Source organism: Pseudoduganella sp. jia 12 (genome assembly GCF_055502675.1).
In genome coordinates this window covers 226,329-283,999 of record NZ_JBUXKP010000005.1, presented here as the reverse complement: position 1 = coordinate 283,999, position 57,671 = coordinate 226,329, and the positions used below count along the sequence as shown (strand labels likewise).

General features: G+C 64.5%; 46 protein-coding genes (2 of these 46 cut by a window edge). 20 read left to right on the top strand and 26 right to left on the bottom strand.

Going from position 1 to position 57,671, the window contains the following annotated elements; translation table 11 throughout:
- Window positions 1-459, top strand: the 3' portion of a protein-coding gene (locus ACY65G_RS13425; protein WP_464997857.1) for a VOC family protein. It extends 9 nt beyond the left edge of the window; 459 of the gene's 468 nt are visible here — the last part of the coding sequence; its start codon lies beyond the left edge, outside the window; its stop codon occupies window positions 457-459.
- Window positions 460-625: 166 nt separating this feature from the next.
- Here the strand turns inward: ACY65G_RS13425 and ACY65G_RS13420 are convergent, their stop codons facing one another.
- From ACY65G_RS13420 to xapA, 7 genes are all read right to left on the bottom strand, one after another.
- Window positions 626-1,852 (bottom strand): nucleoside deaminase, encoded by a 1,227-nt coding sequence (locus ACY65G_RS13420; protein WP_464997856.1) that lies wholly within the window; start codon window positions 1,850-1,852, stop codon window positions 626-628.
- A 7-nt stretch (window positions 1,853-1,859) separates the two neighbouring features.
- Window positions 1,860-2,267 (bottom strand): cytidine deaminase, encoded by a 408-nt coding sequence (locus ACY65G_RS13415; protein ID WP_464997855.1) that lies wholly within the window; start codon window positions 2,265-2,267, stop codon window positions 1,860-1,862.
- A gap of 116 nt (window positions 2,268-2,383) precedes the next feature.
- Complete coding sequence (gene deoA / locus ACY65G_RS13410; RefSeq protein ID WP_464997854.1) at window positions 2,384-3,706, bottom strand: thymidine phosphorylase; 1,323 nt, start codon at window positions 3,704-3,706, stop codon at window positions 2,384-2,386.
- A gap of 181 nt (window positions 3,707-3,887) precedes the next feature.
- Window positions 3,888-6,269: an aldehyde dehydrogenase family protein gene (locus ACY65G_RS13405; RefSeq protein ID WP_464997853.1), complete on the bottom strand. Its 2,382-nt coding sequence runs from the start codon at window positions 6,267-6,269 to the stop codon at window positions 3,888-3,890.
- 16 nt (window positions 6,270-6,285) lie between these two features.
- Entirely contained in the window at window positions 6,286-7,212 is a 927-nt protein-coding gene (gene deoC / locus ACY65G_RS13400) for a deoxyribose-phosphate aldolase (protein WP_464998027.1), read from the bottom strand.
- A gap of 44 nt (window positions 7,213-7,256) precedes the next feature.
- Window positions 7,257-8,450: a phosphopentomutase gene (locus ACY65G_RS13395; RefSeq protein ID WP_464997852.1), complete on the bottom strand. Its 1,194-nt coding sequence runs from the start codon at window positions 8,448-8,450 to the stop codon at window positions 7,257-7,259.
- Window positions 8,451-8,501: 51 nt separating this feature from the next.
- Entirely contained in the window at window positions 8,502-9,332 is an 831-nt protein-coding gene (gene xapA, locus ACY65G_RS13390) for a xanthosine phosphorylase (RefSeq protein WP_464997851.1), read from the bottom strand.
- A 220-nt stretch (window positions 9,333-9,552) separates the two neighbouring features.
- Between xapA and ACY65G_RS13385 the strand changes: the two genes are divergently transcribed.
- The 3 genes from ACY65G_RS13385 to ACY65G_RS13375 are packed head-to-tail and all read left to right on the top strand — an operon-like array spanning window position 9,553 to window position 12,544.
- Window positions 9,553-10,677: a carbohydrate kinase gene (locus ACY65G_RS13385; RefSeq protein WP_464997850.1), complete on the top strand. Its 1,125-nt coding sequence runs from the start codon at window positions 9,553-9,555 to the stop codon at window positions 10,675-10,677.
- A 25-nt stretch (window positions 10,678-10,702) separates the two neighbouring features.
- Complete coding sequence (locus ACY65G_RS13380) at window positions 10,703-11,623, top strand: pseudouridine-5'-phosphate glycosidase (protein ID WP_464997849.1); 921 nt, start codon at window positions 10,703-10,705, stop codon at window positions 11,621-11,623.
- A gap of 18 nt (window positions 11,624-11,641) precedes the next feature.
- Window positions 11,642-12,544 carry a LysR family transcriptional regulator gene (locus tag ACY65G_RS13375; RefSeq protein WP_464997848.1) on the top strand — a complete coding sequence of 301 codons (903 nt, stop codon included), beginning with the start codon at window positions 11,642-11,644 and terminating at the stop codon, window positions 12,542-12,544.
- Window positions 12,545-12,653: 109 nt separating this feature from the next.
- Here the strand turns inward: ACY65G_RS13375 and ACY65G_RS13370 are convergent, their stop codons facing one another.
- The gene (locus tag ACY65G_RS13370) at window positions 12,654-14,894 is read right to left on the bottom strand and encodes a TonB-dependent receptor (protein ID WP_464997847.1); all 2,241 of its coding nucleotides are present in this window, start codon (window positions 14,892-14,894) and stop codon (window positions 12,654-12,656) included.
- Between the two features lie 472 nt (window positions 14,895-15,366).
- On the opposite strand from ACY65G_RS13370, the gene ACY65G_RS13365 reads away from it, so the two are divergent.
- From ACY65G_RS13365 to ACY65G_RS13350, 4 genes are all read left to right on the top strand, one after another.
- Complete coding sequence (locus tag ACY65G_RS13365) at window positions 15,367-16,362, top strand: BMP family lipoprotein (RefSeq protein WP_464997846.1); 996 nt, start codon at window positions 15,367-15,369, stop codon at window positions 16,360-16,362.
- A 94-nt stretch (window positions 16,363-16,456) separates the two neighbouring features.
- Window positions 16,457-17,983: an ABC transporter ATP-binding protein gene (locus tag ACY65G_RS13360; protein WP_464997845.1), complete on the top strand. Its 1,527-nt coding sequence runs from the start codon at window positions 16,457-16,459 to the stop codon at window positions 17,981-17,983.
- The gene (locus ACY65G_RS13355) at window positions 17,980-19,059 is read left to right on the top strand and encodes an ABC transporter permease (RefSeq protein WP_464997844.1); all 1,080 of its coding nucleotides are present in this window, start codon (window positions 17,980-17,982) and stop codon (window positions 19,057-19,059) included. Before ACY65G_RS13360 ends, ACY65G_RS13355 begins: the two co-directional genes overlap by 4 nt.
- On the top strand, window positions 19,056-20,027 hold the full coding sequence (locus ACY65G_RS13350; protein ID WP_464997843.1) for an ABC transporter permease: 972 nt from the start codon (window positions 19,056-19,058) through the stop codon (window positions 20,025-20,027). Before ACY65G_RS13355 ends, ACY65G_RS13350 begins: the two co-directional genes overlap by 4 nt.
- A 175-nt stretch (window positions 20,028-20,202) precedes the next feature.
- Here the strand turns inward: ACY65G_RS13350 and ACY65G_RS13345 are convergent, their stop codons facing one another.
- Window positions 20,203-20,802, bottom strand: a complete 600-nt coding sequence (locus ACY65G_RS13345; RefSeq protein WP_464997842.1) for an NUDIX domain-containing protein — start codon at window positions 20,800-20,802, stop codon at window positions 20,203-20,205.
- An 83-nt stretch (window positions 20,803-20,885) separates the two neighbouring features.
- On the opposite strand from ACY65G_RS13345, the gene ACY65G_RS13340 reads away from it, so the two are divergent.
- Window positions 20,886-21,641 (top strand): DeoR/GlpR family DNA-binding transcription regulator, encoded by a 756-nt coding sequence (locus ACY65G_RS13340; RefSeq protein WP_464997841.1) that lies wholly within the window; start codon window positions 20,886-20,888, stop codon window positions 21,639-21,641.
- 60 nt (window positions 21,642-21,701) lie between these two features.
- Here ACY65G_RS13340 and ACY65G_RS13335 read toward each other — a convergent pair whose 3' ends face one another.
- The 10 genes from ACY65G_RS13335 to ACY65G_RS13290 all read right to left on the bottom strand — a co-directional run bounded on the left by ACY65G_RS13335 (window position 21,702) and on the right by ACY65G_RS13290 (window position 39,307).
- The gene (locus ACY65G_RS13335) at window positions 21,702-22,766 is read right to left on the bottom strand and encodes a S1/P1 nuclease (RefSeq protein WP_464997840.1); all 1,065 of its coding nucleotides are present in this window, start codon (window positions 22,764-22,766) and stop codon (window positions 21,702-21,704) included.
- Window positions 22,763-23,989 (bottom strand): phospholipase D-like domain-containing protein, encoded by a 1,227-nt coding sequence (locus tag ACY65G_RS13330; RefSeq protein ID WP_464998026.1) that lies wholly within the window; start codon window positions 23,987-23,989, stop codon window positions 22,763-22,765. Before ACY65G_RS13330 ends, ACY65G_RS13335 begins: the two co-directional genes overlap by 4 nt.
- Before the next feature lie 17 nt (window positions 23,990-24,006).
- Complete coding sequence (locus tag ACY65G_RS13325) at window positions 24,007-25,695, bottom strand: bifunctional metallophosphatase/5'-nucleotidase (protein WP_464997839.1); 1,689 nt, start codon at window positions 25,693-25,695, stop codon at window positions 24,007-24,009.
- 147 nt (window positions 25,696-25,842) lie between these two features.
- On the bottom strand, window positions 25,843-29,253 hold the full coding sequence (locus ACY65G_RS13320; RefSeq protein ID WP_464997838.1) for a TonB-dependent receptor: 3,411 nt from the start codon (window positions 29,251-29,253) through the stop codon (window positions 25,843-25,845).
- A gap of 563 nt (window positions 29,254-29,816) precedes the next feature.
- Window positions 29,817-31,292 (bottom strand): adenosine deaminase family protein, encoded by a 1,476-nt coding sequence (locus tag ACY65G_RS13315; protein WP_464997837.1) that lies wholly within the window; start codon window positions 31,290-31,292, stop codon window positions 29,817-29,819.
- Window positions 31,293-31,320: 28 nt separating this feature from the next.
- Entirely contained in the window at window positions 31,321-32,631 is a 1,311-nt protein-coding gene (gene guaD, locus ACY65G_RS13310) for a guanine deaminase (RefSeq protein ID WP_464997836.1), read from the bottom strand.
- A gap of 1 nt (window position 32,632) precedes the next feature.
- Entirely contained in the window at window positions 32,633-33,637 is a 1,005-nt protein-coding gene (gene xdhC, locus ACY65G_RS13305; RefSeq protein WP_464997835.1) for a xanthine dehydrogenase accessory protein XdhC, read from the bottom strand.
- Window positions 33,638-33,818: 181 nt separating this feature from the next.
- Window positions 33,819-36,164 (bottom strand): xanthine dehydrogenase molybdopterin binding subunit, encoded by a 2,346-nt coding sequence (xdhB, locus tag ACY65G_RS13300; protein ID WP_464997834.1) that lies wholly within the window; start codon window positions 36,162-36,164, stop codon window positions 33,819-33,821.
- A 9-nt stretch (window positions 36,165-36,173) separates the two neighbouring features.
- Window positions 36,174-37,634: a xanthine dehydrogenase small subunit gene (gene xdhA / locus ACY65G_RS13295; RefSeq protein ID WP_464997833.1), complete on the bottom strand. Its 1,461-nt coding sequence runs from the start codon at window positions 37,632-37,634 to the stop codon at window positions 36,174-36,176.
- 140 nt (window positions 37,635-37,774) lie between these two features.
- The gene (locus tag ACY65G_RS13290) at window positions 37,775-39,307 is read right to left on the bottom strand and encodes a carboxylesterase/lipase family protein (protein ID WP_464997832.1); all 1,533 of its coding nucleotides are present in this window, start codon (window positions 39,305-39,307) and stop codon (window positions 37,775-37,777) included.
- A gap of 544 nt (window positions 39,308-39,851) precedes the next feature.
- Between ACY65G_RS13290 and pilB the strand changes: the two genes are divergently transcribed.
- A complete protein-coding gene (gene pilB / locus ACY65G_RS13285) occupies window positions 39,852-41,534 on the top strand; it encodes a type IV-A pilus assembly ATPase PilB (RefSeq protein WP_464997831.1) in 1,683 nt (560 codons plus the stop codon).
- A gap of 20 nt (window positions 41,535-41,554) precedes the next feature.
- The gene (locus ACY65G_RS13280; RefSeq protein WP_464998025.1) at window positions 41,555-42,775 is read left to right on the top strand and encodes a type II secretion system F family protein; all 1,221 of its coding nucleotides are present in this window, start codon (window positions 41,555-41,557) and stop codon (window positions 42,773-42,775) included.
- Window positions 42,776-42,888: 113 nt separating this feature from the next.
- Here the strand turns inward: ACY65G_RS13280 and ACY65G_RS13275 are convergent, their stop codons facing one another.
- Window positions 42,889-44,790 carry a putative bifunctional diguanylate cyclase/phosphodiesterase gene (locus tag ACY65G_RS13275; protein ID WP_464997830.1) on the bottom strand — a complete coding sequence of 634 codons (1,902 nt, stop codon included), beginning with the start codon at window positions 44,788-44,790 and terminating at the stop codon, window positions 42,889-42,891.
- 394 nt (window positions 44,791-45,184) lie between these two features.
- Here ACY65G_RS13275 and ACY65G_RS13270 point away from each other — a divergent pair, with 394 nt between their 5' ends.
- From ACY65G_RS13270 to yacG, 6 genes are all read left to right on the top strand, one after another.
- Window positions 45,185-45,616: a hypothetical protein gene (locus ACY65G_RS13270; RefSeq protein ID WP_464997829.1), complete on the top strand. Its 432-nt coding sequence runs from the start codon at window positions 45,185-45,187 to the stop codon at window positions 45,614-45,616.
- Between the two features lie 72 nt (window positions 45,617-45,688).
- Window positions 45,689-46,039: a hypothetical protein gene (locus ACY65G_RS13265; RefSeq protein WP_464997828.1), complete on the top strand. Its 351-nt coding sequence runs from the start codon at window positions 45,689-45,691 to the stop codon at window positions 46,037-46,039.
- Window positions 46,040-46,233: 194 nt separating this feature from the next.
- Window positions 46,234-47,109: a prepilin peptidase gene (locus ACY65G_RS13260; protein WP_464997827.1), complete on the top strand. Its 876-nt coding sequence runs from the start codon at window positions 46,234-46,236 to the stop codon at window positions 47,107-47,109.
- Window positions 47,110-47,120: 11 nt separating this feature from the next.
- Window positions 47,121-47,744: a dephospho-CoA kinase gene (coaE, locus tag ACY65G_RS13255; RefSeq protein ID WP_464997826.1), complete on the top strand. Its 624-nt coding sequence runs from the start codon at window positions 47,121-47,123 to the stop codon at window positions 47,742-47,744.
- A gap of 94 nt (window positions 47,745-47,838) precedes the next feature.
- Complete coding sequence (gene zapD / locus ACY65G_RS13250) at window positions 47,839-48,594, top strand: cell division protein ZapD (RefSeq protein WP_464997825.1); 756 nt, start codon at window positions 47,839-47,841, stop codon at window positions 48,592-48,594.
- An 11-nt stretch (window positions 48,595-48,605) separates the two neighbouring features.
- On the top strand, window positions 48,606-48,785 hold the full coding sequence (yacG, locus tag ACY65G_RS13245; protein ID WP_464997824.1) for a DNA gyrase inhibitor YacG: 180 nt from the start codon (window positions 48,606-48,608) through the stop codon (window positions 48,783-48,785).
- A 98-nt stretch (window positions 48,786-48,883) separates the two neighbouring features.
- Here the strand turns inward: yacG and ACY65G_RS13240 are convergent, their stop codons facing one another.
- The 3 genes from ACY65G_RS13240 to argJ are packed head-to-tail and all read right to left on the bottom strand — an operon-like array spanning window position 48,884 to window position 51,398.
- The gene (locus ACY65G_RS13240) at window positions 48,884-49,279 is read right to left on the bottom strand and encodes an NUDIX domain-containing protein (protein WP_464997823.1); all 396 of its coding nucleotides are present in this window, start codon (window positions 49,277-49,279) and stop codon (window positions 48,884-48,886) included.
- On the bottom strand, window positions 49,276-50,163 hold the full coding sequence (locus ACY65G_RS13235) for an ATP-binding protein (RefSeq protein ID WP_464997822.1): 888 nt from the start codon (window positions 50,161-50,163) through the stop codon (window positions 49,276-49,278). Before ACY65G_RS13235 ends, ACY65G_RS13240 begins: the two co-directional genes overlap by 4 nt.
- Window positions 50,163-51,398: a bifunctional glutamate N-acetyltransferase/amino-acid acetyltransferase ArgJ gene (gene argJ / locus ACY65G_RS13230; RefSeq protein WP_464997821.1), complete on the bottom strand. Its 1,236-nt coding sequence runs from the start codon at window positions 51,396-51,398 to the stop codon at window positions 50,163-50,165. Before argJ ends, ACY65G_RS13235 begins: the two co-directional genes overlap by 1 nt.
- Before the next feature lie 339 nt (window positions 51,399-51,737).
- Here argJ and ACY65G_RS13225 point away from each other — a divergent pair, with 339 nt between their 5' ends.
- Complete coding sequence (locus ACY65G_RS13225; protein WP_464997820.1) at window positions 51,738-52,952, top strand: porin; 1,215 nt, start codon at window positions 51,738-51,740, stop codon at window positions 52,950-52,952.
- A gap of 9 nt (window positions 52,953-52,961) precedes the next feature.
- Window positions 52,962-53,381, top strand: coding sequence for a type 2 periplasmic-binding domain-containing protein (locus tag ACY65G_RS13220; protein ID WP_464997819.1), 420 nt, complete (start codon window positions 52,962-52,964; stop codon window positions 53,379-53,381).
- Window positions 53,382-53,441: 60 nt separating this feature from the next.
- Here the strand turns inward: ACY65G_RS13220 and ACY65G_RS13215 are convergent, their stop codons facing one another.
- Together ACY65G_RS13215 and secA are read right to left on the bottom strand one after the other, a co-directional pair.
- Window positions 53,442-53,897 (bottom strand): GNAT family N-acetyltransferase, encoded by a 456-nt coding sequence (locus tag ACY65G_RS13215; RefSeq protein ID WP_464997818.1) that lies wholly within the window; start codon window positions 53,895-53,897, stop codon window positions 53,442-53,444.
- Window positions 53,898-53,964: 67 nt separating this feature from the next.
- Window positions 53,965-56,724, bottom strand: coding sequence for a preprotein translocase subunit SecA (gene secA, locus ACY65G_RS13210; protein ID WP_464997817.1), 2,760 nt, complete (start codon window positions 56,722-56,724; stop codon window positions 53,965-53,967).
- Window positions 56,725-56,958: 234 nt separating this feature from the next.
- Here secA and ACY65G_RS13205 point away from each other — a divergent pair, with 234 nt between their 5' ends.
- Window positions 56,959-57,435 carry a DciA family protein gene (locus ACY65G_RS13205; RefSeq protein WP_464997816.1) on the top strand — a complete coding sequence of 159 codons (477 nt, stop codon included), beginning with the start codon at window positions 56,959-56,961 and terminating at the stop codon, window positions 57,433-57,435.
- 72 nt (window positions 57,436-57,507) lie between these two features.
- Here the strand turns inward: ACY65G_RS13205 and lpxC are convergent, their stop codons facing one another.
- Window positions 57,508-57,671 carry the end of a UDP-3-O-acyl-N-acetylglucosamine deacetylase gene (gene lpxC / locus ACY65G_RS13200; RefSeq protein ID WP_464997815.1) on the bottom strand. It continues 772 nt past the right edge of the window, so the window shows 164 of its 936 coding nt (coding positions 773-936); its start codon lies off the right edge, out of view — the gene reads right to left on this strand; the stop codon is at window positions 57,508-57,510.

The window sequence follows — 57,671 nt, the reverse complement described above, 5'->3', positions numbered from 1 at the left end:
TTACGCAATGTGTCCAGTCCCCGGACCGTACCCAAGCACACGCGCGCCACCATCATGCCTTGCCTGCGTTACCGCGATGCCCCTGCCGCCATCGAATGGCTGTGCAGTACCCTCGGCTTCGAAGCCACCCTCGTGGTGCGCAACGAGGACGGCACCGTGGCCCATGCCCAGCTCTCCTATGGCAACGGCATGATCATGCTGGGATCGATCTTCGATACCGACTATGGCCGCCTGCTGAAACAGCCATCGGAAACGGGGGGCGTGACACAAAGTTCCTATCTCGTCGTCAACGATGCGGACAGGGTGCATGAACGCGTGATGGATGCGGGCGGCGAAGTCGTGCTGCCGCTGCAGGATGAGGATTACGGCGGCCGCGGCTTCACGTGCCGCGACCCGGAGGGCCATGTGTGGAGCATCGGCACCTACGATCCATGGGCCGAAGCTGAACGGCCGCGCTGACCGGGCGCTGCTGGTCGACGCTGCTGGTCGACGAACCTGGTCGACGAACCTGGTCGATACAGCTGGTCGACGAACCTGATCGACGCAGCTGGTCGACGAACCTGGTCGATACATTCCCGCCGGCCAGCCAGCCGGTGCGGTGGTTCGTTTCCTTTATTTCCTGGCCTTACCCGGCGCCGGCATCGTTCATTGCCTGGATCAGTGCGCTATCCACGACTTGCACCGGCTTGATTCCGATCAGATCGCGGTACAGCGGCGGCAGGTTCGCGCATAGCGCTTCCAGCCGGTCGGGTGCCATGCCTGGCTGCACATACTGCAGCTGCGTCGGATTGTCCGGCGGCAGCGCGCCTTCCATCGTCGAACCATAGGCCCCCAGCTCCATGAAGCTGAGCGCGCTGTCGTCCGGCCCCACGGCCAGCACGAACGTACCATCCTTCGGGTGGCCGAGGTAGCGGCGCACTTCCTGCTGGCGGTCCGCATCGGCGCCGGCCATCAGCCGGTAGCGCAACTGCGCATACGCACGCGTGCATTCCATGAACGCGGTGCGAATCTCGGACTGCGCATGCCGCCCGTGGCAGCACAGCAGCAGGTTGCCGAACGCATCGAGCATGGCCACTGCATTGCCGCTCCCGCCCTGTGCGCGGTCGCGTTCCATCGCATGGCGCAGGTAGGGTGCCAGGCCGGCATCCGGGCGGCGCGGCGTGGCGCGGTAGGTCAGCGCATCCGGGCAGGCCCGCTTCAGTGCGCGCACGATCGCATGCTCTTCCGGCAGCTTGGCGGGATCGAGCAGGCCTTCGCGGGGCGGATCGTTGTCGAACAGCTCCGTCACCGCTTCCGTCGTGGCCTCGAATACGAGCGAGCACAGGGCCTGGGTGGGCTCGGCAATTGTCTTGCCGATGAAGAACGGCGGCGGCGCGCCGGTCGCGGCGCGCGCATAGGACGACGAACCGAGCACCGCCGGATACGCGAAGGTGGTACAGGCCTGCGGGCGCAGGCCTTCGGGCAGTGCCGGGAACGTGCCGCTGCCATCGTGGTTGATGCCGGCATCGGCATCGTTGGCGGCGATGACGACGTGGAATCCCGCCGCCAGGATCGCTCCCGCGCACATGCAGCACGGGTCGAGCGACGTGACGATCGTGATCTCGTGCGGCGGCGGCAGCGCCCTGCCCCTGGCCTGCTCGGCAAAATACCAGTCGACGAGCTGGCGCTCGCCGTGAGCGGTCGGGTCCCAGATCAGGCCGTCGCGGATCACCTCGTTGTGGACGGCCTGCAGCACATTGCCGAAGCCATCCAGCATCACGCCGCCCACGCCGAACGTGCCCTGCGTCTTCGCCGCGATCGCCTCCAGCGAAGCGATGGCGGCGGCGGCCTGGACGTCGATCGTCTTCTTCACGGCACGCTTACGTGCGTTTCAGGTCGTGGCCACCGAACGCGTTCGGCAGCTGGGCCGCCGCCGTCGTCTCGAACACGTCGCCTTTCAGGTTCGCGAGGATGACGGGCAGCGCGTTGCCGCCCAGTTCCAGGATCACCTGGCGGCACGCGCCGCATGGCGCGATCGGGCCTTCGGTCTCGCCAACGACGGCGAGCTTGTCGAAATCGCCCGGCTGGTAGCCATGCGCGAAGGCGCTGAAAAACGCCGTGCGCTCGGCACAATTGCACAGGCCGTACGCCGCGTTTTCCACGTTACAGCCATGGAACACCTTGCCATCGCGGGCCAGCAGCGCCGCCCCCACCTTGAAATTCGAGTACGGCGTATAAGCCTTCAACCGCGCCGCCTTGGCTTCCTCGATCAATTGTTCCGTATTCATCAGCAATGTTTCCCGAAACCGGGGTCAGACCCCAGTTTTAAGTAATGTTTCCTGAAACCGGGGTCTGACCCCGGTTTTGGGCAATATTGTTAAATCGGGGACTGTCCCCGGTGTCTTTAAGGGCGGATCGTGCGGTAGACGATCGGGTTGGCGGCCGGGGCCGTGTCGGCGATCGTGTAGGCGGCCTGCACGTCGGCGATGGCGCGCTGGGCGGCGGCTTCGGTGCGGGCGTGGACGAACGCCAGCGGCTGGCCAGCCTCGATGCGCTGGCCCAGCTCGGCCAGGCCGGTCAGGCCGACGGCGAAGTCGATCGTGTCCTGCGGGCGGGTACGGCCGCCGCCCAGTGCGACGACGGCCAGGCCGATGGCGCGGCAGTTCGTGGCCGAGGCGTAGCCCGATTGCAATGCCGGTACCGGCACGATGATGGGTGCCTTTTCCAGGTACTTGTCGGGATCCTGCATCAGGTCGGCCGGGCCGCCCAGTGCCGCGACCATGCGGGCGAAGCGGTCGGCGGCCTCGCCGGAGTCGAGCGATGCCTGCAGCTTCGCACGCGCTTCCTCTTCGTTGGCGGCCAGCTTGCCCAGCACGAGCATCTCGGCGCACAGCGCCAGCGTGACCTCGTGCAGGCGCGCCGGGCGCGACTTGCCGGTCAGGTAATCGATCGCGCAGCGCACTTCGACGGCATTGCCGGCGGCGGGCGCCAGCGATTCGTTCATGTCCGTCAGCAGCGCGGAAGTCAGCGTGCCGGCGCCATTGCCGACGTGGACGATCGACTCGGCCAGCTCCACCGATTTGTCGTACGTGGGCATGAACGCGCCGCTGCCGGCCTTCACGTCCATCGCCAGCACATCCAGGCCGGCGGCCAGCTTCTTCGACAGGATCGAACCGGTGATCATCGCCACCGATTCGACGGTGCCCGTCACGTCGCGGATGCCGTAGAAGCGCTTGTCGGCCGGTGCCAGCGAAGCCGTCTGGCCGATGATGGCCACGCCGACTTCCTTCACGACCTTGCGGAACAGTGCATTGTCCGGCACCGTCGTGTAGCCGGGGATCGAGTCGAACTTGTCCAGCGTGCCGCCGGTGTGGCCCAGGCCGCGGCCCGAGATCATCGGCACGAAGCCGCCGCACGCGGCGATCATGGGCCCGAGCAGCAGCGAGACGAGGTCGCCCACGCCGCCGGTCGAGTGCTTGTCCATCACGGGGCCGGGCAGGTCCAGCGATTGCCATTCCAGCACGTCGCCGGAATCGCGCATGGCGAGCGTGAAGGCAACGCGTTCGTCCATCGTCATGTCGTTGAAGTACACGGCCATCGCCAGCGCGGCGATCTGGCCTTCGGTCGTTTCACCGGTGGTGATGCCCTTGACGAAGAAATTGATTTCGTCGGCGGTCAGGGTGCCCTTGTCGCGCTTCTTGCGGATGATTTCCTGGGGGAGGTACATGGTGTGTTTTCTTTCTTTGAGTTGCGCTCTCGTGGAGCGCAAGCCTTGGGAGTGCTGTGTCGGGGGTTGTGCCACCAGCGCCAGGGAAAACCGGTGTCTGACACCATTTCCGGGTGAATCTTCCGGAGATGGTGTCAGACACCGGTCACTTCGGCGCCGTTCGCGACGTCATGCAGTCAAGTCAGACTCCGTAAGGAATCCAGATATTCTTCACCTGCGTCACGTGCTGCAGCACGGTGCGCCCGGCTGCCTGCTGCACGCTGAACCAGTCGCGCCCTTTCGCGCCGCCGGTCCACGTGCGCTTCAGCGAGCCGGCGGACAGCCGCTCCACTTCGGCGCAGCCTTCCGCCGAGCCGTCATGGCGCCACACCGCGTCGATATCCGCGTGCGTGGCCAGCGTGCGGGCCAGTTCGTCGGCGCTGCCGGTGACGATGTTGACCACGCCGCCCGGCAGGTCCGACGTGTCGAACACCTGGTACAGGTCGGTGGCCGACAGCGGATAGGCCTCGGAAGGCACGGCCACCACGCGGTTGCCCACGGCGATGGCCGGTGCCACCAGCGAGATGAAGCCCAGCAGCGGGTTCTCGTTCGGGCAGACGATGCCGATCACGCCGATCGCTTCGTTCAGCGCCACGGTGATGCCGTGCATCGGCGGCTGGTGCGCGGCGCCATCGTACTTGTCGGCCCACGCGGCCCAGTAGAACAGGCGCTCGATCGATGCCTGCACTTCCTTTTCAGCCTCGCGGGTACCCGTCTGCGCGGCGATACGGTCGGCGAATTCGCGGCCGCGGGCGGCCAGGTTCTCGGCGATGTAGTACAGCACCTGCGCGCGGTTGTGCGCGGTGGCCTTCGTCCAGCCGGCAGCCTTGTGCGCGGCTTCGACGGCGTTGCGGATGTCCTTGCGGCTGCCCTCGCCGATTTCGCCGAGGAACTTGCCGTCCGCGCCGTGAATCGCACGGCTGTAGGCGCCGTCCGGGCGTGCCTGCTTGCCGCCGATGTACAGTTTCGCGGTACGGTCGATGGCGAAAGGATCGGCGGAAGCTGCCGTTTTCGACGGCGCGGATTTCGTCACCAAAGGCGCGGCAGGCCGCGCATCCTCGCTCACCGGCACCAGGTATTCATACAAGCCCTCGCGGCCGCCTTCACGGCCATAGCCCGATTCCTTGTAGCCACCGAAGCCGCATGCGGCATCGAACTGGTTCGCGGTATTGATCCACACCACGCCGGCCTTGATGGCGGGTGCCACGTCCAGCGCCAGGCTGATGTTCTCGGACCACACGCAGGCAGCTAGGCCATACACGGTGTTGTTCGCCAGTTGCACGGCTTCGGCCGGGGTGCGGAAGCTCATCGCCACCAGCACGGGGCCGAAGATCTCGGCCTGCGCCACGGCGGCGGATGTCGATGCGCCCATGATCAGCGTGGGCGGGAACCACGAGCCGTCGGCCGGGATCTCGCACGCGGACGGCTGGTAGATCTCGCAGCCTTCCGAACGTGCCGCTTCCACCAGGCCGTGGATGCGCTGGCGCTGGATCGGGTCGACCAGCGCGCCGATGTCCATCGACTTGTCCAGCGGCGAACCGAGGCGCAGGTTGTCCATGCGCGCTTTCAGCTTCTTCAGGAAGCGCTCTTCCACGGATTCCTGCACCAGCAGGCGCGAACCGGCGCAGCACACCTGCCCCTGGTTGAACCAGATCGAATCGACGAGGCCTTCGATGGCCGCGTCGATGTCGGCATCCTCGAAGACGATGTACGGCGACTTGCCGCCCAGTTCCAGCGACAGCTTCTTGCCGCTGCCGGCCGTGGCCTCGCGGATCAGGCGCCCCACTTCGGTGGAGCCGGTGAACGCCAGCTTGTCGATACCTTCGTGCCTGACGATCGCTTCGCCCGTGCGGCCGTCGCCGGTGACGATGTTGACGACACCGGCCGGCACGCCGGCCTGCACGCAGATGTCCGCGAACAGCAGCGCGGTCAGTGGCGTGAACTCGGCCGGCTTGAACACGACCGTGTTGCCGGCTGCCAGCGCCGGTGCGATCTTCCACGCCAGCATCAGCAGCGGGAAGTTCCACGGCACGATCTGGCCCACGACGCCTACCGGGCGGTGGTTCGGAAATTCCTCGTCCAGCAGCTGCGCCCAGCCGGCGTGGTGATAGAAGTGGCGCGCCACCAGCGGCAAATCGGCATCGCGCGTTTCGCGGATCGTCTTGCCGTTGTCCAGCGTTTCCAGCACGGCGAACAGGCGCGCATGCTTCTGCATCAGGCGCGCGATCGCGTACAGGATCTTCGCGCGGCCATGGCCACCCAGCGCGGCCCATGCCGGTTGCGCGCGGCGCGCGGCCTGCACGGCGCGGTCCACGTCGTCCGCCGTGGCCTGCGTCAGCTCGGCCAGCGGCGTGCCGTCGGCCGGATTGGTGGAGGCGAACAGCTCACCCGCCTCCGACCACTGGTTATCGATGAACAGGCCGAACTTGCGGCCACGCTGCTCGAGCCACGCCTGCGCTTCTTTCTGGCTCTCGGGTGCGGGGCCGTATTCCATGGTGTTCAGGATCTCGTTGATAGTAGGCATAGTCTTAGGATGCGTTTCAAGGTTGCGCGTGGCGGTGGACAGCGGAGTAATTGCCGGTCACGTAGTGTTCCAGCTGGCGCTCGATGTCGGTCAGCAGGCTCGATGCGCCGATGCGGAACAGGTGCGGCTCCAGCCACTCGTTGCCCAGTTCCTCCTTCATGACCGTCATGTATTGCAGCGCGGCCTTGGCGGTCGACACGCCGCCGGCCGGCTTGTAGCCGACCTTGAAACCGGTACGCTCGTGGTATTCGCGGATCGCCCGCACCATCACCAGCGACACGGGGATCGTGGCGTTCACGCCCTCTTTGCCGGTGGACGTCTTGATGAAGTCCGCGCCGGCCATCATGCACACCCACGAAGCCTTCGCCACGTTTTCCAGCGTGACCAGGTCGCCCGTGGCGAGGATCGCCTTCACGTGCGCTTCGCCGCAAGCCTGGCGGTAAGCCACCATCTCGTCGTACAGCGCCTGCCAGTTCCCCGTCAGCACGTGCTGGCGGGTGATGACGATGTCGATTTCCTGCGCACCGTCGGCCACCGACAGTTCGATCTCGCGCACCTTCGTTTCCATGCTCGTCAGGCCGGCCGGAAAGCCGGTCGACACGGCGGCGATGGGAAGGCGGCCTTGCAGCACCTTGTCCGCATGGCGGATCATCTCGTGGTACACGCAGACCGCCCCCGTCTTGAGGTTACGTTCCTGCAGGCCCAGCGCCTCGACAAGGTCCGTGCGCAGCGGGCGCAGCGCCTTCATGCACAGGCGCTCCACGCGGCCCGGCGTATCGTCGCCGGACAGGGTGGTCAGGTCGATCAGCTCGATCGCCTTGACCAGCCAGGCTGCCTGGTACTCCTTCTTCACGGTACGGCGGTTCGCCAGCGAAGCGGCGCGGCGCTCGGCAGCAGCCTTGTTGACGTGGATGTGGTTCAGCCAGCCCAGGTCGAGGCCCATGGCCTCGTTGCGCTTGAAGTCTTGCAGGCTGTTCAAGGAGTCGCTCATAACAGGTTGGTTCCGTTGGAAAGGGGTTTCACGCCGAGGTGGTGCGCGATGGTCTGGCCGATGTCGGAGAACGTTTCGGAGATGCCCAGCTCGCGGCCCTGCACGCCCGGGCCGAAGAAGATCATCGGGATATGCTCGCGCGTGTGGTCGGAACCCGGCGACGTGGGGTCGCAGCCATGGTCGGCGGTGATCACGACCAGGTCGTTTTCGCGCAGCCTGGCGATGAACTCGGGCAGGCGCGCATCCAGTTCGTGCAGCGCCTGCGAGTAACCCTGCACGTCGCGGCGATGGCCGAAATGCATGTCGAAGTCCACGAAGTTCACGAACGTCAGCGACTTGTCGCCGGCCTGCTCTTCCACTTCGAGCAGGCGGTCGAACAGCGCCATGTTGTCCGGGCCCTTCACCACGCGCGAAACGCCCTGCCCCGCGTAGATGTCGCTGATCTTGCCCAGCGCGATCACCTCGCCGCCCGCATCCTTCACGTGGTCCAGCAGCGTGGGGCCGGTTGGCGGCACCGCGTAGTCGTGGCGGTTGGCGGTGCGCTTGTAGTTGCCGTCGCTGCCCAGGAACGGGCGCGCGATCACGCGACCGATGTTGTAGGGCTTCACTAGCTCGTAAGCTATCCTGCACATGTCGTACAGGCGCTCGAGCCCGAAGCTTTCCTCGTGGGCGGCGATCTGCAGCACCGAGTCGGCGGACGTGTACAGGATCGGCTTGCCGGTGGCCACGTGCTCGTCGCCCAGTTCGGTGAGGATCGTGGTACCGGAGGCATGGCAGTTGCCGAGGAAACCCGGCACGCCCGTCAGTTCCTGCAGCCGGTCGGTCAGCTCCTTGGGGAACGACGGTACCGTCTTCGGGAAATAGCCCCAGTCGAACAGCACCGGCACGCCGGCGATTTCCCAATGGCCGCTCTGCGTATCCTTGCCTGTCGACTGTTCGCGCGCGGCGCCGTAGGCGGCCGTGAAGCCTTCGCGCCGGTCGAAGCCGGGTGCCCACGTGCCGCAGGCGGTATGCGCGGCGGCCGCGAGGCCCAGCTGCTCCAGCGCGGGAAGGGACATGGGCTTGCCCTGTTCCGCGGCCCATTTGGCGATGTGGCCGAAGGTGTTGGTGGCGGCGTCGCCATATTTGTCGGCATCCGGCGTAGCGCCGAGGCCGAAGGAATCGAGCAGGAGGATGAATGCGCGTGACATGATTTATCCGGTGTAAAAAGTTCAAGGGCGGCCAAGGCCGCCCTTCATTCATTAAGCTTTCGCGAGGTTCGCGAAGAAAGCGTGGATCAGTTTCACCAGGCTTTCGGCGCCCACGGCCGCGTATTTCAGCGTCTGTTCATGGGACAGCGGGAACGGCGACAGGCCTTCGGCCAGGTTGGTGACGACGGATACGCCGACCACCTTCAGGCCGCAGTGACGGGCCGGCACCACCTCCGGCACCACCGACATGCCGACGACATCCGCGCCCAGGCGCGAGAAGGCGCGGATCTCGGCCGGCGTTTCGAAGCTCGGGCCGGAGCACGACAGGTACACGCCTTCGTGCAGCGTGATCTGCTGTTCGGCCGCGGTGTCCTGCAGCTGCTTGCGCAGGTCGGCGTCGTAGGCATTGGCCATGCTGAAGAAGCGCGGTCCGAAGCGCTCGTCGTTCGGGCCGATCATCGGCGAACCCGGCAGCAGGTTGATGTGGTCGTTCAACGCCACCAGCGAGCCGGCATCGACTTCCGCGCGCAGCGAACCGGCCGCGTTGGTGACGAACACGAATTCGCAGCCCAGCAGCTTCAGCGTGCGGATCGCGCTCGTCATCACGGCCAGGCCATAGCCTTCGTAGAAGTGGCCACGGCCCTTCAGGCAAATGACCGGCACGCCGGCCAGGTTCCCCAGCACCATCTGGCCCGCGTGGCCATGTACGGTGCTGATCGGGAAGCCCGGCAGTTCGTCGAATCCGATCGCCACGGTATCCGTCATCTGGTCGGCCAGCACGCCGAGACCGGAGCCGAGGATCAGCGCGGCGCGCGGCGCAAAGCCGGCCGGCGCACGGGAACGTACGATCGCGGCGGCCTGGAAGGGGGAGTTGTTCGACATGGAGTTCTCGCTAGGTTCTGGTTGGGCGCTGCCGGTGATGATTGGCGGGCCGAGGCAGGCGACACTATGCATCATCCGTGATTGGTATGACAAATACCGAATTTCTTTGTCATTTATATCAACTACATATAAATTGACGACTATTATAGCGGTTTGACAGCAAACAAACATCTGTTTACGATGTTCGACAAATGTTTGAATTCTTCCCCTGTCCTGGAAAATGAGCAAGAAAGAACAACTCTACGGCCTGATTCGTGCCAACCCGTTCATTTCCCAGCAGGAGATGGCGCAAGCACTCGGCCTGTCGCGTTCCGCCGTTGCGGGGCACGTGGCAAGCCTGATCCGCGAGCGCCGCCTGGTGGGCCGCGCCTATGTGCTGCCGCAGGAGCGCTCCGTGCTGTGCATCGGCGCCGCCAACCTCGATCGCAAGCTGCGCACCATCGAACCGCTGCAATTGGGCACATCGAATCCCGCCACGGCTGCTGAAACCTTTGGCGGCGTGGCCCGCAACATCGCGGAAAACCTGGTCCGCCTCGACACGCCCTGTGCGCTGCTGACAGCGTTGGGCGAGGATAGCGCGGGCCAGGCTTTGCGGGCGCACGCGCAGCACTGCGGCATCGACATGACGGCCACGCCGGTATTGCCGGGTGCGGCCACCGGCACCTATACGGCCGTGCTGGACGTGCACGGCGAAATGGCCGTGGCGCTGGCCGACATGGCGCTGTACGAACAGATGACGCCCGCTTTCGTCGCCAGCCGCCAGGCGCAGCGCAACGCGGCGGCGCTGGTGATCGCGGACCTGAACCTGCCGCACGATACCGTGGCCCTGCTGCTGGCCGAAGCGCGCAGGGACGGCATCCCGCTCGCCATCGTGGCCGTGTCGCAGCCGAAGATGACGCGGCTGCCGCGCGACCTGTCCGGCCTGCGCCTGCTGATCCTGAACCGCGGCGAGCTGGAAGCCCGCGTCGGCCGCCCGCTGCCCACGGAAGCATCGGTGCGCGACGCGTGCCGCGCCGTGCAGGCCGACGGCGCGCGGGACGTGATCGTCACCTGCGGCGCTGCCGGTGTGTACCACACGTGCGGTCACATGGCAGGCAGCAAGGCGGTCGCCAAGGCGGTGGACGACCTGCAATGGCTGCCGGCGCACGAGGTGGACGTCGTCGACGTGACCGGCGCGGGCGACGCCTTCTCGGCGGCCGTTTGCTGGACACTCGCCCAGGGCGAGGACGACCTTGCCGTGGCATGCGACCGGGGCTTGCGCGCCGCCGCGCTGACCGTACAAAGCCCGCACACCGTCTCCCCTGCGCTGACGGCCGAGCTGTTCAGCGCTCCTCACACCGAATAATGTTGATCAACGAACAGGAATGACCATGCACCAGTTTCTCTCCCTCTCGCCCGAAGTGGCGAATGCGCGCGCGTCCGGCAAGCCGGTCGTAGCACTCGAATCGACGATCATCTCGCATGGCATGCCGTATCCGCAGAACGTGCAGACCGCGCGCGAAGTCGAGCAGATCATCCGCGACGGCGGCGCCGTGCCGGCCACCATCGCCATCATCGACGGCAAGATCTGCATCGGCCTGACACCGGAACAGCTGGAATTGCTGGGCAATTCCCCGGAAGCGCTGAAGGTCAGCCGCCGCGACCTGGCCTACGTGCTCTCGCAGAACAAGCTGGGAGCGACGACCGTGGCCGCCACGATGATCTGCGCACAGCTGGCGGGTATTTCCGTGTTCGTCACCGGCGGCATCGGCGGCGTGCACCGCGGTGCCGAGACGAGCTTCGACATCTCCGCCGACCTGCAGGAACTGGCGCAGACCAACGTGGCCGTGGTGTGCGCCGGCGTGAAGTCGATCCTCGACATCGGCCTCACGCTGGAATACCTGGAAACGCAGGGTGTGCCGGTGGTGAGCGTGGGCCAGGAAGGCTTCCCCGCGTTCTTCACGCGCGCGAGCGGTTTCAACGCCGACTTCCGGCTCGATACGCCGGCGGAGCAGGCTTCGTTCATCCGCACCAAGTGGGCGCTGGGCCTGAACGGCGGCGTGGTGGTGGCGGCGCCGGTGCCGGAAAGCGACGCGATGCCGGAGGAAGAGATCGACGGCATCACCCTGCAGGCCTTGCAGGAAGCGGAAGAAAACGGCGTTACGGGCAAGAAGGTCACGCCATTCCTGCTGGCCCGCATCAAGACGCTGACGCAAGGCCGCAGCCTGGCCACCAATATCGCGCTCGTGAAGAACAACGCGCGCGTGGGCGCGGCGCTGGCGCGCGCCCTGCTGGAACATCCGATCACCTGATTGCCCATCGAGTAGCCCATGTCGATCGACCTGAAGCAGCTGAAGTACTTCCTCGCCGTGGCCGAGGAAAAGAGTTTTTCCCGCGCCGCCGAACGGCTGCACATCTCGCAGCCGCCGCTGTCGCAGCAGATCATGAAGCTGGAGGCGGAGCTCGGCGTGAAGCTGTTCGCCCGCACCACGCGCAGCTTCGAGCTGACGGTGGCCGGCCGCGCGCTGATGAACGAAGCGGCCGAGCTGCTGGCGAAGATGCGGATGACGATCGACACCGTGCGCCAGATCGACCGCGGCGAAGTGGGCCGCCTGCGCGTGGGCATCGTCGGCTCGGCGATGTGGGGGCCGATCCCCAGCCTGCTGGAGGAATTCCAGGGCAAATACCCGCGCGTGACGTGGACCATCCACGAACTCGGCCCCACCGTGCAGTACGAAGCTTTACGGGCCAAGCAGATCGACGTGGGTTTCTGGCGCGAGCCGAAGCTCGACGAAAGCGACCTGCGCAACGATAACCTGCGCCAGGAACTGTGCTACCGCGAGAACGTGTGCGTGGCCGTCAACGAGCACCATCCGCTGGCGAAGAAGGAAGCGATCGAACTGACCGACATTGCCGACGAGCCGATGCTCACGCTGGCCCTCGACAAATCCGCCTTTCCCCGCTATCTGCTGCAATGCTGCGTGAACGCCGGCTTCGAGCCGGCGATCTTCCAGGAAGCGAACGAGCCGCAGACGTTGCTGGCGATGGTGGGCGCCGGACTCGGCGTGACGCTCGTGCCGGAAACCACCAGCCGGATCGGCTGGCCCGGCGTGGTGTTCCTGCCGATCCGCACCAATCCGCCTTCGGCGAACCTGTACATCACGTACACCACCACCGACGATGCGCCGGTGGTGCGGGCGTTCATGAATATTTTGCGACCGCCGGAGCGGTAAAAACCAGCTGACCTGCGCCAAGTTTCCTGAAACCGGGGTCAGACCCCGAATTCTGGAAATATTTCCAAAAACCGGGGTCTGACCCCGGTTTTTGGCAATCAATCGAGCATCAGAAATTCATCTTGAACTGCACGCCGTACGTGCGCGGTTCGTTCAGGATGCCCGTCAGGTTGTTGAAGTCGATCGCGCCGACCGACTGCACTTCGTCGGTGATGTTGCGGCCATACAGCGCCAGGTCGTACTTGCCGTCACCCCACTTGTAGCCCACGCGCAGGCCGCCTTCCAGCAGGTCCTTCGCCTTGTACTCCTTCGCTTCGTACAGGAAGAAGTTATACGACGAGCGGTACGACCAGTCGGTGAACGCATACACTTCGCCGTTGGCCACCGGGGCGGCGTACTTCAGCGTGAAGTTGTGCTGCCATTTCGGGGCGCGCGGCAGCGGATTGCCGTCGATGAGGGCCACGCGGGTGCCGCCGACGAACGAGATCGGGTTCGTCACCGTGCAGCCGCTGCCGCATGGCAGCACGAACAGGCTGCCATCCTTGATCTCGGTATCGTTGTAGCTGGTGCCGAACGTGGCCGAGAAGTTCTGCGACAGGTTCGCCTGCAGGTCCAGTTCCACGCCCTGCCCCACCGCCTTGTCGGCATTCAGCAGCTGGTTCATGTTGACGGTGCCGCTGCCGGCCGTCAGCTGCTTGTCCTTCACGCGGTAGTGGAACACGGTGGCCGACATGCGCGCGCGGCGGTCGAACAGGTCCTGCTTCACGCCCGCCTCGACGGACAGCACCTTCTCGGCGCCGGCCATCGACGGCATGCTGGACAGGTCGTTCAGGCGGCCCTGCATCGACGGGGCGCGGTAGCCTGTCGCCACGCGGGCGAACACGTTGGTGTCGCGGTTCACCACGTAGGTGCCGGAAGCGTCCCAGCTCACGTTGCTGGAATCGTCCGACAGCGGCAGGTACGAGCGGCCCGTGGTCTCGATGCGCTGGGCCACGAAATCCTTCTTGTCGCTCGTGTAGCGCAGGCCGCCGCGCAGCTTCAGGCGGTCGCTGACCGCATAGTTGACGGAGCCGAACACGGCCCACGATTTGGCGTTCTGCGTCTGCGTCGCGTAGTTCGGCACCTGCGGATTGCCCGGCGCGAGCGAATTGAACGCGATGCTGTCGATCGTGATGTCTTCCTTGAAGTAGAACACGCCGGCGATCCACTGCAGCGGGCCGGCACTGGTCGACTCGGCACGGAACTCCTGCGAGAGCTGCTTGTGGTTCGGGATCAGGTCGGCCGTTTCGACGAGGAACGGGATGAAGCCCGGACCGTATGGCGGCGCATACACGGCGCCGTAGCCGCCATCGACGTCGGCGCGGCTGTAGAAGTCGAGCTTTTCGTAACCCGTGATCGAGTGCAGCGTCACGCCCGGCAGGTCCCAGCGCAGCCGCACGTTCGCGCCCTTGTTCTTCAGGTGCTGTTCGTTGACGCCGTCCGTCGGGTAGCTGTCGTAGTCGAAGCCATCCACCAGGTCGTTGGTGCCCGCCTTCAGGATATTGGCGCGGAACAGCGTGGCCGTGCCATCCATGTCGCGGCCGTGCACGTTGAACAGCGCCGAAAAACTGGCCGTCGGCTTGTACAGCACCTGCACGCGCGCGGCGTTGTCCTTGTAGCCTTCGAACTCGCGGGTACCGGTCGCGCGGGGATTGTCCACGCGGTCGCCGCGGTGCTGCGAGGAGCCCGCAAAACGGATCGCCACCGTGTCGCTGACCGGAATGTTGTACGCGCCATCCAGGTTGCGCACGCGGTCCTTGCCGAAGCCGGCCGACAGGTAGCCTTCCTGCTTGAACACGGGTTTGGCGGAATCGAACTTGATCACGCCGGCCGGCGAATTGCGGCCGAACAGCGTGCCCTGCGGGCCGCGCAGCACTTCCACCTGGTCGACGTCGAACACGGGAAAACCCTTCAGCATCGGGTTTTCCTGCACGATGTCGTCCATCACCAGGCCCACCGGCTGCGAGGCGTTCAGGTCGAAGTCCGTGTTGCCCAGGCCGCGGATATAGAAGCGCGGGAACGTGCGGCCATAGTCCGACTCGATGCTGACCGATGGCGAGCGGCCGGACAGGAAGCGGATGTCCTGCCCGCCGGACGTGAGCACATCGAGCTTCTCGCCTTTCACGGTGGCGATGGACATCGGCACGTCCTTGATGTTCTCGGCGCGACGCTGGGCCGTGACGATCACGGTTTCGAGCTGGCCCGGCTGCGTCGTTTCAGCGCTTGCCGCCGCCGGGGTTTCCTGGGCGGAAGCAAGGGGGAAAGCGGTGGCGATCGCCAGCGCCATCAGGGTCCGGTGGGTCAGTTTCATGGAAACCAGTTCCTTATTGTTGGGTTTTGGGTAGTAGCATTTGAGTAATATCTGCCGATGCTACACGAGGAAAACTGGCTGGAACAACAAGCTTATTGAGATGTTTTCAATATAAATTCTCAAGAAAAAAGGTATTTGTCATACATATGTTGGTCATGCAATAGTGCGCAGCCAGCCCGGCCCCCGCCGCCTGGCTGCCCCACGGGAAGCGATCATTTCGGGGTGGATTGCAACACCAGAAGTGGAGCAAAAACAACGGCGGCAGGGGATACCGGGCGCTCATCGTACTGTTGTGCGATTCCAACAGAGAGGCGCAAGAGTGAGCAATATATTGCTACAAATGGAAACTGGACGGAAATGCAAATGCCGAGCAAAGGTTCTAAAGCGGCCGCTTTTGCCGGCCGCCGCCCCAGCGGGGTACATGTTTTGCTCGCAAAAACTATACAATAGCGGACTTCCAGGAGCCTTTTTCATGAAAATCAAACAACTTTCCATGATGATCGCCGCAGTTGCGGTATCTGCGAGCGCATTCGCGGCCAATCCGAAACTGGGCATCGTCTACGACGCGGGCGGCAAGTTCGACAAGTCGTTCAATCAATCGGCTTTCGAAGGTGCTTCGCGCTTCAAGAAAGAAACCGGTATCAACTTCATCGAGGTGCAGGCGTCATCCGACACCCAGGCCGAGCAGGTCATGCGCGGCCTTGCCCGCAAGAAGCTCGACCTGATCGCCGCGGTGGGTTTCTCGCAAACGCAAGCCGTGCAAAAAGTGGCGCGCGAATTCCCCAATGTGCGCTTCGTGCTGATCGACGGCGTTGCACAGGGCAATAACGTGAATTCGATCACCTTCAAGGAAGAAGAAGGCTCCTACCTCGTTGGCGTGGCCGCCGCCATGGCATCGAAGTCGAAGAAGCTGGGCTTCATCGGCGGTATCGACATCCCGCTGATCCGCACGTTCGCCTGCGGCTATGCACAGGGCGCGAAATCCGTGGAAAAGAAAGCCGAGATCGTGCAGAACATGGTCGGCACCACGGCCGCCGCGTGGAACGACCCGGCCAAGGGCGGCGAGCTGGCCCGGTCGCAATTCGAGCGCGGCGTGGACGTGGTGTTCGCCGTGGCCGGCGGCTCCGGCCTGGGCACGCTGCAGATGGCCAAGGAAAAGGGCAAGCTGGCGATCGGCGTGGATTCGAACCAGAACCACCTGTATCCGGGCACGATGCTGAGCTCCATGGTCAAGCGCGTGGACAACGCCGTCTATGACAGTTTCATGCAGATGAAGAACGGCAGCTGGAAGGCCGGTGTCACGGCCAAGGGCGTCAAGGAAGGCGGCGTGGACTGGGTGCTGGACGCCAACAACCGCAAGCTGATCACGCCGGAGATCGAAAAGCGCGTGCTGGGTGCCCGCAAGGACATCATCGACGGCAAGACGAAAGTCATCGACATCCGCTCGGGCGCTGCCTGCCCGGCCTGATTTTCCAGCAACACGCAGTAGACAATACGCGAAACGCGCCGCAGAGCAATGCTCTGCGGCGCGTTTTTCAGTAAAACACGACCTGATAAATCCTATGCAGCCAGCTGTTGAATTCCGCGGCATCTCCAAGCATTTCGGAGCCGTGAAGGCGAATACGGACGTCAGCTTCGCGATCGCCAAGGGCGCCATCCATGGCCTCGTGGGCGAGAACGGGGCCGGCAAGTCCACGCTGATGAGCATCCTGTACGGCTACTACCATGCCGACGGCGGCGATATCCTGCTCGACGGCCAGGTGCGCCAGATCCGCTCCAGCCAGGAAGCCATCCGTCTCGGCATCGGCATGGTGCACCAGCACTTCATGCTGGTCGATAACATGACAGTGCTCGACAACGTGATGCTGGGCACCGAGGGCGGCTTCCGTCTCGCTTCGCACCGTGCCGAGGCGGAAGCGAAGCTGCGCGAGATCTGCAACCGCTACCGCCTCGACGTCGACCCACTGGCCACGGTGCACGACCTGTCGGTGGGCGCGCAGCAGCGCGTGGAAATCCTCAAGCAGATCTACCGCAGCGCCAACATCCTGATCCTGGACGAGCCCACGGCCGTGCTGACCGCGCAGGAAACCGCGTCGCTGTTCGAGATCCTGCGGCTGTTCAAGGAACAGGGCAAGACGATCATCCTGATCACCCACAAGCTGCAGGAAATCATGGACATCACGGATACGGTGACCGTGATGCGCGCGGGCCGGGTGGCGGGTGCCGTGCAGACGGCCGACACGTCGAAGGAAGCGCTGGCCAACATGATGGTCGGCCGCCCCATCGAGAACAACCTGCCGCGCGGGCCGTACCAGCCGGGCGCGCCGGTGCTCGAGGTGAAAGGCCTGCAGCTGAAGGACAAGGCCGGCGTTTCCCTGCTCGAGGACATCGGCTTCACGCTGCGCGCCGGCGAGATCGTGGCCATTGCCGGCGTGTCCGGCAATGGCCAGAGCGAGTTGATGGAAATCCTGTCCGGCATGCGCCTGCCCACCGGCGGCCAGGCCGACTTCGAGGGCAAGCCCCTGCCCTACAGGCGCCGCGATGCGGACGGCCTGCCGCGCGTGTTCCGCAACCTGGGCATCGCGCACGTGCCGGAAGACCGCCTGCGCGACGGCGTGGTGAAGAACTTCAGCGTGATGCACAACACCTTCTTCGGCTACCAGGACCACGTCAAGGGCCGCTGGGGGCTGTTCGACTTCAAGCACATCGCCGCGCGCTGCGCCGGGTTGCTGAAGGAATTCGACGTGCGCCCGCCGAACCCGGAGCTGCGCATCGGTCTATTAAGCGGCGGGAACCAGCAGAAGGTCGTCATCGCCCGCGAAGTGCTGGCGAAACCGAAGCTGATGCTGGTGGGCCAACCCACGCGCGGCGTGGACATCGGCACCATCGAGGCCATTCATACGCAGTTGCTTGCCTTGCGCGATGCGGGCGTGGCGATCCTGCTCGTCTCCGTGGAGCTGGAAGAAGTACGCGCGCTGGCCGACCGCATCCTCGTGATGTGCGGCGGCCGCATCACCGGCGAGATGCCGATCAATGAATTCGATACCACGCGCATCGGCTTGCTGATGGGCGGCATGCACAAATCATGAACAACGACCTGCCACGCTGGGCAACCGGCATTGTCCTGCCCCTCCTGAATCTGCTGTCCGCGCTGCTCGTGACGGCCCTCGTGATCCACCTGCTGGGCGAGGATCCCTTCGAATCGATGCAGATCCTGATCAACAGCGCGGTCGTCAATCCGGAAGGCCTGGCGTACACGCTGTTCTACGCGTCCACGTTCGTGTTTACCGGCCTCGCGGTCTCGGTGGCGATGCAGGCGGGCCTGTTCAACATCGGCGCCGAAGGCCAGATGTACTTCGGCGGCCTGGGCCTCACGCTTGCGATGCTGGCCTTCGACGCCAGCCTGCCGTGGTTCCTGCTGATCCCCGTCGGCATCGTCGGCGCGGCGCTGTTCGGCGCCCTATGGGCCTTCATTCCCGGCTACCTGCAGGCGAAACGGGGCAGCCATATCGTGGTCACCACGATCATGTTCAACTTCATCGCCGCATCGCTGATGAACTTCGTGATCGTCAAGTACCTGATCCCGGTGGGCGAGCAGAACACGGCCAGCCGCAATTTCGCGGCGGCCGCCGAGTTGCCGCGCCTGTCCGACTGGCTGCCGGTGCTGGGCGACACACCGCTGAACATCAGCTTCTTCCTGGCGATCGTCGCGCTGGCCGTGTATGGCGTGATGGTGTCGCGCTCTTCGTGGGGCTACAAGCTGCGCGCCACGGGCCTGAACCAGCATGCCGCGCACTACGCCGGCGTGAAGATCTCGGCGATGATCATCGTGACGATGCTGATCTCGGGCGCGCTGGCCGGCCTGGGCGCCGTCAATTCCATCATGGGTTCCACGCATTACCTGTCGCTGAACTTCGTGGGCGGCGCGGGCTTCATCGGCATCGCGATCGCGCTGATGGGCCGCCAGCACCCGGTGGGCATCTTCCTCTCCGCCGTGCTGTTCGGCGCACTGACGCAGGGCGGCTTCGACCTCTCTCTGGAAAAACCGAACATTCCGCCCGAGATGGTGATCCTCATCCAGGGCCTGATCATCCTGTTCTGCGGCGCGATGGAATACCTGTATGCGCCCGCGCTGGCCAAACTGATCAAAGGAAAACAAGCATGAGCTTCGAAGACCTCCACCTGGGCAGCATCGTCGTCTCCACCGTGCGCAATGCGCCGGTGCTGATGTTCGCGGCGATGGCCGGCCTGTTCGCGGAACGCTCCGGCGTCGTCGACATCGGCCTGGAAGGCAAGATCCTGGCGTCGGCGTTCGTCTCCGCCGCGGTGGCCTTCGCCACGCAGAACCCGTGGTACGGCATCCTTGCCGGCATGGGCGTATCGGTCGCGGTGGCGCTGCTGCAGGGCTGCATCGCCATCACGCAAAAGGGCAACCAGCTGGTGGCCGGCATCGCCATCAACATCACGATGAGCGGCCTCACGTTCGTGGTGGCGCAGTACTTCTTCCAGCAGGGCGGCCGCACGCCGGGCCTGGGCGAAGCGCGGCTGTCGGAAATCATATTGCCGGGCAGCGCCGCCGTGGCGGACGTTCCCGTACTGGGCTGGATCTGGACGCAGCTGCTGGGCGGACACACGATCCTCGTCTACCTGGCGTTCGCGCTGGTGCCGCTGGTGCACTGGGTGCTGTACCACACGCGCTTCGGCCTGCGCCTGCGCGCCTGCGGCGAGAACCCGCATGCCGCCGATGCGGCCGGCGTGTCCGTCGAACGCACGCGCTATGCGGCAATGCTGATCGCCGGCATCCTGTGCTCGTTCTCCGGCGCCTACCTCGCGATCGTGCAGAGCGGCTTCTTCCTGCGCGACATGTCCGCCGGCGCCGGCTACCTGGCGCTGACCGCCATGGTGTTCGGCAACTGGCGCCCGTTCTACACCTTCCTCGGCTGCCTGATGTTCGGCTTCTTCGGCGCCGTGCAGATCCAGCTCGAAGGCGTCGACCTCCCGGTCGTGGGCCGCATCCCGGGCGCGCTGATCCAGATGGTGCCGTATGTCGTCACCGTGATCGTGCTGGCCGGGCTGATGGCCAAGTCCGTCGCACCAAAGGCGATTGGCGTGCCGTTCGTGAAATCGCGCTAAGCACTGCCCCGCTCTGCCCCGAAAGCCTGCGTAACCCGCAGGCTTTTTTTCCGCTGCAATATTTCCTGAAACCGGGGTCAGGAAGGAGTACAGGCATGCATGCCTGTACCGTTGCGCGAGAGCGGAGCATGCTCCGCTAAACCCTCGCTCCACCCCCGGTTCCTGGAAACATTTCTCAAATTCGGGGTCTGACCCCGGTTTTGGGAAACAAAAACAGGGCGGCGTGCTGGAGGAGCATGATGGTCTTGCCGTCTTCGATGCGGCCGTCGGCGATCATGGCGAGGGCTTCGTCGATGGGCAGTTCCAGGACTTCGATGTCTTCGCCTTCGGCTGCCACGCCGCCGCCGTTGTCGATGCGGTGGGTGGCTTCGTATTCGGCGACGAAGAAGTGCAGCCGCTCGGTGACGGAGCCGGGGCTCATGAACGCGTCGAAGATGCGCTGCACGTGTTCGACGTGGAAGCCGGTTTCCTCGGCCGCTTCGGCGCGGATGCGTTCCTCGGGCGAGGCGGCGTCCAGCAGGCCGGCGGGAGCTTCGATCAGGTAGCCGTCGTGCCGGCCGCCGTAGCCGAACGCGGGAAAGCGGAATTGCCGCACCAGCACCACGGTGCGGCGTGCGAGGTTGTACAGCAGGATTACGGCACCATGGCCACGATCGTAGGTTTCGCGCGACATCGTCTGCCAGCTCCCATCGCGCCGGCGGTAGTCGAACGTGGTTTTCTTCAGCAAATACCAGTCGTCGGACAGTGTCGTTACGTCGTGAATGCGCACATGCATGATGGCTCCGGTATGTTCGTCATTGTATTGGTTCATTTTTACGATATCATGCGATATCGTGTAATTTCAAGGAAAATCGTGCAATGCTGACACGCCAGCGCAAGGAGCTGTTGCTCCGCATCCTGAAGGAAGAAGGACAGATCGTCGCAAAGACGTTGAGCGAGTCGCTGGGCCTGTCGGAGGATACGATCCGCCGCGACCTGCGCGAACTGGCGAAGGAAGGCTTGCTGGAACGGGTGCACGGCGGCGCCCTGCCCGCCTCGCCGGCGCAGGGCAATTTCGCCGTGCGCGAAAAGCTGTCGACCGATGCCAAGCCGGCCATCGCGCGCGCGGCCGCCGCGATGATCCGGCCGGGCCAGGTGGTGTTCATCGATGGCGGCACCACCGCCGTGCAGCTGGCGCGCGCCCTGCCCAGCGACCTGCGTGCCACCGTGATCACGCACAGCCCTTCCGTGGCCGTGGAGCTGGTCGAGCACCCGGAGATCGACGTGATCATCATCGGCGGGCGCCTGTTCAAGCACTCGATCGTGGCGATGGGCGCGGCGGCCGTGGAAGCGGTAAGCCAGTTCCGCGCCGACCTGTTCTTCATGGGCGTATGCAGCCTGCACCCGGAGGCCGGCATCACGACGGGGGATTTCGACGAAGCGGCGATGAAGCGCGCGCTGTCGGCACATGCGCAGCGCACGGTGGTGCTGGCATCGCCGGAAAAGCTGGGTACCGCGGCGCCGTTCCAGATCGCACCGTTGGCGTCGGTGGATCACATCGTCGTCAATCGCGAGGTCGACGAGGCGCTGCTGGTGCCGTTTCGGGAGATGGGGATCGAGGTGACGCTGGCGTAAAACCGGTGACAGGAAGGAGTGATGGCATGCATGCCATCACTCCTTCCCGACACCAGGCGGTTACGCCTCCGGCCAGATCTCCTTCAGCAGCGCGGCCAGGTTGTAGCCGCCCTTGATGAGCTGCTGGCGGGCCAGCGCGGACGATGGCACCGGGTAGTCGTCCGGCACGTTCAGCGCCCATACTTTATAGCTCTCGCCGGAGCTGGACGATTTTTTCGTGGTGGCGGAGCCCAGCGTGACGTCCATGTGCGCCAGCTTCGAGATGGCCAGCGAATCGTTCGCCCACTGGTAGGGCCAGGTGGCCACGTCGCCCGTGTTGACGGGCACCGCCGGCTTCCTGTCGATCGCATACTGCGCGAACTGCTCCGGCGTGCGCGTGCTGGAGCGGCGGAAGGCGTAGTCGACCACCGTGGTATCCCAGTACGAGTGGAACGGCTTCGTCTTCGGCGGGTTGGCCGACGACTTCGTGTCGAACGCCGGCGGCATGTATTTCGCGGAGGTCGTGGCGAGGACGGCGTCGTCCAGCAGCAGGTTGTTGCCGCCGCGCGAATCGAAGATGTTCAGTTCGTCGATTTCGGCATGCGTCTTCGGTACAACGAAGCGGCCATCCTTGCTCACGAAGGCGGCGCCGACGTGCAGCGGCTGGTGGATGTCGCCGGCCAGGTGGGCGACGACCAGCAGCGCCTGGCGCGGCGTGAATTTATGCGGATTCGTTTGCGGCGTGTCCTTGCCCTGCAGGACGAGGATCGCGGACTTCAGCGTCTGCACGATGTCGTCATCGAACGTGCCCGGCGCGTGGTCGTGGTAGGCGCCCAGCTGGAACGGCACGTCCGTGTAGTGGTACGCGGAGTGCTTGGGATTGGCCGCCACGTAGGCCTGCATTTCCGGCGTTTGCGGGCCGCACCACGTGCCTTTCACGCAATCGGCCCACACGGCGATCGATTCCAGCGTTTCGCCCGGCAGCAGGAGCGCGGCGATGCGCTTTTCGGCGATGCTGCCCTTGAGCAGCTTGGCGGCGATGGCGCCCACGGCCCGGTGGCCGTCATTGCCCCATGCCAGGGCGCTGGTTGGCGCCATGGCGGCGAAGGCGCCGGCCAGTGCCAGCATGCATGCGAGTCGTTTCATTGTTCGGAAGCTTTCTGTGGTTTCGGGTAGTTCCTGTTGATGTCGAGCGGTTCCGCATAAGGTGAGCTCCACACCTGTTCCTGCAGCGAGGCAAGCCGCCGCGCCATCTGCTCGTTGCGCATCACGATTTCCAGGTTGCGCGACAGGTCGAAGTAGCCGCCGGCCCAGTTGCTGGTGCCCACCCATGCCACCTTGTTATCGATGACCATCGTCTTCGAGTGGATCACGCGGGCGAACGGGATGAAGCCTGTCGACGCCTTCGGCAGCGTGACGACGCGGATCTCCACGTTCGGCAGCACCGCAAGGCTCTTCAGGTACGGCAGCGTGACATGTTCCAGGTTCCAGTTCGACACCATCAGCTTCACCTTCACGCCGCGGTTGGCGGCGGCACGCACGGCGTTGTCGACCACGGCGTAATACGGCCGCGTGCCGTTCGGGCCATACGACAGCGGCGCGTAATCGAGCAGCTGCACGCGCACTTCTTCCCTGGCCGCGGCCAGCAGCGCCGGCAGGCCGGTCTCGGAATCGGCGACACCAGGCGGGTTGTACGCGGCCGGGCTGGCAAGCAAGTAGGAAGGCTGCGCCATCAGCGTGGCCGGCACTGTGGCAGCCTTCTGCTGCAGCGGCGCCACGGTACGGCCCTGCGCCAGTTGCGCCTGCGCGCCCCAGTCCTGGTCGAAGATCGCGCGGACCTGCCCGACGATGGCGGCATCGTCGACCAGCAACCCGGTTTCATGGATGTGCGTGAACGCGCGCCAGTCGAAGTTCTGGCTGCCCACGAAGGCCCGCTTGCCGTCGGCGATCACATACTTGGCGTGGATGATGCCGTTGCCGGTGAGCTGGCTGAAATCGAGGATGCGCATCTCCAGGTTCGGGATCGCGCGCAGCCGCTCCAGCGTGGCGGCGTCGGACAGGTTCACGCCCTTCTTGTCGAGCAGGAAGCGGATCTTCACGCCCCGTTTCCCGGCGGCGGCCAGCCGGTCGATCACTTTCTCGAACGGCGCGCCGGGCTTGCTGGCCGCATAGAACTGGCCGATTGCGATATCGGTTTTCGCGTTGTCGAACAGCTCGCACCATACGGTGACGGGATCGCGCAGGTCGGCGTTCGCCAGCGTGGTTTCGACGGGCGCCGTCTGCACCAGTTCGAAGCCGGGAATGCGGAAGTCGGCATGGGCGCTGCCGAAGCACGCGGCCAGCACGCTGCACAGGATTAGTCGTTTCATCATCGGTTCCTTTATCGTTAGCCCTGGATGCGCTGGATGCGCGGCTGCGCGGGCGCAAGGCCGGCCGGCTTGCCGTCGCGCTCGCGGCGCTCGAGGTAGGCGGTCAGCGAATCGATGTCGCGGATGCCCGTTTCGGCGCGGTTGGTGCCCTTGGCGAACATGGGGAACGCATCGTTGCCACCGGCAAGGAAATTGTTGGTGGCCACGCGGTACATGGCACCATCGTTCAAAGGCGCGCCGTTCAGCGTGACGTCCGACACCGTCGCCTTGCCGGTTTCGTCCACCCGGTATTTGTACGTGAAGCCCTCGGACACTTGCAGCAGGCCGCGCACCTGCACCTTGTCCGCCACCCACTGCTGTTCGAGCAGGGTACGCAGCTGCGCACCGGTCAGGTCCATCACCACGAGCGTATTCCCGAACGGCAGCGTTGCCAGCGCCTGGCCTTTCGACACGACGTTGCCGGCCCCTGCTTCCAGGTGCTGGCGAATGCCGTCCCGGTTCATGAACGCGACCTGTGCACCGAACGGCAGCGCGGCCATCAGCGTGGCGTCGGCAACCAGGTTGCCCAGCGCGGACTCGTCGGCACCGTCGGTAGCGCGCATCACGGCCGGCACGGCGATGCGCGCCACCGGTTTGGCCAGTTCGCGGTTGCTGCGTTCGCGCAGGCTGGCGAGGTAGGCGGCCACTTTCGGCTCGGCCGGATACGCGCCCTGCTCGATGACGACGTTGCGCGCATCGACATCGACGATATTGCCCGTCTGACGGTCGACCACCAGCTTGATGCGCGAGAGCATGTGCCCGCCCATCTGCGCCTGCGTGACCACCTTGCCATCCACCTTGCACAGGTAACCCTTGTGCGAGTGGCCGCTGATCACGAGCTTCACGGCCGGATCGAGCCGCTTCACGATCGGCACCAGGTCGCCTTCCAGGTTGTCGCAGTATTGCTGGTCGAACGGGGACCCGGTGCGGCCGCCCTCGTGCACCAGCACGACGAACGCGCCCACGCCCTGCGCGCGCAGTTCCGGCAGCAGCCGGTTGACGGCATCGGCTTCGTCGAGGAACTGCAGGCCGGCGATACCGGAAGCCACGACCACGTCGGCGGTGCCCTTCAGCACGGCGCCGATGAAGGCGATCTTCACGCCCTTCGCTTCGAGGATGCGGTAGGCCGGCAGGATCGTCTTGCCGCTCTTTTCGTCGACGACATTGGCGGCCAGGTAGCCGAACTTCGCGCCGTCGTATTGCGCCGCGAACCGGCACGCCTTGTCCGGCCGCGGCGAATCGCAGCCGCCGTGCTGCTGGCGCAGCAGTTCCTTGCGGCCGCCGTCGAATTCATGGTTGCCGGCCGACGTGACGGTGAGACCGAGCATGTCCAGCGCGGCGATCGTGGGCTCGTCGGCCCACATCGCCGACAGCGCCGGGCTCGCGCCCACCATGTCGCCGGCGCCGACCAGCAGCAGCTCGCTGTCCTCGCGGCGCCATTGCTGCAGTGCGCCGGCGATGGTGTCGATGCCGCCCGCCATCACGGTGCGGGGCGCCTTGTCGGCCACGCCGGCATAGGTGAATTTCGTGGCTTCGAGGTTGCCGTGCAGGTCGTTGAGCGCGACCAGGTTGATCTCGGCCGCCCCCCGGTTGGAGGGCGGCATTGCGCACCCGGCGAGCGCGGTCAGCGCCGCCGCCAGGGCGAGAGTGTGCAGGGATGATTTCATGGGAAAGAAGTAGGACGCGACCGCGTATTGTACAGCCGCCCGGCGGACCGAAACAGCCCGGCCGGGCGGCTGAAACCTTGTGTTACAGACGGAAAAAAACCGGCACAGCGTGCCGGTTTTTTTTGTCAGGCCAAATGAATTCGAACCTTAGAATTCGTACTTGACGGTGGCTTGCAGGGCCCACTGCGATTCGCCCTTCACCTGGCGCACGTCCAGGTCTTCGACCTTGTCGCGTAGCTGGTAGACATACTTGCCGCCTTCGAGGCCGACCACGTCCACGAACGAACGGGCTTGCGCGCCGCTGGACTGGAATGCCACTTCGTTGATGCGGCCCCATTTCTTGTTCAGCAGGTTACCCACGTTCAGGATATCCAGCGTGAACACGCCCTTGTGGCCTTGCCACAGGCCCGGCACTTCCTGGGAAATACGCATGTCGAAGCTGTTCGTCCACGACGAGAAGCTGTTGTTGCGCTTGACCACGCCGCCGGCCGCATTGCGCAGGCCGCGGTACTGGTCGACGATCGCCCAGAAGCGCTCTTCGTTCACGTGGCTGGTGGCCGTATCGCCCTTGAACACCACTTCGCCCGCGCCGAACGCGGTCGGGATGTACATCAGGTCGTTGCCGCCCAGGCCATCGCCGTTGGCGTCGTTGTTGAACGTCCAGCTGTACGGCTTGCCGGAACGGCCTTCATAGAACACGCCCATCGTGGTGCGGTAGGTGCCGAAGAAGCGCTTCTGGAAGCTCAGCGAAGCGCTGATGCGGTCCTTCACCAGGTAGCTGGAGTTCGCTTCCACTTCCTCGTTCGGGTTCAGCACGGAACGGCCGGACCAGTTCGAGTTCGACGTGGACGACGTCAACGGCGACACTTCGGTCGACTCGGTGTAGGTGTAAGCGGCGTTCCATGCCCAGCCCGCGCTCATCGGACGGCTCAGCTGCAGGGTCGCTACGCTGCTGCCGCCCTTCTTCGTGTTGGTTGCGACCAGCACGTTGGCGAACGCCTGGTTCGACTGTGCGCGGTTGCGCAGGCCCGAGCAGGCCGTGCCCGTAGAGATGCTGTTGCCGCTCGCATCCCAGCAAGCCGAGTTGTAGCCCTGCGGGGTGTAGTACAGCGCGCGGCCATCGGTACCGGTGCGGGTGGCTTCGCCGATGTTCAGGTTGCGGTAGAAGATCGCGTCACGCGCATCCGTCTTCAGGAATTCCGCGCCGATGGTCATGCCGTACCACGGCAGTTCGTGATCCACGGCCAGGTTCATCTTCCACACGGCAGGCTGGCGCAGGCCGGCGGCCAGCACGTCCACCGAAGCGGCCGACGGCGTGCCGGCGAAGCGCGGCTGGTTGTTGATGTCGGCACTGAACACGCCACCCGTCGTCGGGCAGGCGGCGAAGCCGCTGATGCCGCAACCGATCGTCGACGTTGCCACGCCGGCGTTCTGGAACGGGTTACCCAGCCAAACGCTCATCGCGGCGCCCTGGAACAGGCCGGCGCCACCGCGCACCTGCGTGCGACGCTCGGTGTCGAGGCGGTAGTTGAAGCCCACGCGCGGCTGCCACAGCTTCTGGCCGTCGAACGTGTTGGCGTTGTTGATGCCGAAACCACCCGTGGCGCGGCCGGCGGCGTTCAGCGCGCCCGGCGCGGCGGCCAGCGCGGCATTGACCAGCGGACGTTCAGGCACGTCGATCTTGTCGAGGCGTACACCGGCCGAGACGGTCAGGTTCGGGGTCACGGTCCAGGTATCCTGCACGAACACGCCGGTGTTCTTCATCGTGAAGCGGGCAACGGCGTCTTCCAGCGTGTAGCCGGCGTTCGCCACCTGCGTCTGGTACGACACCGGACGGCCGCGGCGGAAGTTTTCCAGCACGGCCTGCTGCACGTCGGACGCGCTGCTGGTGCACGAGCCGAGATTGCTGCCGCCCAGGAAGTCGTAGCCGATACCCGTGAGGCAGCCAAAGGTGTAGTTGCCGTACACGTTCTGCAGGAACGCGTTGTAGATCTCGTTCTTCTGGTAGTCCGCGCCGAATTTCACTTCATGGTCGCCCAGCAGCCAGTTCGCGCCGACATAGTAGTCGTCCGTCTTCGTGCCCAGCACGTTACGCTGGCGGCTGTTGTCGGTGCCGAAGTTGATGAAGCGGTTGGCGGTGGACAGGCCGGCCGGCGCGCCTTCGGCCAGCGGACCCGAAATGCGCAGGCCCACGGTCGGCAGCATGGCGTTCACGGTCGGCACGCTGTCATAGTCGCGGGTCGAGAGTTTTACTTCGGTCGAGAACGTCGGCGACCAGTCCGAGGTCAGTTGCGCGACCTTCGTCTCGATGACCTTGTTCTGCTGGTACCACTGCGAGTTCAGCGAAATGCCGGTGGAAGTCAGGCCGGAGAAGAACGGCTCGGTCTGCTCGGTCTTCGACCAGCGGAACATGGCGCGGTGGTCGTCGCTGATGTTCCAGTCGAGTTTCAGCAGCTTGTCGGTCACGGCCAGCATCGTGCCGCCGGGAACTTGCGACGTGCCCACGTCCAGGCCATAGGTGTTCTGTGCGATCGCCTGCGCCTGGTCGATGGCGCCCTGCGTCACGCCCACGTTCGTCATCGAGCTGCCGATCGGGCCGAAGGACGGCGCCGCGCGGGTCGATTCCAGCTTCTCGTAGTTGGCAAAGATGAACAGCTTGTCCTTGATCAGCGGGCCGCCGACCGTGGCGCCCTTGGTCGTTTCCTTGAAGCTGGCCGGATCGTAGTAGCTGCCGTCGGTCTGGTTGAAGCGCTCGCCGGCCATCTTGTCGTTACGGAAGACGTAATAGACGCTGCCCTTCACGTCATTGGTGCCGGACTTGGTCACGGCGTTGATGTTGCCGCCCGTGTAGCCCTTCTGCGTCACGTCGTAGTTGGCCACGTTGACCTGCACAGACTGGATCGCTTCGATCGAGATCGGCTGCTTCGCGGTCGGGGAGCCCGAAGCTTCCAGGCCGAACGTATCGGACACGGCCACGCCGTCGATGGTCAGCGAGTTGTAGCGGCTGTTCTGGCCGGCCACGGAGATTTCGCCACGCTCCTTGTCGGTCTGCGACACGCGGGGGTCGGCGCGTGCGTAGTCCTGCAGGTTGCGCTGGATCGACGCCTGGATCGCCAGTTCCGTCGGGCCGATATTGGTGCCGGTGCCCATCGCCGTCTTCGAGAAGCGGTCGTTGCGCGCATTCGTGCCCGTGACGGTCACGGTCTGCATCGCCTGGCCCAGCTGCGCGTCCACGGCGGCGGTTTCGGCCAGCGCGATGAACACGCCTTCACGCTTTTCGGTCACGCCATTCTGCGTGATCGTGATCGTGTACGGGCCGCCCACGCGCAGGCCGCGGGCAACATAGCGGCCCTGGGCATCGGTGGTGACATTGCTGACGGAACCGGACTCGACGTGCAGGATGCTGACCTGTGCACCGGATGCCGGATTGCCATCCGCGCCGGAGATACGACCGCCGATGGCGGAAGTCGTGTTCTGCGCGATGGCTGGCACGGCGGCCAGTGCGATGGACAGGCTCAACGCGATCTGCGTCAGCCGGAGCCGTTTGTGATTCATCATATTTACCCCAAAATGGACGAATTTAATGGCAGTTCAATGCGGATCGGATCAATCCACCTTCCTTGCCGCTTTACCTTGTGTTGCAAGCTGCTTAGCCGACCCGAAACTTTAGCTGTATACAATGTCACGGTCGTGACAGTGTTATGACAGTTTCGTGACTCCCCGATGACCCCGCGCGGCGACATGACATAGCTTCCGGTCAACTATGCATGAGTGCCAAAATCGTGACAAATTCGATTTAACAAGCGCATTTATATGCGCCTGGAATAAATCGATTCACAGAAGCGTGCGGATTGGGGTTTCACTAAGGGGGTGGCTGACGGCGGGATTATAAATGCGGCACGACAGGGTGAAATTATTTCATTTAGAAATTACCAAAAGCGTGCGTGCTTGCTACAAATGTGTAGCGCATTGGCCACACTATTATCAGGAAAGAAAGCCAATCCTGCAAGATCCCGGCCGTTGCAGCCGGGATCGTCGTTTTAAGGGGAAGTAGCGGGAAGTAAACGCAAATAAGGGATGATCGCGCTACCGGCAACCGGCCGACGGCGCGCTTTCGTGTCTTACGGCTTGCCCGGCAGCGCGCCAGCGATATCCGCCTCGAATTTCGCGAAGCGCTCATCGAGCTGTTTCAGCAGGCGCTTGCGATCCGCATCGGCCAGGAACGCATAGCGGATGCTGTCATAGGACAGCCGCTTCACTTCCGCGTAATCGGTCTTGTAGCGCGTGGCGAACAGTACATATTCGCTCGACAGGCTGTGGCGCGTGACGCCGGCATCGTCGGTGGAAATCACGAACGGCACGCCGTAGCGGCGGTACAGCTCGATCGGATGGTCTTCGTTCTTCACACCCAGGATGAACTCGTTGCTGGTGAGGTTCACTTCGACCGGGATGCGCCGCTCGCGCATCGTCTTCATCACGGCCAGCGCGTTTTTCTCGTGCGCGATGTCGATGCCGTGGCCGATCCGGTTCGCCCCCGCCACGTTGACGGCTGCGCCGATGTGGAAGGTCAGCCCTTCCGGCGGCACGATGCCGAGCCGCAGTTCGCCGGCGTGCAGCGCCGTCTTCACTTCCGGGTATTTCGCCTTCAGGAAGCGGAACATCTGCATGTGCAGGCTGTAGTCGCGCATCGACACGTGCAGGCTTTCCTGCCCCACGATGTTGACGCCCACGATCAGCGGATTCGCCTTGGCCAGCTTGAAGCTGGCCAGCATCTGCGAATACACGGCCGACGGCGACAGGAAGCGCAGCACATAGGGCTGGTAGCGCATCGTGAAACGCTCGTCGTCGATGCCGGCGGCGCTCTTTTCCACGTTGGCGATGTAATCCGTGATGCCGCGCGCGAAGGCGGGATTCGCTTCCAGTTGCGCCGTGAACTTTTCCAGCGCGGCATCGAGTTGCGCCGGGTGGAACGAGCGCGAGGCGACCAGCCCGTCGAAGGCCGCATCGGGCGTCGTGGGCGCCAGTTCGAAGATCGTCTCGATATACGACAGGTTCTCGGCGATCGCGCGCGTCTTCAGCGTTTGCAGGCCTTCATTGGTATTGGTCGAGGCGACGGGGCCGAAGTAACCGAACGTGTCGAAGAACGTCTGGTCCGGCGGCACCTGGCTGGACGAGTGGTTGTGGAAGTCCAGCGTCGACCATTTTTGCAGCAGCTTGCGGTAGGTGTCGTTGTCGGCCACCAGGTCGGCGCCGGAAACGCAGGTGCGCAGCGGATTCGGTTTGGCGCGTTCGGCTTCGAGGGTGGCCTTGTCGCTGCTGATCCGGAAGTTGACCTTGTTGACGCAGTAGCCCTGCTTGTCCACCCATTCCAGGTACTGCTCGGCGTAGATCGCACCGGAGTAATGGTGGTGCAGGTCGCCCCCTTTCGGCATCATCGTCATGAACATCGTCAGCTCGGCCGTTTTTGCCGGGCTGGCCACCAGCGTGGCGAAATGGCGCTTGACGATGTCTTCGTTGCCGCCCTTGGCGTGGGCGCCGCAGGCGAATGCCGCGGCCAGCGCGGCAACGAGGATGCGTGGGGAGGTGACTCTATGCATGGGACTCTCTCTTTAAAAGTGGAGAAAGTCAGCTCTCCCGCTTGTGCACCAGCTTGCCGGCCGAGTACGTGGCCGCGATCACGCGGTCGTCGCCCAGCAGGGCCAGCGCGAACAGCATCTCTTCGAGGCTCTCCGTGCGGCCGGTGCGGCGCGCCAGCAGCGGCGTGGCCTGCGGATCGAGCACGATGAAGTCGGCCTCGTTGCCGGCGGCCAGGCTGCCGATCGTGCCTTCCAGATGCAGGCTGCGCGCGGCGCCCAGCGTGGACAGATAGAACATGCGCAGCGCGGGCAGGTAGCTGCCTTTCAAGCGCGCTACTTTATAGGCTTCATTCATCGTTTGCAACATCGAGAACGACGTGCCCGCGCCAACGTCCGTGGCCAGCGCCATCAGCATGCCGGTCCTGTCGGCTTCCTCGAAATCGAACAGGCCGCTGCCCAGGAACAGGTTCGACGTGGGGCACACGGCAGCCGCCGATTGGGTTTCCGCCATGCGGGCCCGGTCCTGGTCATCGAGCCAGATGCAGTGGCCGAACACGGCGCGCGGGCGCAGCATGCCGTAGTGGTCGTACACGTCGAGGTAGCTGCGCGCGTTCGGATACAGCTGCTGCACCCACTTGCACTCATCCTCGTTTTCCGACACGTGCGTCTGCAGGTAGGTGTCCGGGTACTTGCGGGCCAGTGCGCCGGCCAGTTCCATCTGCGCCTCGGTGGAGGTCGGCGCGAAGCGGGGCGTGATCGCGTATTGCGAGCGGCCGTGGTTGTGCCAGCGATTGATCAGCTCTTCCGTTTCGCGGGCCCCCTGCTCGGCCGTGTCGGACAGGAAGTCGGGGCAATTGCGGTCCATCATCACCTTGCCGGCGATCATGCGCAGGCCGCGCGCTTCGCTGGCGGTGAAGAAAGCGTCCACCGATTGCGGATGCACGGTGCAGTACACCAGCGCGGTGGTGGTGCCCACGCGCATCAGCTCGTTGAGGAAGAACTCGGCCACGCCGGCGGCATGGGCCGGATCGGCGAATGCACGCTCGGTGGGGAACGTGTATTGCTCGAGCCATGGCAGCAGCCCTGGCGCCGGCGACGCGATCATGTCCGTCTGCGGATAGTGGATGTGGGCGTCGATGAAGCCGGCCGAGATGATCTTGCCGCGGTAATCCGTCACCGGGGTATCGGGGGACAGCGTGTCGCGCAGGCTGGCCCAGTCGCCAATGGCCTGGATCTTGCCGTCGGCAACGATCAGCAGGCCATCCTCGTACCACGAGTGGGCGCGTTCGCTGAACGCCGGATCGGCGTGGAAGGTCAGCAGGCCGGCGCGGTAGGCTTGCACGTTCGAAGTTGTTTGCATATCAGCTTTCTTGCAGGGCGGGCTGGCGCGGCATCGCAGCGGCGGCGTGCGCCTGCGCTTCCCAGGTCATCAATAATTGCGCCGCCACGGAGACGGCAATGGCGGCGGGTGCCTTGTCGGTAATGCCCGGCAGGCCGATCGGGCAGACCATGGCATCGATGCGGTCCGGCGGCAATCCGCGTGCCTGCAGCCGGCGCTCGAAGAGCACCCGTTTCGTTTTCGAGCCGATCAGCCCGAACCAGCCCACATCGTCGCGCGCCAGGATGGCCGCGGACAGGCGTTCGTCCAGCGCATGGCTGTGGGTCAGCACGAGGTAGCTGGCGCCCGGCGGGGCGGCGTCCACTTCGGCTTCCGGCGTGTCGGTGGCCTCGATGGTCACGTTGGCCGGTACTTGCGCGGGGAACATGTCGTCGCGCTCGTCCACCCACGTGATGGTGCATGGCAGGGCGGCCAGCGCGCGCACGATGGCGGCGCCCACGTGGCCGGCACCGAACAGCACCAGGTGCGCGGCCGGCGCGGGGATCGGATCCACGAGCCAGCCGTCCGGCAGCACGATCGCGCTGCTGGTGCGGGGAAAGTGGCGCGGCACATCCGCATCGCCCGCCACCAGCATGCCGTGCGTATCGAACACCGCGTTGCGTGGCCGGCCGGCGATCGACGCGACGCGCCAGAAGTCGCTGTTCCGATTGCCACGCAATACAGTGAGGGATTCGGCGACCGAACCCGTGATGGGTTCGAACGCCAGCCAGACGACACCGCCGCAGCACTGGCCCAGGCTCGGGCCGAGGCCGAAGCGCTCGTGGCGCACTTCCGCCGCGCCCTTCGCCAGCATCTCGCGGGCGATCTCCACCGCCCGCAATTCCAGGTGGCCGCCGCCGATCGTGTCGTGCAGCGTGCGCTCCGTAACGAGGAATTTCGCGCCCGGTTCGCGCGGCGCCGATCCCTCGACCCGCGCCACCGTCACCAGCACCGCCGGCTGGGCGGTTGTCGTCAGCCATTCGTTCATGATTCAACTACCTCATTTGCACTGTTACCGGCGCTGGTGTCGGACACTTTTTCCGGGGGATTTTTCCGGAAAAGGTGTCCGACACCGGTGTTCTCATGCGCTTGCCTGTGCCTCGTCGGAAAACCGGTGTCCGACACCAGGACCTAGCAACTGTTGCTCGAAAAATGGGGTACGTCCCCATTTATTGAGCAACTTTCGCGGTCACGGCGTCGATCGCGCGCAGGATTTCCTCGCTGGTGGCCGGGGCGTTCAGCGGCGGGTTCACCTTGTGGTTGCCGACGGCGGAGACGGCGTCGCGGATCGCGAAGAACACCGAGAACGGCAGCAGCAGCGGCGGTTCGCCGACGGCTTTCGAGCGGTGGATGCTGTCGGCCACGTTCGGCTGCTCGAACAGGTTCACGCGGAAGTCTTCCGGGCAGTCGGAAATGCCCGGGATCTTGTACGTGGACGGCGCATGCGTCATCAGCTTGCCGTTCCCGTTCCACCACAGCTGCTCGGTGGTCAGCCAGCCCATGCCCTGGATGAACGCGCCCTCGACCTGGCCGATGTCGATGGCCGGGTTCAGCGACTTGCCGGCGTCGTACAGCGCATCGGCGCGCAGCAAGCGCCATTCGCCGGTCAGCGTGTCGACGATCACCTCGGCCACCGCCGCGCCGTAGGCGAAGTACGAGAACGGGTTGCCGTTCATCGACTTCGGATCCCACGACAGGTGCGGCGTGGCATAGAAGCCGTCGGACCACAGCTGCACGCGCTTCAGGTAGGCCTGGGCCACCAGCACGTGCCAGCGGATCGACTGGCCGTTGACATGCACGTGATCGTCCGAGAACCGCACTTCCGACACGTCGCCGCCATGCTGCTCGACCGCGAATTTCGCCAGGCGCTCCTTGATCTGGCGCGCCGCGTCCTGCGCCGCCTTGCCGTTCAGGTCGGCGCCCGTCGATGCCGCGGTGGCCGACGTGTTGGCGACCTTGCTGGTGTCGGTGGCGGTAATGCGCACGTGGCACAGGTCCAGGCCCAGTTCATGGGCGACCACCTGCATCACCTTGGTGTTGACGCCCTGCCCCATCTCGGTGCCGCCGTGGTTGACGAGCACGGAGCCGTCGACATACACGTGCACCAGCGCGCCGGCCTGGTTCAGGTGGGTGACGTTGAACGCGATGCCGAACTTCAGCGGCGTGAACGCCAGGCCCTTCTTCAGCACCGGGCTGGTGGCGTTGAACTTCTCGACGGCCTCGCGGCGGGCGCGGTATTCGCTGGTTTCTTCCAGCCGCGCGGTCAGCGCCGGCAGCACGTTGCCGGCCACGAGCTGGCCATACGGCGTGGTGTTGCGGTCGTCGGTGCCGTAGAAATTCAGGCGGCGGATGTCCAGCGCATCCTTGCCCAGTTCGCGGGCGATCTCGTCGATGATGTATTCCATCGCGATCGCACCCTGCGGACCGCCGAAGCCGCGGAACGCGGTGTTCGATTGCGTATTCGTCTTGCCGGCGGCGGCGCGGATGTCCGCGTCCGACAGGTAGTAGCAGTTGTCGAAGTGGCAGACGGCGCGGGTGGCCACGGGACCGGACAGGTCGGCCGAGTAGCCGGCGCGCGACGTCATGTCCACTTTCGCGGCAACGATGCGGCCCGCGTCGTCGTAGCCCACTTCATACTCGTAGTAGAAACAGTGGCGCTTGCCGGTGACGATCATGTCGTCGTCGCGGTCGGCGCGCAGCTTCACGGGCACCTTCAGCTTGAACGCGGCCAGCGAGGCGCAGATCGCCCACAGCGCGGACTGCGATTCCTTGCCGCCGAAGCCGCCGCCCATGCGGCGGCACTCGACCTGCACGTTGTGCGAGTTCAGGCCCAGCGCATGCGCGACCAGGTGCAGCATCTCGCTCGGGTGCTGTGTGGAGCACTGCACGAACATGCCGCGGTTTTCTTTCGGGATCGCGTACGAGATCTGGCCTTCCAGGTAGAACTGCTCCTGGCCGCCGACGAACAGCTCGCCCTTCACCTTGCGCGGTGCGCGCTCGAACGCGGCTTTCGGGTTGCCCCGTTCCAGCTTCATCGGCGGCAGCACGAAGGAGCCGGCGGCTTTTGCCTCCTGCGGCGTGAAGATGGCCGGCAGCTCGTCGTACGTGATCGCGGCCTTGCGGGCGGCGCGCCGCGCGTTGGTGTGCGTGTCGGCGACCACGATGAAGATCGGCTGGCCCACGTATTGAACAAGGCCGGGCGACAGGATCGGATCGTCGTGGATGATCGGGCCCATGTCGTTGACGCCGGGGATATCGGTGGCGGTGAACACGGCGACGACGCCCGGCGAGTTCTTCACCGGCTCCAGGTCCATGGCGGTGATGTTGGCGTGCGCCTTGGTGGACAGGCCCAGCGCGGCGTGCAGCGTGCCTTGCAGCTCGGGGATGTCGTCCGTGTAGGTAGCCTGGCCCAGCACATGCAGCTCGGCCGATTCATGCTTGCGCGACAAGCCCACGCCGGACCAGTTCGCTGCCTCGGTGGCGGCCTTCAGTTCGGGGATGGCGGGATGGTTCATGGTGTCTCCTCAGGCGGCAAAGGCGTTGACGTCGGTGTTCGCCAGTGGCGCGTCGATACGGGTTTCGAGCCAGAAGCGGCGCAGCAGGTTCTGCGCGGTGCGCATCCGGTAGGTGCTCGAGGCACGCATGTCGGTCAGCGGCGCATAATCCTGCGCCAGCGCGGCGATCGCTTCGACGAGCGCTTCCTCGCTCCACACGCGGCCGTTCAGCACGGCTTCAGCTTGCGCGGCGCGTTTCGGGGTGCCGGCCATGCCGCCGTAGCAGATGCGGGCATCGACGACCTTGTCGCCATCGAGTTCGAAGGCATAGGCGGCGCACACGGCCGAGATGTCCTGGTCGAAGCGCTTGGCCAGTTTATAGGTACGGAACACCACGTTGGCGCGCGGCAGCGGCACGCGCACGGCGCGCACGAACTCGCCCGGCCGCATGTCCTTCTTCATGTAGTCGAGGTAGAACGCGTCCATCGGCAGCACACGGTCGCCCGCGGCGCTGTGCAGCACCACTTCGCTGCCCACGGCGATCATCCACGGCATCGAGTCGCCGATCGGCGAGCCGTTGGCCACGTTGCCGCCCAGCGTGCCGGCATTGCGGATCGGCAGCGAGGCGAAGCGCTGGCGCAGCTCGGAGAGCTCGGCCGGGTAATATTCGCACAGGGCGCCATAGGCATCGTCCAGCGCCACGCCGGCACCGATTTCCAGCATCTGGCCGTCCAGCGACACGCTCTTCAGCGCTTCGACGTGGCCGAGATAGATGATGTCGGTCAGCACGCGCATCTGCTTGGTGATCCACAGGCCCACGTCGGTGGAGCCGGCCAGCAGCGTGGCGGCCGGGTAGTCGGCGCGCAGTTGCGCCAGTTCTTCCAGCGTACGCGGGGCGTAGAACGTCTGGCCATTGGCGGCGTAGACGGCCAGCTTGTCGCGCTTCAGGGCCTGCAGCTGCACGGCCAGTTCCGTGGTGTCGAAGTCGACCGATGGCAATTCCGTCATGCGGCGCGCGGCATCGATGATCGGGCGGTAGCCGGTGCAGCGGCACAGGTTGCCGGACAGGCAATCGTCGATCTCTTTCCGCTCGGGCGTGCGGCCTTCCACTTTCAGGTACATCCCCCACAGCGACATGGCGAAGCCCGGCGTACAGAAGCCGCATTGCGAGCCATGGCATTCCACGAGCGCCTGCTGCACCGGGTGCAGGTCGCCGTTCGGCTGCTGCAGGTCTTCGACGGTGAACAGGGCCTTGCCGTCCAGCGTGGGCGTCAGCTGGATGCAGGAATTGACGGCCTTGAGCTCGACCTTGCCATCGACAAGGGAGCCGACGACGACGGTGCAGGCACCGCAGTCGCCTTCGGCACAGCCTTCCTTGGTGCCGGTGCAATGCAAGTCTTCGCGCAGGTGCTGGAGCACCGTTTGCGTGGTATCGGCGCCTTGCACTTCGTGCACGGCACCGCGGAAGTAAAAGCGGATCGGTTCGGACATGTTGGCCTCGCGGTTGTATCAGTCTGTAAGACTATCACTGGCCAACTGTCCCCGCCTATAACGGATCGCTGATGAGCCTTATCAGCATAAGAACATGTAAATACTTTCCATGTCTGTTGCAATGATTGCCTTGCAACACTTCATGGCTGGCCTGCTTGACGGTCCTGAAACTCGAAACGGGCGCGGTCACGGGGATCGTAGGCGCCGGAGAGCACGTCCAGCCGCATCACGTTGGCCCCCTGCTCCGTGATCTTGGGCCACGATGGCAGGCCAGTACCGTTGGGATCGCCGAACTTGATGAAGTTGGCGAAATAGGCGTTCATCGTCCGCGAGACAGTGCGGTCGTCTTCCGTCCACGCGTAGACCTTGTTGCCGTCCAGGTTACCCATTGCATATTCGATCTCGGCCGCGTGGGCCGCGCCCGTGGCGGCGGGCTGGCCGTCGACCGTGGCCGGGCGCGGCCGGCTGTAGTAATAGCGCCACGTCGGCGCCGCCTTCGCATGCAGATCGATCCATTTCCACGTGCCGTAGACGATCCAGCGGTCGCTGGCGAGGTCGCGCGCGGCTTCGGCCACGTCGTAGTCGTAGGCGCTGGCCGCCTTGCCGGCGTCAGCGCCATAGAACTTTTGCAACGCGGCCTGGAAGCGCTCCGGTGTTGGTGCCTGGTTGCCCAGGATGGCGCCGGCGTGTTGTTCCTGCGAATTCCAGCCCGCCAGCAGCGGCACCTTCGCCTGGCGGCCCTGCGTGTAGCTGTCCAGCGGCGCGCGGTCGATCACGTGGCCGTCGGTAACGATACTGAATCGCGGCGCGCCCGGCTTGCCCTGCGCCTGCAACAGCGCCTCGGCCGGCGCCGCGCGCAGTTCCGCCAGCGTGGCGAACCCCGCGGCCTGCGCGAAGGCCGCGCCCTGCTTTTCAGCTTCCGCCAGCGGCGGCGCGCCGCGATTGCCCAGCACGGCGCCGCTCTGGCCGATCGCCTGCGCGAACAGGCCTTTCGACATGGGCATGATCATCTGCGCGCTGACCGAAAACGAGCCGGCCGATTCGCCGGCGATCGTCACCCGGTCCGGATCGCCGCCGAATGCGGCGATATTCTTCCTGACCCATGCCAGGGCGGCCGCCTGGTCCATCAGGCCGTAGTTGCCGGAAGCTTTATGCCTGCTTTCGGCCGTCAGTTCCGGATGGGCGAGGAAACCGAACGCGCCGAGGCGATAGTTGATCGTCAGCGCCACGATGCCCTGCTTCGCCATTGCCGCGCCTTCATAGCGGGACTCGGAGCCGTCGCCGGTCGCCAGGCCGCCGCCATAGATATAGACAAGGACCGGCAGCTTCCTTGCACCGGGGCTGGCCGGCGCCCACACGTTCAGGTACAGGCAGTCCTCGGACTGGGCGGGCGAGCGGAACACCATGTCGGCATACAGCGGCAGCTGCATGCAGCGGTTGCCGAACGCCGTTGCCTGGCGCACGCCCTGCCACGGCCGCACCGGTTGCGGCGCCTGCCAGCGCAATGCGCCTACCGGGGGCGCGGCGAACGGGATGCCCTTGAATGCGCGCACGCCATCCTCCACGCGGCCTTCGATGCGGCCGCCCTCGGCCTTGACCGTGGTGACGGGAGCGGCGGCTTGCGCCAGCGTGGCGGCGGTGGCCAGCAGGATGCCGGCGGATGCTGTTTTCATTGGTTGTCTCCGGATTCTGGTTGGGGTGTCGGACTGGCCCCCGCGAACGCGCGATGCCTTCCCGATAACGCCCGATGATAGCTCAGTGCGCTGAATGATGGTAGCGCTATCCCATCGACTGGGGCCGTGTCCCCGTGCCTGGCACCGGGACACGAGCTGAGCTGCAGTTGGCTCTCGATATCGTGGCTGCTGCCTTGTCCCCGTGCCTGGCGCCATGACACGATCCTATCTGCCGAGGCCGTGTCCCCGTGCCTGGCACCGGGACACGGGCTAAGGTGCAGTTGGCTCTCGATATCGTGGCTGCGCGACACCGGCCGGCGACCGGGATTAAACTTCCGGCTGGACCGGCCGCTAATACTGAACGGCCAGGCCAGTCGCCAAATAGCCTCGCTCCATGCCGCAATGCTTTACAAAAATGATGCTCACAGGCATCATCGCTTGATTGCGGACACTCCGCGCGAAGTTTCTCTGTAGTTTCCTGGTGTTTCAGCCTGGTCTTTCACTTATGGCAGCAGTCCAACCCACGATGGCGTCAGGCGCTCCCATGCCGGGACTGGCACGGGCCCTGCTGCAGGCCGGCCGCCTGACGGCCGCGCAGGCGGACGCGCTGCACAAGCGTGCCGGCGCCGACCGGCAGCCGTTCATCGATGTGCTGCTCGGCAGCGGCATCATCGGCGCGCGCGACCTGGCCGTGTTCTGCTCCGACACGTTTGCCTACCCGATGCTGGACCTGCACGCCATCAATGTGGCGGCCCTGCCCTCGACGATCATCGACGCAAAGCTGATGCAGAGCGGGCGCGTGGTGGCGCTGGCCAAGCGGGGCAACAAGATGTCGGTGGCGATTTCGGACCCCACCAATACGCAGGCACTGGACCAGATCAAGTTCCAGACCGAATCGTCGGTGGAACCGGTGATCGTGCCGCACGACGCGCTGCTGCGGCTGCTGCAGGAGCTCAGCAAGAACAGCGCGCAGCTGATGGACGAGCTGGCCGGCGCGGAGAGCGAGATCGTCTTTGCCGAGGACCAGGAAGCGGCGCCGGAGGCGCCGGCGACGGATATCGAGGATGCGCCGATCGTGCGCTTCCTGAACAAGATGCTGATCGATGCCGTGAACATGGGCGCTTCCGACCTGCACTTCGAGCCGTTCGAGAAGTTCTACCGGATCCGCTTCCGCGTCGATGGCGTGCTGGTCGAGCATGCGCAGCCGCCGATCGCGATCAAGGACAAGCTCGTGTCGCGCATCAAGGTGCTGGCGCGGCTCGACATTTCCGAAAAGCGCGTGCCGCAGGATGGCCGCATGCGGCTCATCGTGTCGCCGACGAAGACGCTGGATCTGCGTATCTCCACGCTGCCCACGCTGTTCGGCGAAAAAACGGTGATGCGTATCCTCGACGCCACGCAGGCCCAGATGGGCATCGATGCGCTGGGCTACGAGCCGGAACAGCGGGCCTTGCTGCTGGACGCGATCGCCCGCCCCTACGGCATGGTGCTCGTGACCGGCCCGACCGGTTCGGGCAAGACCGTGTCGCTGTACACGTGCCTGAACATCCTGAACAAGCCGGGCATCAATATCTCGACGGCGGAAGACCCGGCCGAGATCAACCTGCCCGGCGTGAACCAGGTGAACGTGAACGACAAGGCCGGGTTGACGTTCCCGGTGGCGCTGAAGTCGTTCCTGCGCCAGGATCCCGACATCATCATGGTCGGCGAGATCCGCGACCTGGAAACGGCGGACATCGCGATCAAGGCGGCGCAGACGGGCCACATGGTGTTTTCCACGCTGCACACGAACGATGCGCCGTCGACGCTGACGCGCCTGATGAACATGGGCGTGGCGCCGTTCAACATTGCTTCGTCCGTCATCCTGATCACGGCGCAGCGCCTGGCGCGCCGGCTGTGCGCCTGCAAGCAGCCGCTCGACATCGCGCCGGACAAATTGCTGAGCGCCGGCTTCACGGCCGCGGACCTGGACGGCAGCTGGAAGCCCTACGGCCCGGTGGGCTGCGAGCGCTGCAACGGCTCCGGCTACAAGGGGCGCGTGGGCATCTACCAGATCATGCCGATCACGCCGGCGATCGAGGCGCTGATCCTCGCGCACGGCAACGCGATGCAGATCGCCGCCCAGGCGCAGGCGGAAGGCGTGAAATCGCTGCGCCAGTCGGGCCTGGTGAAGGTGAAGGCGGGCCTGACGAGCCTGGAAGAAGTACTGGGCTGCACGAACGAATAGGAATGAACGGCATGGCATACATGGCAAAAACGGCACGGGATCCGGGCATCAAGGAATCCATCTTTGCCTGGGAAGGCAAGGACAAGACGGGCAAGACCGTGCGCGGCGAACTGCGCGCGGGCGGCGAAGCCGTCGTCAACGTGACCCTGCGGCGCCAGGGCATCATGGTCACGAAGGTGAAAAAGAAGGTGTACCGCTCGGGCAAGAAGGTGACCGACAAGGACATCACGCTGTTCACCCGCCAGCTGGCCACGATGATGAAGGCCGGCGTGCCGCTGCTGCAGTCGTTCGACATCGTGGGCAAGGGCCACGCCAATCCTTCCGTGTCGAAGCTGGTGCTGGACCTGCGCGGCGATATCGAAACCGGCACGAGCCTGAACGGCGCGTTCCGCAAGTTCCCCCTGTATTTCGACCCGCTGTTCTGCAACCTGGTGGGCGCCGGCGAACAGGCCGGCATCCTGGAAGACCTGCTGACCCGCCTGGCGATCTACAAGGAAAAGACGCTGGCGATGAAGGCCAAGATCAAGTCGGCGCTCACGTATCCGATCGCGATCCTGGGCGTGGCGTTCATCGTCACGGCCGTGATCATGATCTGGGTGGTGCCGGCCTTCAAGGAAGTGTTCACCAGCTTCGGCGCCGACCTGCCGGCCCCCACGCTGTTCGTGATGGCCATGTCCGAGTTCTTCGTGAATTGGTGGTACCTGATCTTCGGCGGCCTGTTCTCCGCCGTGTACTTCTTCTTCCAGGCCTGGCGGCGCTCGCCCGCGATGCAGGCGGCGATGGACCGGCTGCTGCTGCGCGTGCCCGTGTTCGGCGCCGTGATCAGGAAGGCCACCATCGCCCGCTGGACCCGCACGCTGGCGACGATGTTCGCCGCCGGCGTGCCGCTGGTCGAAGCGCTCGATTCGGTGGGCGGCGCCTCCGGCAACGCGGTCTACCTGGAAGCGACGCGCGGCATCCAGAAGGAAGTCTCCACCGGCGTGAGCCTGACGGTGGCGATGCAGAACGTGGACGTGTTCCCGAACATGGTGACGCAGATGGTGGCGATCGGCGAGGAATCGGGCGCCCTCGACGCCATGCTGGGCAAGGTGGCCGACTTCTACGAAGAGGAAGTCGACGAGGCCGTCGCATCCCTTTCCTCGCTGATGGAACCGGCGATCATGGTCATTCTCGGCGTGCTGATCGGGGGGCTGGTGGTGGCGATGTATTTGCCGATCTTCAAATTGGGGTCGGTGGTGTAGGCGGGAAGACGCGTGCGGCGGCGAGGGTCTGGCCAAGTACCTGCGGGCGGGGTCCGCGCGCCGCTCCGGATCGTGGCGCAGCAACACGGTTCCCCGCGCCGATTCTCCCTTCGTCAGGGCACGTCGGCACTGCGCATGAGCGACCCGGTGCGCCGGGAACGGGCTGGCTCCTGCAGCGCTTGCTCAAGCTGGTCCGGGGACATCGGCCTGCCAAAAAAGTAGCCCTGCATGACGGAACACCCGAGCACCGACAGCAGCGATGCCTGGGCAGCCGTTTCGACGCCTTCCGCAATGATGCGCATCCCGAGTCCATCGCAGATGTCGATCACACCTTTCACGAGGGCCTGCGCGCGCTGGTCCATGACGAGATGGCAGATGAACGACCGATCGATCTTGAGCTGGTCGACCGGCAGCCGCATCAGGTAGGACAGGCTGGAGAACCCGGTACCGAAATCGTCGATGCTGAGGCTGACGTGCAGCCGTTTCAGCTCATGCATGATCGCAATGACACGGTCGATATCGCATACCGCCACCGATTCGGTGAGTTCCAGTTCCAGCAACTCTCCCGGCACACCGTGGGCCGCCAGCGATGCCCTTACCGCGTCCACGATATCGCCATGCAGGAACTGCCGCGGCGACAGGTTGACCGCAACGCCAGGACCGGTTTTTCCCGCATCGAGCCATTGACGAATCTGGCGACAGGCTTCGTCGAGCGTCCACCGGCCCAGTTGCACGATGATGCCGCTTTCCTCGGCCACTGGAATGAAGTCGCACGGTGCGACGAGCCCGAGCGACGGGTGCCGCCATCGCAGCAAGGCCTCGCATCCCACCAGGTCACCACTGTCGAAATCGATCTTGGGCTGATAGACAAGGTATAGCTGATCCGTCGAAATCGCCGCACGCAGGTCATGTTCCAGCGCACGGTGACCGAGACGGCCCAGCGAGCGGTTGTACGCGCTCATCAAGCCGTGGCCGAGGGCTTTCGCCTGCCGCACGGCTTCGTGCGCCGTGTCGAGCAATGCTTCGGAATCGCCCTCCTGCTGCCCGAGTGGCACATAGCCCGTGGTCAGGCTGCATTGCACTGCGCCATGGCTGCCTTCGAAGGTGCGGTTCAGCAGTTCATGGATGTCCGCCAGCCGGGCGACCGCGGCGCGATGGTCGGGTGCGCCGCGCACCAGGAAAGCGAACATGCCGCCACCGATGCGCGCCGCGACGTCAGCCGGTTCGGACGCCTGCCGCAAACGTTCGGCAGTCAGCGCAATCAGGCTGTCGCCAATATCGTGTCCCAGCCGTTCGTTCACCGCGGACAGGTTGTCGATGTCGATCACTGCCAGCAGTCCCGATCCTTTATGTTCACCTTCCGCGAAAGCATCCCCGATGGCGCTGTCGATCGCCACGCGGCTGGGCAGGCCGGTCAAATGGTCACGCTGGACCAGGTTTCTTAGTGCCTGCACGCGACTGCGCGACGTATCTCCGCAATGCGCCATCCAGTCGTTCAGGGAGCGAACCGACTCCAGGGTGGCTTGCCTGAGATACAGCAAGTCCTCCACTGTCCGCGCCATACTCTTCAGTAAGGTTATTTCCCGCAAGACGAGTGTCCGAGGGGTGGTATCGATGATGCACAACGTGCCGATCCGGCTTGAACCGGCATGGATGGGAATCCCTGCGTAGAAGCGTATACCCGGCAGGCCGATCACCAGGGGATTCGCCGAAAACCTGGCATCCCTGGTGGTGTCTTCGACGATGAAGGGCGCATCGGAAAGAATGGCATGCCCGCAAAAAGACATGTCCCTGCCGGTTTCACGGACCGCCAGGCCGCAGCTGGACTTGAACCACTGCCGCTCCTTGTCAACCAGGGAAATCAGGCTGACCGGAACACCGAGCACGGCGCAGGCCATGCGGGTCACGCTGTCGAACACTTCCTCGGGCTGCGTGTCGAGCAACTGCGCGGCGTTCAATGCGTCCAGACGCTCTTCCTCGTCATCGGGTCGCGGGGGGCGTGCGTAATCTCTCATCTCGCTGTCCTCATCGCCGTCCTGGACAAGTCTTGCTCCTTATCCAGTAGTGTGTTCATGATAACTGCAAAATAAGGTACAGCGAAATGTGACACCACTCCCGCGCGCGACGTTTCCCGAAATCCAGTCTCTCTTGTGGACGATGCTGCACGCATGACAGTCTGGCAACCGCCAGCAAGTTCGCCTATACTGTATATCCGTACAGTATAAAAACGTCAATAATATGTGTGCTGCCGTGTTCCTGCTCCCAGGCTGCCCTGGGCCGATACGTCCTGTGCATGAGCATGCCAGCACGGTGATCAACGCAAGGCCTGCGGTCGTACCGGTCCCGCTGTCCGGCTGCCATGCTCCTGGCGCCTCCGCGGTGCACGAGAGCTACCCCGGAAAGCAGAAGATGCAGGAGTTCCGCAGAAACGCACTGGTGTCCCGGCAGGTCGAAACAGGCATGATTTTCATGGAGATGCTGGGCGTCGACGACGCCCGTGCCTACTGGCGCGCGGCCAATATTCCCGACATCGTGATCGAACGCCTCGTCAACGGACACCCGGGCCGCGTCCGGCCGCCGCCGCGGTCCGAAGCGTCGTCAGCGGCGGAAATGCCCGTCGATACCGGGATCAGCCTGTTTTATTGCAGCGCAGGCCGCCGGCAGGACCTGATCGGCGCTGCGGTCGTGCAGGCCGCGATCGCCCTTTCGCAGGAATTGGGGCGCGAGCGGGCGGAACGCATGCTGCGTCGCGAGGGACTGGGGGCCGATGTCATCGACAGGGTTTTGTCACGAGAAGGCGGTGGCAGGCGCATCGCCTGTGAGGTGTCTCATGTAAAGTGAGCAGTGCCGTCGGCTGGCGGCCCAACGAGGCCATGCTGGCCGGTACCGCTTCCCGACACCTGACGGACAACCATGACGTTGAAATCCGCCCTGCTCCTCACTTGCGCCATGCTGCTTTCGGGAAGCAGTTCAGGCAGCGGGCCGAAAAAGCCCGAAAAGCCCGCACCACCGGTGACAGAACGGGCGTGCAAGGCGAAAGGCGGGAAATGGATCCTTTACCCGATGCTCCAGTTTTACTTTTGCGCCCTCGACACCACCGATGCGGGCAAGGCCTGCGCCGACGACAGCGAATGCCAGGGTGACTGCTTGCCGGCGGAACGTCCATCCGGGCCGCCGGGCATGTGCGCACGGACATTGCCATTCCCGGGCGGATGCGTGGAGCATCTGGTGAACGGCAAGATCGTCAAGGAGCCATGTATCTGAACGGCGCGGTTCGCCGGATCGCCGTCCGTCTCCACGGCGCCTGAAGTGCATCCTGTTCGGCCGCGTGCGCTCTATCCGCGGTGGTCCCGGGACGGGAGCGCCGATTGCATGACACCGGGGCTGGTGGTGTAAGCTCTCGTTTCACATGGATGGGGTCCGGCATCCGCCGCCCCGACCGATCATAGAATGCGCACATGCTCCAGGAACTCTTCCTCTTTTCCCCTCCCGCCACCCTGCCCGCCGCGATCGTCGCCGCGATCTTCGGCCTGCTGGTCGGCAGCTTCCTGAACGTCGTCATCTACCGCATGCCGAAGATGATGCAGCGCGAGTCCGACAACTACGTGGCGTCGGAATCGGGCCTGCCGCTGCCGCACACCGACCGCTTCAACCTGATGGTGCCGCGTTCGCGCTGCGGCCACTGCGGGCATCAGATCACGGCGCTGGAAAACATCCCGGTCGTCAGCTGGCTGGCGCTGCGTGGCAAGTGCAGCAAGTGCAAGGCGCCCATTTCGGCCCGCTATCCGGTTATCGAAGCCCTGACGGGGGCCTTGTCGGCCGTGCTGGTGTGGCAGTTCGGCAGCGGCTGGACAGGCCTGGCCACGCTGCTGTTCGCCTACCTGCTGATCGCGATGACGTTCATCGACGCGGACACCAAGCTGCTGCCGGACGACCTTACCTATCCACTGCTGTGGGCCGGCCTGCTGGTGAACCTGAACGGTACCTTCGTGCCGCTGGCGGACGCGGTGATCGGCGCCGCCGCCGGTTACCTCATGCTGTGGTCCGTGTACTGGCTGTTCAAGCTGGTCACGGGCAAGGAAGGCATGGGCTACGGCGACTTCAAGCTGCTGGCCGCGCTGGGCGCGTGGCTGGGCTGGATGATGCTGCCGACGATCATCCTGCTGTCTTCGCTGGTGGGCGCGGTGGTCGGCATCGGCCTGATCGTGTTTGCCAAACGGGGGCGCGAGAACCCCATTCCCTTCGGCCCCTACCTTGCCGCCGCCGGCATGATCGCGCTGCTGTTCGGCCAGGAGATTGCCGCGTTCACGGGACGGTTCCTGGGCGCCGCATGACGGAGCTCGGCATGAACAAGCGGTTCGTCGTAGGCCTGACGGGCGGCATCGGCAGCGGCAAGAGCGTGGTGGCGCGGCTGTTTGCCGAACGTGGCGTGGACATCGTCGACACCGATGCCATCGCGCGCAGCCTGACGGGGCCGTACGGCGCCGCGATGCCGGCCCTGCTGGCCGCGTTCGGCGACGGCTTCGCCGATGCGCAGGGCGCGCTGGACCGCGCGAAGATGCGCGCGCTCGCGTTCTCCGATCCGGATGCCAAGCGCCGGCTCGAGGGCATCCTGCACCCGATGATCCGCGATGCCGTGTTCGCCGAAAGCCTGCTGGGCACAGGGCCCTATGTGATCTTCGATATCCCGCTGCTCGTTGAATCGGGCACATGGCGGGACCGGGTGGGCCGCGTGCTCGTGGTCGATTGCCCCGAAGCGGTGCAGGTGGCGCGCGTGATGGCCCGCAATGCCCTGCCGGAACAGCAGGTGCGCGCGATCATGGCCGCGCAGGTACCGCGGCAGGTGCGGCTCGCTGCCGCGAACGACGTCATCGACAATGGCGGCGCGCTCGGGGACCTGGCGCCGCAGGTCGACCGCTTGCATGCGACTTACTTAACGATCGCTGAAGAAGCGGGCAGGAACACGTGAAAAAGAAGTAAAAACAATTAACAACGTTTGTATTTTTGCTTCGCATGGTTCAGAATCACGGGCATCTTTCCAGGCCCACCATCGAGGATTCGTTTTGATCGTTTATGAATATCCTTTCAACGAGCGCATACGCACGCTGTTGCGCCTGGAGGACCTGTACGAGAAGTTCAAGTTTTTCCTGAACCAGGAACATCCGTTGCAGCATCATGTGGCGCTCACCACGATTTTCGACATGCTCGAAGTGGCCGGTCGCGCCGACCTGAAATTGGACTTGCTGCAGGAAATCGAGCGCCAGAAGCAGATGCTGATGGGCTACCGTTCCAATCCGGCCGTGCAGACCGAGATGCTCGACGCCATTCTCGACGAACTTGAGAGCGTGGCGTCCGCGCTGGCGGGCTTGCAGGGCAAGCCGGGCCAGAACGTGCGCGACAACGAATGGCTGATGAGCATTCGCGGCCGCACGATCATGCCCGGCGGCGCCTGCGAATTCGACCTGCCGTCGTATTACGCCTGGCAGCAGCGGCCCTTCGAAGAGCGCTATCACGACATTGCGACCTGGTTCGCGCCGATGGCGCCACTGTGCGATGCGCTGACCCTCCTGCTGCGCCTGCTGCGCAATTCCGGCGCGCCGAAAAAGATGATCGCCAATGCCGGCAGCTACCAGCAGATGTTGCAGGGGAAGGTGTACCAGATGCTGCGCCTGACGCTCGACGAATCGTTCGGCGCGATCCCCGAAATCTCGGCCAACAAATATATGCTGTGGGTGCGTTTCACCAGCCAGGGCGGCGACGGCAAGCCGAAGCCACTGGAAGAAGACGTGCCGTTCGAACTGACCCTTTGCAATTTCTGATTCAATAAGCCATGCCTACCGTTGTCGACTGCCCCACCTGCGGCAAGAAAGTGGAGTGGAGCGAGAAAAACAAGTACCGCCCCTTCTGTTCCGAACGCTGCAAGCAAATCGACCTGGGTGCCTGGGCCGAGGAAAAATACACGATCCCCGGCGCCACGCCCACCGATCCGCTCGAGGAAGACAAGCAGTAAGCCGTCTCGAACACGGGCAACGCAGTTTTGAGAGCCGCAGTTCTGAGAGCAAACATTGCTTCAAAAATGGGGTACGTCCCCATTTTTGAAGCAACTGTTTATGCGCGGTCGATCCACTGCAATAGCGGGATCGTGGCCGGCAGCAGCGGTTCGACGCCCACTTCCCCCTGCCACGCGAATGCCTGGCCTTCGAGGCTTTGCGGTTCGCCACGCCAGTCGCGGCTGATGAAGAAGTGCAGCCGCACGTGGGCATGCTCGTACACGTGCTCGACGCCGCACCATTCCTCGGCACCGAGTACTTCGATGCCCAGCTCTTCCATGAACTCGCGCTTCAGCGCTTCGAAAATGGTTTCACCAGGGTCCACCTTCCCGCCGGGGAACTCCCAGTAGCCTGCATATGGCTTGCCTGCCGGGCGCTGGCCCAGCAGCACGTCGCCGTTCGGCTTCATCAGGATGCCGACCGCGACATCGATCGGCTTCGGCACGTCGGTCATGCCGGGCTGCCCATCTTTCCCGCGAAGTCGCGGGCGAACTGCCAGGCCACGCGGCCGGAGCGCGAGCCCCGTTGCAGGGCCCAGCGCAGCGCGTCGCCGCGGGCTTCGGCGATCTGTTCCGGCGTGCAGCCGAACGTGGACAGCCAGTGCGCGACGATGGCCAGGTAGTCGTCCTGCTTGAACGGGTAGAACGACAGCCACAGGCCGAAACGCTCGGACAGCGAGATCTTTTCCTCGACCGTTTCGCCCGGATGCAGGTCGCCATCCTCGTCGTGGCGGGCGCTCATGTTCTCGGACATCTTTTCCGGCAGCAGGTGGCGCCGGTTCGACGTGGCGTAGATCAGCACATTGTCGGACTGCGCGGTGATGGAGCCGTCCAGCGCCACCTTCAGCGCCTTGTAGCCGCTCTCGCCTTCCTCGAACGACAGGTCGTCGCAGAACACGACGAAGCGCTCGGGCCGGCCGGCCACCAGGTCGATGATGTCCGGCAGGTCGGCGAGGTCGGCCTTGTCCACCTCGATCAGCCGCAGGCCGCGATCCGCGAAGCCGTTCAGGCATGCCTTGATCAGCGACGACTTGCCCGTGCCGCGGGCGCCCGTCAGCAGCACGTTGTTGGCCGGGCGGCCTTCGACGAACTGCCGCGTGTTCTGCTCGATCGCCGCCTTCTGGTTCGCCACGTTGTGCAAATCGCCCAGCGTGATTTTCGACGCGTGCGCGACCGGCTGCAGCCAGCCGGTGCTGTTGCCGATGCCGCCGCTGCGCTTGCGCCAGCGGAAAGCGGAGGCGGCGTTCCAGTCCGGCGCCTGCACGGCGGGCGGCAGCAGCGCCTCCACCCGTGCCAGCACGCTCTCGGCGCGCTGGAGGAAGTCTTCGAGGCCGGCCATCAGGAACGGTAATCGGCGTTGATCGACACGTAGTCGTGCGACAGGTCGCAGGTGTACACGGTGGCGGCGGCGCTGCCGCGCGCCAGTTTCACGCGCACGGTGATTTCGCTCTGCTTCATCACGCGCTGGCCGTCTTCTTCCTTGTAGTCGGGATTGCGGCCGCCGTCTTTCGCCACCCACACGTCGTCGAGCCACATGTTGATCTTCGAGACATCCAGGTCAACGCCCGCATAGCCGATCGCGGCGAGGATGCGGCCCAGGTTCGGGTCGGAAGCGAAGAACGCCGTCTTCACCAGCGGCGAATGGCCGATGGAATAGGCGATCTTGCGGCACTCCTCGACGGACTCGCCCTCTTCCACGGAGATCGTGATGAACTTGGTGGCGCCTTCGCCGTCGCGCACGATGGCCTGGGCCAGGAACACGGACAGTTCGGTCACCGCGGCCGCCAGTTCGCGGTATTCCGGCGAATCGACCGAGTTCACGTCCAGCGTGCCGGCACCGGTGGCCATCAGGATGAACGAATCGTTGGTGGACGTGTCGCCGTCGATCGTGATGCAGTTGAACGATTTGTCGGCCACTTCCTTCACCAGCACGTCGAGCACGGGCTGCGCCACCTTCGCGTCGAACGCGAGGTAGCCCAGCATGGTGGCCATGTTCGGCTTGATCATGCCGGCGCCCTTGCTGATGCCCGTCAGCGTGACGGCATGGCCGCCGATCGTGACCGTGCGCGAGCCGGCCTTCGGCTGCGTGTCGGTGGTCATGATGCCTTCGGCCGCGTTGAACCAGTTATCGGCTTTCAGGTTCTGCACGGCGGCCGGCAAACCGGCCTTGATCTTCGCGACCGGCAGCGGTTCCAGGATCACGCCCGTGGAGAACGGCAGGATCTGCTGCGCATCGAGACCCAGCTCGGCCGCCAGCGCGTCGCACGTGGCGCGGGCATTGGCCATGCCGGCTTCCCCGGTACCGGCATTGGCGTTGCCGGTATTGACGAGCAGTGCGCGGATCGGCTTGCCGCCGGCCTTTGCCGCAGCCAGGTTGTCCTTGGAGATCTGCACCGGCGCCGCGCAGAAACGGTTCAGCGTGAACACGCCGGCAACGGTGGCGCCCTCGGCCAGCTTCATCACCAGCACATCCTTGCGGTTCGGTTTCTTGATGCCGGCTTCGGCATAGCCGATCTCGATACCGGCGACAGGCTTCAGTTCTGCAGCGACAGGAATGGGGGAATTGACGGCCATGTGTTGTTCTCGTGCGGTTGGTGAAACCCCTATTGTAATACCTGTGACAACAGGTGTCGGCCGGTACCCGGTCCGCATACAGGGCCTTGTATTTTTGAGTAGAAAACGTGTCGTGAACCGGTGTCGATGCCGCGAAAAGTTCACAAAAAACGACAGTAACTTTCATATTGTATATCTTCGCAGCAATTAAATTTGGTGCCAAGCGGCAATATCCCATAAGGTAGAGACCGCATGCAGTCTGTCGTGAACAAAGCGCCGCTCCCCTATCTCCGCAGCGGCCTCGCGATACGCAATACCCCATACAAAACAATCATTGAATCGGACCTCTTCAGCATGAAAATGAAACTGTCAGCAGCATTCGTCCTGGGCGCACTGTGCCTGATGCAAACCGGCACCGCCAACGCTGTCGCCATCGGCGAGAACCTGAACGTCAGCGGCTTCGGCACGCTGGCCGCCGCCAAGAGCAATACGGAAGATGCACGCTTCACGCGCGCCAACCAGCGTGAAGGCACGGCCGGCACGAACACGTTCGGCCTGGACTCGAACCTGGGCCTGCAGGCGACCTACACGTTCTCGGACAAGCTGTCCGCCACCACGCAGATCCTGTCGCGCAAATCGACCGGCGACAGCTTCACGACCGAGCTGGCATGGGCGTTCGTCAAGTACAAGCTGAACGACCAAGTATCGTTCCGCGCAGGCCGCATCGTGGTGCCGGCGTTCCTGATCTCCGACTACCAGAACGTGGGTTATGCAAACACGATGATGCGTCCGCCGGTCGAGATGTACGGCCAGATGTTCATCGAGAACGCGGATGGCGTCGATGTGAACTGGCAGCGTTCCTTTGGCGACACCAACGTGACGGCGCAAGCCTTCGTGGGCATCGCCCGCGGCAAGTCCTATGTATCGAGTAACCATACGGAACCGCGCTACCAGGCGCCGGTGGCCGGCTTCGCCGTCAGCGCCGAGCATGGCCCCGTCACGCTGCGCTTCGCCCATGCCCAGGGCAAGCTGAAGGCCACCGACGTGAAGCCGATCAACGCTCTGACGGACACGCTGGGTTCGCTGGGCTTCAACCAGCTGGCCGACGACATCACGATCGCCGACTACAAGCGTGTCGCCTTCACGTCCGTTGGCCTGATGGCCGACTGGAACAACATCGTGGTGCAGTCGGAATTCGGCATGCGCCGCGCCAAGGATCCTGTCTACCTGTCGGACAGCAATGCGTGGTACACGATGGTGGGCTACCGCTTCGGCAAGGTGCTGCCTTACTTCGCGCATGCCAAGTACGACGGCAAAGGTTCGACCGTTGCCGTACCGGCAGCGCTGGCCCGCGTTCCGGCGCTCAATACCGGCGTGAAGAACCTGCTGGCTGCAGGCAGCCAGTCGTCCAACCTGGTCGGCGTGCGCTGGGACTTCGCTTCCTCGGCCGCACTGAAGGTGCAGGTCGACCGCGTGAAGCCGGGCGCCAAGAACGGCTTCCTGTCCGACGTGACCCCTGCCGGTGTCGGCAAGAATGTCACCGTGGTCGCCGCCGGCGTGGACTTCGTTTTCTAAGGAATGCACATGAAAAAGATCACCATTTCCCTGGTCATCGCCTCCCTCGCAGCGGCGGCCGCAGTCCTGCCTTCCTCGGCATTTGCCGAGACCGTGGTCATCGTCAGCGCGAAGAACCCGGCCACCCGCATGTTCTCCGAACAGGCGGCCCAGTTCTTCCTCGGCAAATCGACGATGTTCACGCCGGTCGACCAGGCCGACGGCTCGGCGATCCGCAACGAGTTCTACAAGAAGGTGACCGACAAGGACGCCGCCCAGGTGAAAGCCATCTGGTCGAAACTGGTCTTTACCGGCAAGGCGCAGGCGCCGAAAGAGTTCAAGTCGAACGCCGACGTGAAGAAGGCCGTTGCCGACGATCCGAAAGCGATCGGGTATATCGACAAGTCGGCCGTCGACGATACCGTCAAGGTCATCCTGACGCTGCAGTAAGCTGCTTCGTGCACTCCTGAAAAGCCCGGCCATGTGCCGGGCTTTTTTCGTTGCCGCGCCCTACAGGCGGATACCCCTGGCCAACCGTTGCCCATCCCGCGAAAAACCATGCCGCTCGTAAAAGCGGTGCGCATCGAGCCGGCGATCGCTGCTCGTCACTTCCAGTTTCACGCAGCCCACCGCCGCGAACCAGCGCTCCGCCGCGGCGATCAGCGCGGCGCCGATTCCCTGGCCCCGGCACCGCTCGTCGACAACCAGGCTGGTGATGCGCCCCAGTTGGCCAGCGGTGTGGAAAAGCGGCAGCGCGTGCAGGCTGATGCTGCCAACGACTTCACCTTGCAGCTCCGCCACCAGCACCCGGTCGGCGGGGCTGGACGACAGCGCCTGCAGCCTTTCGCCGACCTGGGCGGGCGTCGATTCGTATCCCAGCTGGTGCAGCAAACGCGCCAGGGCGCTGTGATCGGTGGATTGCGCATCGCGTATCGCCAGGATCTTGCCGGCGGCTTCGTTCGTCATGCCAGGGCTTCCTCGACGGATCGAAAAATCAAGCGAAAAAAAAACCGGGGTGCGCCCCGGTTTTTCATCAAGCCAGCTTGCCGTGGCAAGCCTTGTACTTCTTGCCGCTGCCGCAAGGGCATGGATCGTTGCGGCCGACCTTCGGCCCCATCTGCAGTTGCGCATCCGGGCCGGCCGGCTGGGCGATCGGCGCCAGCAGTTCTTCCGGCGCCGCGCTCGGATCGAAGTCGGCGTGCTGGAACGAGACGTTTTCCAGGTGCGTGACGGCCATTGCCGCTTCGGCCGCTTCCACTTCCTCGCGCGACTGGATGCGCACCGTCATCACCTGGCGCACCACTTCGTTCTTGATCAGGTCCAGCATCTGGGCGAACAGTTCGAACGCTTCGCGCTTGTATTCCTGCTTCGGGTTCTTCTGCGCATAGCCGCGCAGGTGGATACCCTGGCGCAGGTGGTCCAGCGCGGCCAGGTGTTCGCGCCAGTGGGTGTCCACCGACTGCAGCATCACGCTGCGCTCGAAGCCGCCGAATGCTTCCTTGCCGACGATGCCGACCTTGGCGTTGTACTGCTCGTCCGCCGCGGCCACCACGCGCTCGACGAGATCCTCGTCGGTCAGGTTCGATTCCTTCTCCAGCGCCTCGGCCAGCGGCACATCGATGTTCCATTCGGACGCCAGCGCGGCCTGCAGGGCCGGCACGTCCCACTGCTCTTCCACGGATTCTTCCGGCACGTACTGGCGCACGAGATCGGTGAACACGCCGTGGCGCAGGTTCTGGATCATCTCGGCGATCTCGTTCGCCTCCAGCAGCTCGTTACGCTGCTGGTAGATCACCTTGCGCTGGTCGTTGGACACGTCGTCGTATTCGAGCAGCTGCTTGCGGATGTCGAAGTTGCGGGCCTCGACCTTGCGCTGCGCCGATTCGATCGAGCGGGTGACGATGCCGGCTTCGATCGGCTCGCCTTCCGGCATTTTCAGGCGGTCCATGATCGCGCGCACGCGGTCGCCGGCGAAGATGCGCAGGAGCGGATCGTCGAGCGACAGGTAGAAGCGCGACGAGCCCGGATCGCCCTGGCGGCCGGAACGGCCGCGCAGTTGGTTGTCCACCCGGCGCGACTCATGGCGCTCGGTGCCGATGATGTGCAGGCCGCCGGCCGCCACCACCTGCTCGTGCAACGCCTGCCAGCCGTCGCGCAGCTGCTTGATCTTCGCTTCCTTGTCGGCTTCCGACAGGTTCGCATCGGCCTCGAGCAGCTTGATCTGGTTCTCCAGGCTGCCACCCAGCACGATATCGGTACCACGGCCAGCCATGTTGGTGGCGATGGTGATCGCTTTCGGCGAACCCGCCTGGGCGATGATCTCCGCTTCGCGGGCGTGCTGCTTCGCGTTCAGCACGTTGTGCGGCAGCTTGGCCTTGTCGAGGATCGATGCCAGCAGTTCCGAGTTCTCGATCGAGGTGGTACCCACCAGCACCGGCTGGCCGCGGTCGTAGCAGTCACGGATGTCGGTCACCATCGCCTGGTATTTTTCCTGCGCCGACTTGTACACCTGGTCCTGCTTGTCCTTGCGGGCGGACGGGCGGTTCGGCGGGATCACCACGGTCTCGAGGCCGTAGATGTCCTGGAATTCGAATGCTTCCGTGTCGGCGGTACCGGTCATGCCGGACAGCTTGGCATACATGCGGAAGTAGTTCTGGAACGTGATCGAGGCCAGCGTCTGGTTCTCGTTCTGGATCTTGACGCCTTCCTTCGCTTCCACGGCCTGGTGCAGGCCGTCGGACCAGCGCCGGCCCGTCATCATGCGGCCCGTGAATTCATCGACGATCACCACTTCGCCGTTCTGCACCACATAGTGCTGGTCCTTGTGGTACAGCGCGTGCGCGCGCAGCGCGGCATACAGGTGGTGCACCAGCGTGATGTTGGCGGCGTCGTACAGGGAAGCGCCTTCCGGCAGCAAGCCCATCTTCGTGAGGATCGCTTCGGCGTTTTCGTGACCGGCCTCGGTCAGCAGCACCTGGTGCGCCTTCTCGTCCTTCGTGTAGTCGCCCGGCACTTCGACCGTGCCCTTGCCGTCCGGCTTTTCCTCGCCGATCTGCAGGGTCAGCAGCTTTGGTACTTCGTTGATCTTGTGGTACAGGTCCGTGTGGTTCTCGGCCTGGCCGGAAATGATCAGCGGCGTGCGGGCCTCGTCGATCAGGATCGAGTCGACTTCGTCGACGATCGCGTAGTTCAGGCCACGCTGCACGCGGTCGCGGATATCGAACACCATATTGTCGCGCAGGTAGTCGAAACCGAATTCGTTGTTGGTGCCGTAGGTGATGTCCGAGGCATAGGCCTGCTGCTTGACCGAGTGCTCCATCTGGCCGAGGTTGACACCCGTGGTCAGGCCGAGCCAGCGGTACAGCTTGCCCATCGTTTCGGCATCGCGCTGGGCCAGGTAATCATTGACGGTCACGATGTGCACGCCCTTGCCGGACAGCGCGTTCAGGTAGGCCGGCAGGGTTGCGGTCAGCGTCTTGCCTTCACCGGTGCGCATCTCGGCGATCTTCCCGTAATGCAGCACCATGCCACCCAGCAGCTGCACGTCGAAGTGGCGCATCTTGAAGACGCGCTTGGACGCTTCGCGGCACACGGCGAACGCTTCGACCAGCAGATCGTCCAGCGCTTCGCCAGCCGCCACGCGCTCCCTGAAGGCGGGCGTTTTCGCCTGCAATTCGGCGTCCGACAGCTTTTCGTACTCGGGTTCGAGAGCGTTGATGGCTTTGACGGTTTTTTGGTATTGCTTGAGCAGCCGTTGATTACGGCTGCCGAAAATCGCGGTCAGTAAGGACATGCTTGAATTCTTGAATAAACGCCGTTTAAAAAAAGCTCGCTTCGCGACCTCGCCCAGAGCCTGTGGCAAAAAGACCTGTGATTTTAGCACGGGGGTACATTGGGATGGCTGCCGGAAAGACAATAGCCAACAGGGAACGAACCCCTTGCCCGATTGTTTGCCCCGGCGGCCGCCTCAGCGCCGCCGCACCGCCGCGATGCTGCGCGCATGGCGCGCCTATGCTATGTTTCGCGCATGCGATTCAACACCTTCAATCCGCCCCGCCAGAACCGGAATGCCCTGGATGCCACGGACTTCCTGCGCCGCAACGACCGCCTGGCGCCGCTGCTGCCGGCCGTGCAGCGCATGGCGCGGTTACAGCAGGACTGCGCGAAAGTCCTGCCGACCGCGTTCGGCTTCTGCGACATCATTTCGTTCGAGGCCGGCCAGCTGGTGTTGTCGACACCGAACACGTCGGTCGCCGCCAAGCTTAAACAGCAATTGCCAAAACTGCAAGAAGCTCTCGCGGCCAAGGGGTGGCAGATCGACAACATCCGCCTGAAGGTGCAAATGATGAAGGCAATGAGCGCGCCGCAGCCCGAGCGGCGCCAGCTGGTCATTCCCGAAGTGGGCGTGAATTCGTTCGAACAGCTGTCCGAAACGCTCGAGCCGACGAAGCAGAATGCCGCGCTGATCGCCGCCTTGAAGAACCTGGTAGCGCACCGGCGATAATCCGGGACCGGATCGCTGTCCGGCCAGCGCGAGTAGCTGGCGCAGCTTACGCAGCTTGCCTGGCGCAGTTACTTAGTTATACGCCCATTCCTGCTCGAGCTGCCGCGCATACGATGGCGGCGCATCGTCGGCCGAATCGTAGGTGACGAATTCATAGGCGTCCGGATTGGCCAGCAGCTCGCGCAGCAGCTTGTTGTTGAGCGCGTGGCCGGATTTGTGCGCTTCGTACGCGCACA

Excerpts from the sequence above, each read along its gene's own strand:
- ACY65G_RS13415 (WP_464997855.1), bottom strand. The coding sequence starts at position 2,267 with ATGAATACGGAACAATTGATCGAGGAAGCCAAGGCGGCGCGGTTGAAG.
- deoA (WP_464997854.1), bottom strand. The coding sequence starts at position 3,706 with ATGTACCTCCCCCAGGAAATCATCCGCAAGAAGCGCGACAAGGGCACC.
- ACY65G_RS13405 (WP_464997853.1), bottom strand. The coding sequence starts at position 6,269 with ATGCCTACTATCAACGAGATCCTGAACACCATGGAATACGGCCCCGCA.
- deoC (WP_464998027.1), bottom strand. The coding sequence starts at position 7,212 with ATGGGCCTCGACCTGGGCTGGCTGAACCACATCCACGTCAACAAGGCT.
- ACY65G_RS13395 (WP_464997852.1), bottom strand. The coding sequence starts at position 8,450 with ATGTCACGCGCATTCATCCTCCTGCTCGATTCCTTCGGCCTCGGCGCT.
- xapA (WP_464997851.1), bottom strand. The coding sequence starts at position 9,332 with ATGTCGAACAACTCCCCCTTCCAGGCCGCCGCGATCGTACGTTCCCGT.
- ACY65G_RS13385 (WP_464997850.1), top strand. The coding sequence starts at position 9,553 with ATGAGCAAGAAAGAACAACTCTACGGCCTGATTCGTGCCAACCCGTTC.
- ACY65G_RS13380 (WP_464997849.1), top strand. The coding sequence starts at position 10,703 with ATGCACCAGTTTCTCTCCCTCTCGCCCGAAGTGGCGAATGCGCGCGCG.
- ACY65G_RS13375 (WP_464997848.1), top strand. The coding sequence starts at position 11,642 with ATGTCGATCGACCTGAAGCAGCTGAAGTACTTCCTCGCCGTGGCCGAG.
- ACY65G_RS13370 (WP_464997847.1), bottom strand. The coding sequence starts at position 14,894 with ATGAAACTGACCCACCGGACCCTGATGGCGCTGGCGATCGCCACCGCT.
- ACY65G_RS13365 (WP_464997846.1), top strand. The coding sequence starts at position 15,367 with ATGAAAATCAAACAACTTTCCATGATGATCGCCGCAGTTGCGGTATCT.
- ACY65G_RS13360 (WP_464997845.1), top strand. The coding sequence starts at position 16,457 with ATGCAGCCAGCTGTTGAATTCCGCGGCATCTCCAAGCATTTCGGAGCC.
- ACY65G_RS13355 (WP_464997844.1), top strand. The coding sequence starts at position 17,980 with ATGAACAACGACCTGCCACGCTGGGCAACCGGCATTGTCCTGCCCCTC.
- ACY65G_RS13350 (WP_464997843.1), top strand. The coding sequence starts at position 19,056 with ATGAGCTTCGAAGACCTCCACCTGGGCAGCATCGTCGTCTCCACCGTG.
- ACY65G_RS13345 (WP_464997842.1), bottom strand. The coding sequence starts at position 20,802 with ATGCATGTGCGCATTCACGACGTAACGACACTGTCCGACGACTGGTAT.
- ACY65G_RS13340 (WP_464997841.1), top strand. The coding sequence starts at position 20,886 with ATGCTGACACGCCAGCGCAAGGAGCTGTTGCTCCGCATCCTGAAGGAA.
- ACY65G_RS13335 (WP_464997840.1), bottom strand. The coding sequence starts at position 22,766 with ATGAAACGACTCGCATGCATGCTGGCACTGGCCGGCGCCTTCGCCGCC.
- ACY65G_RS13330 (WP_464998026.1), bottom strand. The coding sequence starts at position 23,989 with ATGAAACGACTAATCCTGTGCAGCGTGCTGGCCGCGTGCTTCGGCAGC.
- ACY65G_RS13325 (WP_464997839.1), bottom strand. The coding sequence starts at position 25,695 with ATGAAATCATCCCTGCACACTCTCGCCCTGGCGGCGGCGCTGACCGCG.
- ACY65G_RS13320 (WP_464997838.1), bottom strand. The coding sequence starts at position 29,253 with ATGATGAATCACAAACGGCTCCGGCTGACGCAGATCGCGTTGAGCCTG.
- ACY65G_RS13315 (WP_464997837.1), bottom strand. The coding sequence starts at position 31,292 with ATGCATAGAGTCACCTCCCCACGCATCCTCGTTGCCGCGCTGGCCGCG.
- guaD (WP_464997836.1), bottom strand. The coding sequence starts at position 32,631 with ATGCAAACAACTTCGAACGTGCAAGCCTACCGCGCCGGCCTGCTGACC.
- xdhC (WP_464997835.1), bottom strand. The coding sequence starts at position 33,637 with ATGAACGAATGGCTGACGACAACCGCCCAGCCGGCGGTGCTGGTGACG.
- xdhB (WP_464997834.1), bottom strand. The coding sequence starts at position 36,164 with ATGAACCATCCCGCCATCCCCGAACTGAAGGCCGCCACCGAGGCAGCG.
- xdhA (WP_464997833.1), bottom strand. The coding sequence starts at position 37,634 with ATGTCCGAACCGATCCGCTTTTACTTCCGCGGTGCCGTGCACGAAGTG.
- ACY65G_RS13290 (WP_464997832.1), bottom strand. The coding sequence starts at position 39,307 with ATGAAAACAGCATCCGCCGGCATCCTGCTGGCCACCGCCGCCACGCTG.
- pilB (WP_464997831.1), top strand. The coding sequence starts at position 39,852 with ATGCCGGGACTGGCACGGGCCCTGCTGCAGGCCGGCCGCCTGACGGCC.
- ACY65G_RS13280 (WP_464998025.1), top strand. The coding sequence starts at position 41,555 with ATGGCAAAAACGGCACGGGATCCGGGCATCAAGGAATCCATCTTTGCC.
- ACY65G_RS13275 (WP_464997830.1), bottom strand. The coding sequence starts at position 44,790 with ATGAGAGATTACGCACGCCCCCCGCGACCCGATGACGAGGAAGAGCGT.
- ACY65G_RS13270 (WP_464997829.1), top strand. The coding sequence starts at position 45,185 with ATGCAGGAGTTCCGCAGAAACGCACTGGTGTCCCGGCAGGTCGAAACA.
- ACY65G_RS13265 (WP_464997828.1), top strand. The coding sequence starts at position 45,689 with ATGACGTTGAAATCCGCCCTGCTCCTCACTTGCGCCATGCTGCTTTCG.
- ACY65G_RS13260 (WP_464997827.1), top strand. The coding sequence starts at position 46,234 with ATGCTCCAGGAACTCTTCCTCTTTTCCCCTCCCGCCACCCTGCCCGCC.
- coaE (WP_464997826.1), top strand. The coding sequence starts at position 47,121 with ATGAACAAGCGGTTCGTCGTAGGCCTGACGGGCGGCATCGGCAGCGGC.
- yacG (WP_464997824.1), top strand. The coding sequence starts at position 48,606 with ATGCCTACCGTTGTCGACTGCCCCACCTGCGGCAAGAAAGTGGAGTGG.
- ACY65G_RS13240 (WP_464997823.1), bottom strand. The coding sequence starts at position 49,279 with ATGACCGACGTGCCGAAGCCGATCGATGTCGCGGTCGGCATCCTGATG.
- ACY65G_RS13235 (WP_464997822.1), bottom strand. The coding sequence starts at position 50,163 with ATGGCCGGCCTCGAAGACTTCCTCCAGCGCGCCGAGAGCGTGCTGGCA.
- argJ (WP_464997821.1), bottom strand. The coding sequence starts at position 51,398 with ATGGCCGTCAATTCCCCCATTCCTGTCGCTGCAGAACTGAAGCCTGTC.
- ACY65G_RS13225 (WP_464997820.1), top strand. The coding sequence starts at position 51,738 with ATGAAACTGTCAGCAGCATTCGTCCTGGGCGCACTGTGCCTGATGCAA.
- ACY65G_RS13220 (WP_464997819.1), top strand. The coding sequence starts at position 52,962 with ATGAAAAAGATCACCATTTCCCTGGTCATCGCCTCCCTCGCAGCGGCG.
- ACY65G_RS13215 (WP_464997818.1), bottom strand. The coding sequence starts at position 53,897 with ATGACGAACGAAGCCGCCGGCAAGATCCTGGCGATACGCGATGCGCAA.
- secA (WP_464997817.1), bottom strand. The coding sequence starts at position 56,724 with ATGTCCTTACTGACCGCGATTTTCGGCAGCCGTAATCAACGGCTGCTC.
- ACY65G_RS13205 (WP_464997816.1), top strand. The coding sequence starts at position 56,959 with ATGCGATTCAACACCTTCAATCCGCCCCGCCAGAACCGGAATGCCCTG.